At 37.3% G+C, this 57,671-nt stretch carries 58 protein-coding genes, 2 tRNA genes and 3 rRNA genes (2 of these 63 cut by a window edge); 10 read left to right on the top strand and 53 right to left on the bottom strand.

The features are described 5' to 3' along the window. From CC204_RS21575 to CC204_RS17500, 10 genes are all read right to left on the bottom strand, one after another. A protein-coding gene (locus tag CC204_RS21575; protein WP_373285354.1) for a hypothetical protein crosses the window boundary here: on the bottom strand, nt 1-700 show its 5' portion. The gene continues 1,541 nt to the left of window position 1, outside the view; only the first 700 of its 2,241 coding nucleotides appear in the window; the start codon lies at nt 698-700; the stop codon falls past the left edge of the window. Nucleotides 701-1,319: 619 nt separating this feature from the next. After that, the gene (locus CC204_RS17540) at nt 1,320-2,039 is read right to left on the bottom strand and encodes a YebC/PmpR family DNA-binding transcriptional regulator (RefSeq protein ID WP_088271353.1); all 720 of its coding nucleotides are present in this window, start codon (nt 2,037-2,039) and stop codon (nt 1,320-1,322) included. A gap of 93 nt (nt 2,040-2,132) precedes the next feature. After that, nucleotides 2,133-3,302: a nucleotidyltransferase gene (locus CC204_RS17535; RefSeq protein ID WP_088271352.1), complete on the bottom strand. Its 1,170-nt coding sequence runs from the start codon at nt 3,300-3,302 to the stop codon at nt 2,133-2,135. 94 nt (nt 3,303-3,396) lie between these two features. After that, nucleotides 3,397-4,134, bottom strand: a complete 738-nt coding sequence (locus CC204_RS17530) for a class I SAM-dependent DNA methyltransferase (protein ID WP_088271351.1) — start codon at nt 4,132-4,134, stop codon at nt 3,397-3,399. 1 nt (nt 4,135) lies between these two features. Then, a complete protein-coding gene (gene rsfS / locus CC204_RS17525; RefSeq protein WP_087639273.1) occupies nt 4,136-4,474 on the bottom strand; it encodes a ribosome silencing factor in 339 nt (112 codons plus the stop codon). A gap of 7 nt (nt 4,475-4,481) precedes the next feature. Further along, on the bottom strand, nt 4,482-5,087 hold the full coding sequence (yqeK, locus tag CC204_RS17520; RefSeq protein ID WP_373285352.1) for a bis(5'-nucleosyl)-tetraphosphatase (symmetrical) YqeK: 606 nt from the start codon (nt 5,085-5,087) through the stop codon (nt 4,482-4,484). Beyond that, entirely contained in the window at nt 5,077-5,721 is a 645-nt protein-coding gene (locus CC204_RS17515; RefSeq protein WP_088271349.1) for a nicotinate-nucleotide adenylyltransferase, read from the bottom strand. Before CC204_RS17515 ends, yqeK begins: the two co-directional genes overlap by 11 nt. Before the next feature lie 19 nt (nt 5,722-5,740). Beyond that, on the bottom strand, nt 5,741-6,052 hold the full coding sequence (yhbY, locus tag CC204_RS17510) for a ribosome assembly RNA-binding protein YhbY (RefSeq protein WP_088271348.1): 312 nt from the start codon (nt 6,050-6,052) through the stop codon (nt 5,741-5,743). Between the two features lie 31 nt (nt 6,053-6,083). Then, complete coding sequence (yqeH, locus tag CC204_RS17505) at nt 6,084-7,199, bottom strand: ribosome biogenesis GTPase YqeH (RefSeq protein ID WP_088271347.1); 1,116 nt, start codon at nt 7,197-7,199, stop codon at nt 6,084-6,086. After that, the gene (locus CC204_RS17500) at nt 7,196-7,723 is read right to left on the bottom strand and encodes a YqeG family HAD IIIA-type phosphatase (protein WP_088271346.1); all 528 of its coding nucleotides are present in this window, start codon (nt 7,721-7,723) and stop codon (nt 7,196-7,198) included. The genes yqeH and CC204_RS17500 overlap by 4 nt, the downstream gene beginning before the upstream one ends. Nucleotides 7,724-7,940: 217 nt before the next feature. Between CC204_RS17500 and CC204_RS17495 the strand changes: the two genes are divergently transcribed. Then, a complete protein-coding gene (locus CC204_RS17495) occupies nt 7,941-8,333 on the top strand; it encodes a VOC family protein (RefSeq protein ID WP_088271345.1) in 393 nt (130 codons plus the stop codon). A gap of 50 nt (nt 8,334-8,383) precedes the next feature. On the opposite strand, the gene CC204_RS17490 is transcribed toward CC204_RS17495, so the two are convergent. From CC204_RS17490 to fabT, 12 genes are all read right to left on the bottom strand, one after another. Then, nucleotides 8,384-9,169, bottom strand: coding sequence for an acetyl-CoA carboxylase carboxyl transferase subunit alpha (locus tag CC204_RS17490; RefSeq protein ID WP_088271344.1), 786 nt, complete (start codon nt 9,167-9,169; stop codon nt 8,384-8,386). A gap of 1 nt (nt 9,170) precedes the next feature. Next, on the bottom strand, nt 9,171-10,037 hold the full coding sequence (gene accD, locus CC204_RS17485; protein ID WP_088271343.1) for an acetyl-CoA carboxylase, carboxyltransferase subunit beta: 867 nt from the start codon (nt 10,035-10,037) through the stop codon (nt 9,171-9,173). Nucleotides 10,038-10,051: 14 nt separating this feature from the next. Next, nucleotides 10,052-11,422, bottom strand: a complete 1,371-nt coding sequence (locus CC204_RS17480) for an acetyl-CoA carboxylase biotin carboxylase subunit (protein WP_088271342.1) — start codon at nt 11,420-11,422, stop codon at nt 10,052-10,054. A 7-nt stretch (nt 11,423-11,429) separates the two neighbouring features. Further along, nucleotides 11,430-11,849: a 3-hydroxyacyl-ACP dehydratase FabZ gene (fabZ, locus tag CC204_RS17475; protein WP_088271341.1), complete on the bottom strand. Its 420-nt coding sequence runs from the start codon at nt 11,847-11,849 to the stop codon at nt 11,430-11,432. A gap of 2 nt (nt 11,850-11,851) precedes the next feature. Next, nucleotides 11,852-12,349, bottom strand: coding sequence for an acetyl-CoA carboxylase biotin carboxyl carrier protein (gene accB, locus CC204_RS17470; RefSeq protein ID WP_088271340.1), 498 nt, complete (start codon nt 12,347-12,349; stop codon nt 11,852-11,854). 1 nt (nt 12,350) lies between these two features. Continuing rightward, entirely contained in the window at nt 12,351-13,589 is a 1,239-nt protein-coding gene (gene fabF, locus CC204_RS17465; protein ID WP_088271339.1) for a beta-ketoacyl-ACP synthase II, read from the bottom strand. Nucleotides 13,590-13,615: 26 nt separating this feature from the next. Continuing rightward, nucleotides 13,616-14,353 (bottom strand): 3-oxoacyl-[acyl-carrier-protein] reductase, encoded by a 738-nt coding sequence (gene fabG, locus CC204_RS17460; RefSeq protein ID WP_088271338.1) that lies wholly within the window; start codon nt 14,351-14,353, stop codon nt 13,616-13,618. A gap of 3 nt (nt 14,354-14,356) precedes the next feature. Further along, nucleotides 14,357-15,286, bottom strand: coding sequence for an ACP S-malonyltransferase (fabD, locus tag CC204_RS17455; RefSeq protein WP_088271337.1), 930 nt, complete (start codon nt 15,284-15,286; stop codon nt 14,357-14,359). 111 nt (nt 15,287-15,397) lie between these two features. After that, complete coding sequence (gene fabK / locus CC204_RS17450; protein ID WP_088271336.1) at nt 15,398-16,354, bottom strand: enoyl-[acyl-carrier-protein] reductase FabK; 957 nt, start codon at nt 16,352-16,354, stop codon at nt 15,398-15,400. A 174-nt stretch (nt 16,355-16,528) separates the two neighbouring features. After that, on the bottom strand, nt 16,529-16,756 hold the full coding sequence (locus CC204_RS17445) for an acyl carrier protein (protein ID WP_088271335.1): 228 nt from the start codon (nt 16,754-16,756) through the stop codon (nt 16,529-16,531). Between the two features lie 50 nt (nt 16,757-16,806). Next, a complete protein-coding gene (locus CC204_RS17440; protein ID WP_088271334.1) occupies nt 16,807-17,766 on the bottom strand; it encodes a beta-ketoacyl-ACP synthase III in 960 nt (319 codons plus the stop codon). Between the two features lie 14 nt (nt 17,767-17,780). Continuing rightward, nucleotides 17,781-18,221 (bottom strand): fatty acid biosynthesis transcriptional regulator FabT, encoded by a 441-nt coding sequence (fabT, locus tag CC204_RS17435; protein WP_069663499.1) that lies wholly within the window; start codon nt 18,219-18,221, stop codon nt 17,781-17,783. Nucleotides 18,222-18,499: 278 nt separating this feature from the next. Between fabT and CC204_RS17430 the strand changes: the two genes are divergently transcribed. Further along, nucleotides 18,500-19,561: an NAD(P)H-dependent flavin oxidoreductase gene (locus CC204_RS17430; RefSeq protein ID WP_088271333.1), complete on the top strand. Its 1,062-nt coding sequence runs from the start codon at nt 18,500-18,502 to the stop codon at nt 19,559-19,561. A gap of 61 nt (nt 19,562-19,622) precedes the next feature. Here the strand turns inward: CC204_RS17430 and CC204_RS17425 are convergent, their stop codons facing one another. The 11 genes from CC204_RS17425 to CC204_RS17370 form a co-directional block, all read right to left on the bottom strand. Further along, nucleotides 19,623-19,853: a YkuJ family protein gene (locus tag CC204_RS17425; protein ID WP_069663497.1), complete on the bottom strand. Its 231-nt coding sequence runs from the start codon at nt 19,851-19,853 to the stop codon at nt 19,623-19,625. Nucleotides 19,854-19,965: 112 nt separating this feature from the next. Further along, on the bottom strand, nt 19,966-20,844 hold the full coding sequence (locus CC204_RS17420) for an NAD(P)-dependent oxidoreductase (RefSeq protein WP_088271332.1): 879 nt from the start codon (nt 20,842-20,844) through the stop codon (nt 19,966-19,968). A 76-nt stretch (nt 20,845-20,920) separates the two neighbouring features. Next, nucleotides 20,921-22,144, bottom strand: coding sequence for a glycosyltransferase family 4 protein (locus CC204_RS17415; protein WP_088271331.1), 1,224 nt, complete (start codon nt 22,142-22,144; stop codon nt 20,921-20,923). Between the two features lie 20 nt (nt 22,145-22,164). Further along, entirely contained in the window at nt 22,165-23,211 is a 1,047-nt protein-coding gene (locus tag CC204_RS17410; RefSeq protein WP_088271330.1) for an LTA glycolipid anchor biosynthesis glycosyltransferase, IagA/BgsA family, read from the bottom strand. 284 nt (nt 23,212-23,495) lie between these two features. Next, a tRNA-Asn gene (locus tag CC204_RS17405) sits at nt 23,496-23,569 on the bottom strand. 10 nt (nt 23,570-23,579) lie between these two features. Next, nucleotides 23,580-23,695, bottom strand: a 5S ribosomal RNA gene (rrf, locus tag CC204_RS17400). A gap of 95 nt (nt 23,696-23,790) precedes the next feature. Then, nucleotides 23,791-26,702: ribosomal RNA gene (locus CC204_RS17395) — 23S ribosomal RNA — on the bottom strand. Nucleotides 26,703-26,932: 230 nt separating this feature from the next. Beyond that, nucleotides 26,933-28,492 (bottom strand): 16S ribosomal RNA (locus tag CC204_RS17390). Together the 16S, 23S and 5S rRNA genes with 1 tRNA gene alongside form the textbook arrangement of a ribosomal RNA operon. Before the next feature lie 553 nt (nt 28,493-29,045). Then, the gene (locus tag CC204_RS17380; RefSeq protein WP_088271329.1) at nt 29,046-29,555 is read right to left on the bottom strand and encodes a GNAT family N-acetyltransferase; all 510 of its coding nucleotides are present in this window, start codon (nt 29,553-29,555) and stop codon (nt 29,046-29,048) included. A 148-nt stretch (nt 29,556-29,703) separates the two neighbouring features. Beyond that, entirely contained in the window at nt 29,704-30,075 is a 372-nt protein-coding gene (locus tag CC204_RS17375) for a hypothetical protein (RefSeq protein ID WP_188634524.1), read from the bottom strand. A gap of 64 nt (nt 30,076-30,139) precedes the next feature. Then, entirely contained in the window at nt 30,140-30,508 is a 369-nt protein-coding gene (locus CC204_RS17370; protein ID WP_088271327.1) for a CvfD/Ygs/GSP13 family RNA-binding post-transcriptional regulator, read from the bottom strand. A gap of 200 nt (nt 30,509-30,708) precedes the next feature. Between CC204_RS17370 and CC204_RS17365 the strand changes: the two genes are divergently transcribed. Next, complete coding sequence (locus CC204_RS17365) at nt 30,709-31,875, top strand: MalY/PatB family protein (protein ID WP_088271326.1); 1,167 nt, start codon at nt 30,709-30,711, stop codon at nt 31,873-31,875. Nucleotides 31,876-31,996: 121 nt separating this feature from the next. On the opposite strand, the gene CC204_RS17360 is transcribed toward CC204_RS17365, so the two are convergent. Further along, nucleotides 31,997-32,584, bottom strand: a complete 588-nt coding sequence (locus tag CC204_RS17360) for a peptidylprolyl isomerase (protein WP_088271325.1) — start codon at nt 32,582-32,584, stop codon at nt 31,997-31,999. Between the two features lie 229 nt (nt 32,585-32,813). On the opposite strand from CC204_RS17360, the gene CC204_RS17355 reads away from it, so the two are divergent. Continuing rightward, complete coding sequence (locus tag CC204_RS17355) at nt 32,814-33,827, top strand: NAD(P)/FAD-dependent oxidoreductase (RefSeq protein ID WP_088271324.1); 1,014 nt, start codon at nt 32,814-32,816, stop codon at nt 33,825-33,827. A 48-nt stretch (nt 33,828-33,875) separates the two neighbouring features. On the opposite strand, the gene CC204_RS17350 is transcribed toward CC204_RS17355, so the two are convergent. Continuing rightward, a complete protein-coding gene (locus CC204_RS17350) occupies nt 33,876-34,118 on the bottom strand; it encodes a DUF1450 domain-containing protein (RefSeq protein ID WP_088271323.1) in 243 nt (80 codons plus the stop codon). An 85-nt stretch (nt 34,119-34,203) separates the two neighbouring features. Here CC204_RS17350 and CC204_RS17345 point away from each other — a divergent pair, with 85 nt between their 5' ends. Then, nucleotides 34,204-34,710, top strand: coding sequence for a phosphatidylglycerophosphatase A family protein (locus CC204_RS17345; RefSeq protein ID WP_088271322.1), 507 nt, complete (start codon nt 34,204-34,206; stop codon nt 34,708-34,710). Nucleotides 34,711-35,399: 689 nt separating this feature from the next. Here the strand turns inward: CC204_RS17345 and CC204_RS17340 are convergent. From CC204_RS17340 to CC204_RS17320, 5 genes are all read right to left on the bottom strand, one after another. Then, entirely contained in the window at nt 35,400-36,278 is an 879-nt protein-coding gene (locus tag CC204_RS17340; RefSeq protein ID WP_088271321.1) for a hypothetical protein, read from the bottom strand. A 191-nt stretch (nt 36,279-36,469) separates the two neighbouring features. After that, nucleotides 36,470-36,542 (bottom strand) — tRNA-Lys (locus tag CC204_RS17335). Nucleotides 36,543-36,651: 109 nt separating this feature from the next. After that, nucleotides 36,652-36,783, bottom strand: coding sequence for a FeoB-associated Cys-rich membrane protein (locus tag CC204_RS17330; protein WP_088271320.1), 132 nt, complete (start codon nt 36,781-36,783; stop codon nt 36,652-36,654). 4 nt (nt 36,784-36,787) lie between these two features. Further along, nucleotides 36,788-38,941, bottom strand: coding sequence for a ferrous iron transport protein B (feoB, locus tag CC204_RS17325; RefSeq protein WP_088271319.1), 2,154 nt, complete (start codon nt 38,939-38,941; stop codon nt 36,788-36,790). Nucleotides 38,942-38,945: 4 nt separating this feature from the next. After that, nucleotides 38,946-39,413, bottom strand: coding sequence for a FeoA family protein (locus CC204_RS17320; protein ID WP_088271318.1), 468 nt, complete (start codon nt 39,411-39,413; stop codon nt 38,946-38,948). A 577-nt stretch (nt 39,414-39,990) separates the two neighbouring features. On the opposite strand from CC204_RS17320, the gene nrdH reads away from it, so the two are divergent. The 4 genes from nrdH to nrdF all read left to right on the top strand — a co-directional run bounded on the left by nrdH (nt 39,991) and on the right by nrdF (nt 43,925). Then, nucleotides 39,991-40,215, top strand: coding sequence for a glutaredoxin-like protein NrdH (nrdH, locus tag CC204_RS17315; protein WP_069664941.1), 225 nt, complete (start codon nt 39,991-39,993; stop codon nt 40,213-40,215). A gap of 1 nt (nt 40,216) precedes the next feature. Then, a complete protein-coding gene (nrdI, locus tag CC204_RS17310; protein ID WP_088271317.1) occupies nt 40,217-40,594 on the top strand; it encodes a class Ib ribonucleoside-diphosphate reductase assembly flavoprotein NrdI in 378 nt (125 codons plus the stop codon). Then, nucleotides 40,569-42,734, top strand: a complete 2,166-nt coding sequence (gene nrdE / locus CC204_RS17305; protein WP_373285346.1) for a class 1b ribonucleoside-diphosphate reductase subunit alpha — start codon at nt 40,569-40,571, stop codon at nt 42,732-42,734. Before nrdI ends, nrdE begins: the two co-directional genes overlap by 26 nt. A 228-nt stretch (nt 42,735-42,962) precedes the next feature. Further along, complete coding sequence (gene nrdF / locus CC204_RS17300; RefSeq protein ID WP_088271316.1) at nt 42,963-43,925, top strand: class 1b ribonucleoside-diphosphate reductase subunit beta; 963 nt, start codon at nt 42,963-42,965, stop codon at nt 43,923-43,925. Nucleotides 43,926-43,989: 64 nt separating this feature from the next. On the opposite strand, the gene CC204_RS17295 is transcribed toward nrdF, so the two are convergent. Further along, nucleotides 43,990-45,099, bottom strand: a complete 1,110-nt coding sequence (locus CC204_RS17295; protein ID WP_088271315.1) for an AI-2E family transporter — start codon at nt 45,097-45,099, stop codon at nt 43,990-43,992. Nucleotides 45,100-45,260: 161 nt separating this feature from the next. Here CC204_RS17295 and CC204_RS17290 point away from each other — a divergent pair, with 161 nt between their 5' ends. Beyond that, nucleotides 45,261-46,070 carry a DUF92 domain-containing protein gene (locus tag CC204_RS17290; RefSeq protein WP_088271314.1) on the top strand — a complete coding sequence of 270 codons (810 nt, stop codon included), beginning with the start codon at nt 45,261-45,263 and terminating at the stop codon, nt 46,068-46,070. A gap of 93 nt (nt 46,071-46,163) precedes the next feature. Here the strand turns inward: CC204_RS17290 and CC204_RS17285 are convergent, their stop codons facing one another. From CC204_RS17285 to cps2T, 12 genes are all read right to left on the bottom strand, one after another. Further along, entirely contained in the window at nt 46,164-46,868 is a 705-nt protein-coding gene (locus CC204_RS17285) for an MgtC/SapB family protein (RefSeq protein WP_088271313.1), read from the bottom strand. Nucleotides 46,869-47,035: 167 nt separating this feature from the next. Next, the gene (nagB, locus tag CC204_RS17280) at nt 47,036-47,737 is read right to left on the bottom strand and encodes a glucosamine-6-phosphate deaminase (RefSeq protein ID WP_088271312.1); all 702 of its coding nucleotides are present in this window, start codon (nt 47,735-47,737) and stop codon (nt 47,036-47,038) included. A 129-nt stretch (nt 47,738-47,866) separates the two neighbouring features. After that, entirely contained in the window at nt 47,867-48,985 is a 1,119-nt protein-coding gene (locus tag CC204_RS17275; RefSeq protein ID WP_227011191.1) for an LCP family glycopolymer transferase, read from the bottom strand. A gap of 167 nt (nt 48,986-49,152) precedes the next feature. Further along, a complete protein-coding gene (tagD, locus tag CC204_RS17270; protein WP_088271311.1) occupies nt 49,153-49,551 on the bottom strand; it encodes a glycerol-3-phosphate cytidylyltransferase in 399 nt (132 codons plus the stop codon). A gap of 11 nt (nt 49,552-49,562) precedes the next feature. Continuing rightward, complete coding sequence (locus tag CC204_RS17265; RefSeq protein ID WP_088271310.1) at nt 49,563-50,057, bottom strand: acyltransferase; 495 nt, start codon at nt 50,055-50,057, stop codon at nt 49,563-49,565. A 47-nt stretch (nt 50,058-50,104) separates the two neighbouring features. After that, complete coding sequence (locus CC204_RS17260) at nt 50,105-51,526, bottom strand: lipopolysaccharide biosynthesis protein (protein ID WP_088271309.1); 1,422 nt, start codon at nt 51,524-51,526, stop codon at nt 50,105-50,107. Next, nucleotides 51,516-52,646, bottom strand: a complete 1,131-nt coding sequence (locus tag CC204_RS17255; protein ID WP_088271308.1) for a polysaccharide pyruvyl transferase family protein — start codon at nt 52,644-52,646, stop codon at nt 51,516-51,518. Before CC204_RS17255 ends, CC204_RS17260 begins: the two co-directional genes overlap by 11 nt. Nucleotides 52,647-52,655: 9 nt before the next feature. After that, nucleotides 52,656-53,630, bottom strand: coding sequence for a glycosyltransferase family 2 protein (locus CC204_RS17250; protein ID WP_088271307.1), 975 nt, complete (start codon nt 53,628-53,630; stop codon nt 52,656-52,658). Between the two features lie 18 nt (nt 53,631-53,648). Beyond that, entirely contained in the window at nt 53,649-54,734 is a 1,086-nt protein-coding gene (locus tag CC204_RS17245; RefSeq protein WP_088271306.1) for an EpsG family protein, read from the bottom strand. Between the two features lie 29 nt (nt 54,735-54,763). Further along, nucleotides 54,764-55,720, bottom strand: coding sequence for a capsular polysaccharide synthesis protein (locus CC204_RS17240; protein ID WP_157894317.1), 957 nt, complete (start codon nt 55,718-55,720; stop codon nt 54,764-54,766). Continuing rightward, entirely contained in the window at nt 55,713-56,543 is an 831-nt protein-coding gene (locus tag CC204_RS17235; RefSeq protein WP_088271304.1) for a LicD family protein, read from the bottom strand. Before CC204_RS17235 ends, CC204_RS17240 begins: the two co-directional genes overlap by 8 nt. Further along, nucleotides 56,540-57,671: the 3' portion of a beta 1-4 rhamnosyltransferase Cps2T gene (gene cps2T / locus CC204_RS17230; protein ID WP_088271303.1), read on the bottom strand. 59 nt of this gene lie beyond the right edge of the window; the window shows 1,132 of its 1,191 coding nt (coding positions 60-1,191); its start codon lies off the right edge, out of view — the gene reads right to left on this strand; the stop codon is at nt 56,540-56,542. The genes CC204_RS17235 and cps2T overlap by 4 nt, the downstream gene beginning before the upstream one ends.

Here is a 57,671-nt window from a genome sequence, read left to right as displayed (position 1 = left end):
CAATAATGATACTGATTGCTCCTAGACCTGTCCCAACGTCTGTAAACGTTCCTCGAATTGGATAGCTTCCCCCAGTTGCAGCGGGAATTGAAATGCCACGTTTATACATTGCTCCAACATCAAAGGATAGAGAAACAGACCATTTGGTTCCAGGAAGCAAGACCAATGAACTCGTTGGAAATGTTACGTAGACCGAATTGTAAACAGTACTATACGATAGACTTACCGCATTGGCAGTGCTATGAATATCTTGATTTGTTGTTCCAGGATAACTGACAGTCCCTGTAAGTAAGGCTAAAAAGTCTTGCTGCTTTGTTACATCATTGTTTATTTGACCCGCGATCTCAGACGGCAATTGTATAGCAATTATCGGTTTATCGTTGATCGCTAATCCTAAAACTGTGATGCTATACTCATATGAAATAGTAACAATATCTTGACCATATGAACCGTTTGCTAAAGAAGAGCTGAGCGTACTGTTTCCAATAGACACAGTCCGAGGATCTGGCGTTGCATATTCTTTGACTTCATCTGATTCCGTTTTACTTTCTAAGGTCACCGAACTTGTAGTATCCGTTGTTTCATCTGCCTGATTCGTTGATTGCGCAGACACTTCGGTAGACGTTTCGGTAGATGATTCAGTCGGTATCGCCTCTTCAGTTGAGGTAGTTTGAAACGTAGATTGCCATTCATCAGCAATTGCCCGAACAGAGTCACCAACAACAAATAACACTAGAACACATAAAAAGAACACTGCTCCTACTCTTTTCAACTTCCTCTCCCCCTTAAACTTGGTACTTCAATCGCATTTTATTATACATATGATTTTTTCTTATTCATACAATCGATACTTTTAAATAGATTTTATACTGCAAAAATAATAAAGTAAAATAATTGAAACAGAAATTGTATAATAATTTGCATTAATAACGGTCTCTATTTTTATTTATTTTATTCTTTCGCTTTAGCTTAGATTATTTATTCATCCGTCGTTATAATTTAGAAGCTTCAAAAAGAATAAGTAGAATTATTTTATTCTGATTTTCACTTTTAAAACTTCTCAATTACTGCTCATTAAATAACTGAATATTAAAAAAAAGTCATAAATACGTTTTTATCTTATTTAAATTCTCAAAAATTTCTGTAAAATACTAAATATTTGAGAATTTAGAAAGGAAATGATATTATACTAGTGTTCTTAGTTTTTCATATTGTGTTTCCCTTCATATAGTGTGTGTATGAAGGGTTTTTTTTGTTCTGATTTCATTTTTACACAAAAAAAAGAACCCTTATAAGCTAAGGATTCTTGAGAAACGCTATTAATCGTCTAAATCAACATTATGGTACACTTTTTGAACATCATCTAAGTCTTCCAAAACATCGATCATTTTTTCAAATTTTTCTAAATCTTCTCCAGATAATTCTACATCATTTTGTGCAATCATTTCTAGTTCAGATACTGAAAATTCTTCAATTCCTTTTTCCTTCAATGCTTCCTGCACAGTGTGGAAATCTTCTGGTTCAGTATATACAATGATTTGACCGTCTTCTTCTGTCACATCACGAACATCGATTTCTTTTTCCATTAAATATTCAAGAATATCATCTGCATCATCACCAGCAAAACCGATCACACCTGTGTGATCGAACATATAAGCAACAGCGCCGCTGACACCCATATTTCCGCCATTTTTACCAAAAGCTGCACGTACGTCAGATGCCGTACGATTTACATTATTTGTTAAGGCATCGACGATCACCATTGATCCATTTGGCCCAAATCCTTCATAACGTAATTCAGAATACTGTTCATCGCCTGAACCTTTTGCTTTTTCGATTGCTCGGTCAATAATATGTTTTGGTACATTATATGTTTTTGCGCGCTCGATAACAAACCGCAATTTTTGGTTTGCTTGAGGGTCAGGATCACCCGATTTCGCTGCTACGTAAATCTCAATTCCGAATTTTGCATAAACTCGGCTGTTATTCGCGTCTTTGGCAGCTTTTTTCTCTTTAATATTTGCCCACTTACGACCCATATTCTCACTTCGCTTTCATTCATTATAGTTTTTGGTTGTTGCGCCTTTCTTATTATACTTGTCAATCAAACTTTTGTTAAGTCTTTTTTGCTTTTATGGCAAACGGATTGGACTTCGACCAAAATTTTGTTCCAGAATAGTAGTCTTTCCTAAACGATAAATCTGATCACTACGGATATCTACTGACAGTCGATCATTCAAATTTTTAGATACTTTAGTAATCAAAGGTAACGATACAGCCTTCTTCTTTTCTTTTAAATACTGCTGTCCTCTCTCTGTAAAACCTAATACATGTAAATGACTATGGTGCCAGGAAGCTTCGATTTCCTGTTGATTTGCATTAATTAAAATATAAGTTGCTAAACGCTGCAATCGTGTCCACGTATAACGCTTTGTTTTCGCTTTTTCTATAAATTCGGAAAAAGAATCAGTATCCTTGGCAGCTTCTTTTAGGCGATATTCAATACCTTCTTTCATTTGATAAATCTCCTGCAGCTCTTCGATTGAGCTACTGATCAATTTATATTTCAATAACGGCCAATAATCGTGCCATGATACGATAGATGCTTGTTCCAGATCTTTACTTACTTGTTCAGGTAAAACTTGTCTGATTCCTAAAAGCTCATTAGCAAAAACAGCTTGTCTAATCGCCGTTGCACTGGCAAATTGACTATGGATCTTCAAGTCGTGATAGCCAGCCTGCTCTCGTTTTAGCGGATATAATACCATCGGTTTATCGTAATGAGCATTTTCTTTTGCATAACTTAGACCTAAGATATGGTTTGGCGTAGAAAAATTAAGTCCATTTTCAGGATAAATGTTGCGAAAAACTTCTGTCATCTGCTGTGGATAGCTCATCCCATTATTTTTGATCGTTTGATACTGCTGATCGATTTCAGCTTGATGATTTTTTACAAACTCACCAAATTTTTGATAATCCATCTCTGAGCGATCATCTGTACCAAAACATAATGAATCACACTCCAGCGCCTGAAGAAGCTTGATACCGCCCCTAGCAAAATAATCTGCTGATTGCACAGCATAAGCAAATGGCAGCTCGATTACTAAATCAACTCCATGACTTAATGCTTCTTTTGTCCTCGTCCATTTATCGATGATTGCAGGCTCACCTCTCTGCAAAAAATTTCCACTCATGACAGCGATCACTACATCCGCTTGACTTAGTTCCCGAGCCATTTTTGCATGGTACTGATGACCATTATGAAAAGGATTGTATTCAACGATAATACCACAGCTTTTCATTTCATCTACTCCTTTGCTCAGATCATTTTTGCTTACCTTACTAAAAAGAGCAGGGCAAAAGCTCAAAAAGCTTCGCACTGCTCACACTCGATCTTTATTTTTGGCAGACAAAAAACCAGCGCTTACTTTCTTCTGTCGGTGCTTCATCTGTGAAATCAGCATAAACTTCAACGTTCACAAATCCTGCACTTTCAAGCATCATCAAGTAATTATCCATTGAGTACGTACGTTCTTTATGGAGTTCATCCTGACGAGTAAACACTTCATCATCTTCATGCTCTTTCACAAAAAAAGTCAGAAAGTGCTCAATACTGTGTTCTTTTTCCCCAGAATAACTATCCCACAAAAAAGCAAATTCTTCCGTTTGATAATGATAGCTATACTCCGGAAACACATGATCTACTTGATGAACAGAATGGACATCAAAAATAAAGACACCCTCTTCTTCCAATGCTTGATAAGTATCATCGAAGACTTGCTGGACTTCCTGACGATTTTTCATATAGCATAGAGAATCAGAAAAACAAGTGATCGCCTGATATTGGCCCATTTCAGATAGGTCCATCATATTTCCTTGGACAAACTGAATATGAACATCTTCTTCTCCGGCTCTTTTGCTTGCCATCATCAGCATCTCTTCAGATAAATCCAATGCCGTTACTGAGAAACCAGCCTTTGCAAAATTTACAGCCAATGCTCCTGTACCACAAGCCATTTCTAAGACATCCTTTTTATCTTCTGGTAAATGACGCTTTGAAAAAGCCAGCCATTCGTCATAAAGACTGTCGTCCATTACCTCATCGTATACAAAAGCAAATGTTTCATAGGCCATATTACTCTACCCAAGCGTGAAGATCGACCATTGGCGCATCTGACCAAAGTTTTTCTAGATTATAGAAAGTACGCTCTGATGATTGGAATACATGAACAATGATTTCGCCTAGGTCAATCAAGACCCATTTCCCGCCATCTTTTCCTTCGATTCTTTTTACTTCTACTTGCGCTTCTTCTTCTTTTTCAATGATTTCTTCCACAATAGCATTGATTTGACGTTCACTTGTGGCTTCACAAATCATGAAGTAATCTGCTAAAAGTGAAATCTCATGTACATCTAAAGCGACGATTTCCTCTGCACGTTTTGAATCCGCTGCTTTTACAGCGATTTCTAATATCTGTTGACTATCTATGATCTTTTCCTCTTTTCTTACTTACCCAATAATTGTATGTTTCAATTGTTTTGGGGTAAATTTTTTGTTCTTTTTCAATTAAATGCATCAGTGTATGTTTGGTTTCATAAGCAACAGCTTCATCCAAATCAAGTAGAGCTAACTCTCTTGCTTCTTTCACGCCAGGAAAATCTCGACCTGGTTCAATATAATCAGCAACATAAATGATCTTATCCAGCAAACTCATTTCAGCAGCACCTGTCGTATGCAGACGAATCGCTTGAAGAATTTCTTCATCCTCTATACCAAGCTCTCTTTCTACCATACTAGCACCGACCAAGCCATGCCAAATTGCATTGCCATAGGCTAAAAGCTCAGGGTCGTATCCGTCTCGTTGAATGATCAGTTCAAATTCTTCATCCGGACGTTCTTTTGCATAATCATGGGTCAAAGCAGCGATACTGGCTTTTTCTTCGGAAACACCGTATTTAGCCGCTAAAGCAACAGCAGTCTCTTCTACGCCTAAGACATGTAAAAAACGACGCTCACTCATATGCATTTGAACTTTTTGCATTAATTCTTCTCGTTTTAAGGATGTATAAGCCCCGCTAAATTTCATCGACATACAGCCCCTTTTCTTCTATATAGTGTATCACACTATCAGGCAGTAAGTAACGAGTCGAACAACCATTTTTGATTTTTTCACGAATCAAGGTCGAACTAATATCCATTTGTGGTACATCGACCCAAATGATCGGGTAGGGTGTGATCGTACCATAGTTTGGGCGCCGAATCCCTACAAAATTAGTCAGCGTCAGCAACTCATCGATTTTATGCCACTTTGGTAAATATTCTACCATGTCTCCGCCAATGATGAAATAATAATCTGTATCGGGATTGTTTTGGGTCAAGGCCTTCATCGTATCATATGTATAACTTTTGCCTTTACGAAATAACTCAATTGGCTCAATTGCTAAATTGCTGTTGTCAGCAATCGCTAGCTCCAGCATATTTAAGCGATGCTCACTGTCGATCGTCTTTTTTTCATCCACATGTGGCGGCAAATAGCTTGGCATCAAATAAACTTTATCCAAACCAAGCTGTTGTTGTACTTGATCTGCCATCACTAAATGGGCTATATGAACTGGATTAAAATTACCGCCTAATATTCCTACTTGCTTTCGTTTTTGAAATAATTCAGCTTCTTCAACAATCACTTGTGCTTTCAATGCAGCATTCGTACTTGTCCCCATTTTTACTTCCCTCCAAGGTTTAAATTGCTTTAACTTCTTTAGAGATCTTTTGGTACTTTTCTTTTGATGATGGTTTAAATAAAACGAGTACACGGCCAATGATTTGAACGATATCACAATGTATCTCTGCTTTTAAAGACTCAGCTACTTCTTCGGCTATCTCGTCTGTATTTTGCAATAGCGTTACTTTGATCAGCTCGCGCTTTTCTAGTGCTTCGTTGATTTGTACGACCATTGCTGAATTTAATCCACCTTTACCGATTTGAAAGATCGGTTGTAAATGATGGGCTTGACTACGTAAATAACGCTTTTGTTTTCCTCTTAATTCCACTGATTTTCCTTCTCTCTATGTTCACTCGTTTTTATATCAACGCTTTTCTTCTTAAAACATCGACGCCTTTAGGAGCCCAGCCTGCAACTACACAAGGTTGTGTCACCGTGATCCATCCTAGTCCAGCAAAGACGATATCTGTTTTTTCTTTGATCGAAAATTCAAAGCGAATCAACTCTGGAAAGTCTGCCACTTCATTCGGGCGCGGCGGTTGTAACAATCCGCCAACATGTTTTTCGTAAAATTCTGTTGCTTTTGCTAACTTCGTTCTGTGGATAGACAGATCATTAGAAACATAGGCGATAAATGAACTACGTTCCCCCTGAACAAAATCAAAACGAGCTAATCCACCCAAGAATAGGGTCTGTTCTGGATTCAATTGATAAACTTTTGGTTTGATTTCCTTTTGCGGAGCAATCAATTTTAAATCTTTTTTACCTAGATAATGCGCCATTTGATGACGATGGATGATTCCCGGCGTATCGATCAAGAAGTGACCATCGTCTAAAGGAATCTCGATTTTATCCAGCGTCGTTCCCGGAAATTGTGATGTCGTGATTACATCTTTCACACCCGCTGTTTGTTTGATGATTTGATTGATCAGCGTTGATTTCCCAACATTGGTTACCCCCACTACATAAACATCTCTACCTTCACGATGTTTTTCGATCGTTTCAAGTAAGTTTTCCATTTCCTGTGGCTTCTTCGCACTTGTCAATAATACATCAACTGGACGTAACCCTTCTTCATGCGCTCGTTCTCTCATCCACTGGATCATTTTGGGTTTCTTTAATGACTTCGGTAAAATATCCACTTTATTCCCGACCATCAATACTGGATTATCACCAATAAAACGATGCAGTCCCGGAATCACTGATCCGTTAAAGTCAAAAATATCAATGACATTCACGATCAAAGCATCTTCACGCCCCAACTCATTCAGTAAACGTAAAAAGTCATCGTCAGTCAAATGAACATCTTGAATGTCATTATAATGTCTCAAGCGAAAACAACGTTGACAATAAACTTCGCCAGTTTCCATTCCTTTTTCTAACGCCGCTTTTGGCGTATACCCTAATTCATCAGGGAGCTCTGTCTGAATGACTGCGCCACAGCCAATACAGTGAATTGCTTCAATTTCACTCATTCTAGTCCGCCTTTCCATACCATATCCGGATGCTTTTTCGCTAAGTGTTTCATGATTTTACGTTCAAAAAAGCGATTGATTCGTGTATTCCAGCCATCCGTATCTACGATAGGACGGACTAAAATATTTCTGATGCCAGCAGCATTAGCACCGCGGATATCTGTCATGATTTGATCGCCCACCATCACTAGCTCACTTGGCTTTAAATTCAACATTTTCTCTGCTTCTCGAAAGCCTCTCGTTGAAGGTTTCAAGGCTCTGGATACATAAGCTAGCTCAAATTTTTCGACAGCTCGTTTGATTCGGCTGGATTTATTATTAGACACAACTACAACTGGAATACCAGCATTTTTCATTTCTAAGATCCAAGTCAATAATTCTTCTGTGCCGTCAGGGTTGTCCCAAGCGATCAGTGTATTATCTAAATCTGTTAAAACTGCTTTGATTCCCATTTTCTTCAATTGATTTGGGGTGATCTTATAAATCGCATCAACCATCCATGTTGGTTTAAATTTTGAAAACATAGAAACTCCTCTCATCTTCACGATGAATTTTCTCATAATGAAAGGAGTACTAGACCAGCACTCCTTAAGTATGTATTATACTGCATTTTCCTAAAAATTTCTATAAATGCTGATCATAAATTCAGTCATCTGTAATTTCAGTTGTAAGCAATCGTTTTCCTTTGTTTTCACTTTGTATGGTACACTTTTTTTAAACAAAATGAAACGAGGAATTCCAATGACTGTAATCATCAAAAAAGCATCCATCAATCTATTTGTCCCAAACACCGAGAAAGCGATGAATTTCTATGAAAATTTATTTGATGCAAAAAGAATCGAACTGACTATTTCTGAAAAAGATAGTTCTGGACGCTTTAACATCGGTGAAAGCATGTTCGCACTGGCTGATGAGCAACCTGAATCTGAAGCAAAGTCACCTTTAACATTAAAGGGTACACCATTTTGTATCCAGCTCATCTGTGATAATGTTGACGAACTGGTAGAAAAAAGTCTTAATGCTGGTTGTACTTTAGAAATGCCGGTCATGATCATCCCTGATAAATTTAAAGTAGCAAATGTTAAAGACCCATTTGGTTTTGTTTGGTCGATTTCAGAAGTCTACGGTGATTGACAAAAAAACATATGAGGTCAACGTAAATCGATGATCTCATATGTTTTTGTTTAATATTTACGGAAACGTTCGTAACGTTTTTCTAATAACGTCTCAGTATCAAGTTGGGATAATTCGTTTAATTTACCAATAAGTGCTTTTTGAATCATTCGATTGATTTGAGGCTGTTCTAGAGCCTCACCGTTCATTTCTTCTGGTATCACTCGATCGATGATCGTCAATTCCTTTAACTCATTCGCTGTGATTTTCATTAATTCAGCCGCCTCTTTTGCACGACTACCATCTTTCCATAAAATGGAAGCAAACCCTTCCGGTGATAATACCGCATAAATCGTATGCTCCAGCATCCAAACTTCATCACCTACAGCAAGTGCTAAAGCTCCGCCGCTACCCCCTTCGCCGATAATAATGGCAATAATTGGAACCTTTAGATCGGACATTTCCAATAAGTTTCTGGCAATTGCTTCACCTTCACCACGTTCTTCTGCTTCGATCCCACAATAAGCACCAGCCGTATTAATAAAAGTAATCACTGGTCGACAAAATTTTTCAGCCTGTTTCATCAAGCGTAATGCTTTTCGATAACCTTCTGGATGCGGCGCACCAAAATTACGATCGATATTTTCTGGTAAGTTACGCCCTTTTTGGATGCCGACTACTGTGATCGGTTTTTCATCTAAAGTCGCAATACCACCGACAACTGCTAAATCGTCACCAAAATAACGATCACCATGAAACTCCATAAAATCATCAAAAATCGCATCGATATATTCTAAAGAGGTAAACCGATCTTGTGCTCTGGCTAGGGTGACAATATCATTGGCTGTTTTTTCCATTTTATTTCCACCCTTTCATCGTATGGATCTTTATCAGTTTACTAAGTACTTCTCGTAATTGATTCCTGGCAACGATTTGATCGACAAAGCCGTGATCCAGTAAAAATTCTGCCTTTTGGAAATCATCCGGCAATTTTTGTCGAATGGTTTGTTCGATCACGCGGCGTCCTGCAAAGCCGATCAAACTTTGCGGCTCAGCTAAAATAATATCGCCATCCATTGCGAAACTAGCAGTAACGCCTCCAGTTGTTGGATCAGTCAGAACAGTTATATAAAGCAACCCAGCCTTACTATGACGCTTAAGGGCAGCTGAAATTTTTGCCATCTGCATCAGAGAAAAAATTCCTTCCTGCATCCTTGCGCCACCAGAAGCTGTAAAGATGATCACAGGCAATTGCTGCTCTGTCGCTCGTTCAAACAAGCGAGTGATTTTTTCACCGACAACTGTTCCCATACTTCCCATAATAAAATTAGCATCCATCACACCGATCGCAATTTCTTGTTCATCTATACGGGCTTTACCAGTCAAAACAGCTTCATGAAGCTCCGTTTTTTCCTGCATTTTAGTGATTTTATCTAGATAATCAGGAAAATTCAGCGGGTCTTTGGTTGTAATTTCTGTATCCCATTCTTCAAAGCTCTTCTCATCAATCGTCAACGCAAGGCGTTCCCAAGCACCGATCCTAAAACTATAACCACAATAAGGGCAGACTTTCTCTGCCCCCATATCTTTTGTATACAGTGTTCGTTTACAACACGGACACTTGGCCCACATATTATCAGGAACGGCTGGTTTTTTTACAGAAGATTGGTCCCCCGCGCGATTCGGATTGATTCTAATGTAGTTTTTCTTTTTAAATAAAGCCATACACCTGCTCCTTTTTAGTTATCGCTTTCTGGTTTCCAATTTGGTAAAAAAGTTTCTTGTAAAAAGCTAGTATCGTATTCTCCAGCCAATACATTGTCGTGAGTAATCAAATCCAGCTGAAATTCAGCATTTGTGATAATGCCTTCTGTTACGATCTCATTTAAAGCACGCTGCATTTTCATCAATGCATCCATCCGATCAGAACCATGAACAATAACTTTGGCGATCATCGAATCATAATATGGCGGAATTGAATAGCCTGAATACATTGCACTATCTACTCTTAAACCCATGCCTCCGCTTGGCAATAATAAATTATTGATCTTCCCAGGTGAAGGCGCAAAATTAAATGCTGGATTTTCTGCATTGATCCGGCACTCGATGGCATGACCAGTCATTATCACATCTTCCTGCGTATAAGGTAGTTCTTCTCCGGAAGCAATTTTTAACTGTGCTTTTACAAGGTCGATGCCTGTAACCATTTCTGTAACAGGATGTTCTACCTGAATACGTGTATTCATTTCCATGAAATAAAACTCTCCATCTGTATCCATCAAAAATTCAATCGTTCCAGCATTTTCATAATGAACAGCTTTTGCAGCTCGTACCGCTGTTTCACCTAATAACTGACGCTTTTCAGGTGTAATAGCAATAGATGGAGATTCTTCAAGAACTTTTTGATTATTTCTTTGCAAGGAACAATCACGTTCACCCAAATGAATCACGTGCCCATAATGGTCACCCAAAATCTGAACTTCAATGTGTCGTGCAGGATAAATAATTTTTTCCAAATACATATCGTCATTGCCGAAAGCAGCCTTCGCTTCTTGTTGAGCCGATGTGAAATGCTGCGGTAATTCCTCTTTGGTTAAAACTTTACGAATTCCTTTACCGCCACCGCCTGCTGCAGCTTTCAGCATCACAGGATAACCGATCGTATCTGCGATTTCCAGTGCTTCTTCTACAGAGTTGATCACCCCTGTACTACCAGGTATCACTGGAACATTCGCCTTTTGCATCAACGTTCTCGCATTGATTTTATTTCCCATGGCATCGATGGTTTCTGCTTTTGGTCCTATAAAAGTAATATTGCATTCTTCACACATCGCAGCAAACTGACTATTTTCTGATAAAAAGCCAAACCCCGGGTGAATCGCTTCTGCATTCGTGACAATTGCCGCACTCAATACATGCTGAACATTTAAATAAGAATCCGCAGCTTTGGCTGGACCAATACAAATCGCTTCATCTGCAAGCTGTGTATGCAATGCTTCTCTATCTGCTTCAGAGTATACTGCAACAGTCTGAATACCTAACTCACGGCATGCTCGAATGATCCGAACTGCTATTTCTCCTCGATTTGCGATTAAAACTTTTGAAAACATAGCTCACCTATCCAATCATAAAGGTCAATTCTGCTTCTGCTACTTTTTTACCATTCACAGTCGCAGTTCCTTTGCCGATCCCGGCAATCGATTTTACTTTCAAAATTTCTACTTCTAACATCAATGTATCGCCAGGAACAACCTTTTGTCTAAATTTTGCTTTATCAATACCGCCGAAATATGCAGTTTTCCCTTTGAAATCAGGCATGGATAATAAGGCTACCGCACCTGCTTGTGCCAAGGCTTCCAGTATCAAAACCCCTGGCATAACTGGTTCACCTGGGAAATGGCCCTGGAAAAATGGCTCATTGATCGTCACATTTTTTTTAGCGATCACCTTTTCACCGATAACGATTTCCTCAACTGTATCTAACAATAAAAACGGATAACGATGGGGGATGATTTCTTTGATTTCCTGAATATTCATACTTACACTCCTTTTGATACACGGAATAATGGCTGATTGAACTCAACAACATCTTCGTTTTGGATCAGAATCTCAGTGATTACGCCATCAATCGTTGCAGTAATCTCGTTCATCAATTTCATCGCTTCTACGATACAAATAACTTCACCTTTTTTCACAGTATCCCCAACCTGCTTGAAATTTTCTTTATCAGGGGCTGGTTTCAAATAAACAACTCCGACAATCGGCGAAACGATTTCTTCTGTATTTTCTGCTAATGAGACAGGAGCAATTTCTGCTGGCTCATTGACCGCTGCACTTTGATCCACAGAATGCTCAGAAACTGTTTGAACAGTTGTACTTGAATTCACGGCTGGCTGATTCTCATCAATAGAAACCACTCTTTGCGTACTTTTATTTTTATTCATGTAAAGACCAAACGAACCTTCTTTTAAATCAAATTCAGTCAGTGACGATTGATCGAACTGCGTTAATAGTTCTTTTACTTCATTGATATTCATGTTAATCCTCCCACCGTTTTAAGCAAAGTACTGCATTATGACCACCAAAGCCAAATGAATTCGTCAAAGCATAATCAAACGTATGCTTTTGGCTTTCATTGATGACAATATTATCGATTTCGATCGCTTCATCAAGTTGTTCGATATTGATCGTTGGTGGGATAAATTGATGCTGCAATGCATTTAATGTTGCAATTGCTTCGATTCCGCCAGTTGCTCCTAAAGAATGTCCCGTCATGCTCTTTGTACTGCTCACTCGAACATTTTTTGAAGCCTCTCCTAAAGCTGTTTGAATGGCTTTCGTTTCTGCTACATCATTTGATGGTGTACTGGTACCATGAGCATTGATATAGCCAATTGCAGCAGCTTCTACTGACGCTTCTTCAATAGCTAACTGCATTGCTTTCGCTGCTCCGCTACCATCCGGTCTTGGTGATGTCATATGATAAGCATCACAATTAGAACCGTAACCAACGATTTCTCCTAAAATCGTAGCTCCGCGTTTTTGGGCATGCTCTAGTGATTCTAAAACTAAAATACCAGCACCTTCCCCCATGACAAAACCGCTACGCTCCTTATCAAAAGGAATAGAACCTCGATTTGGATCTTCCGCCGAGGTCACGGCTGTCAGTGAAGCAAATCCGGCAATTCCGATTTCAGTAATCGAAGCCTCTGCTCCTCCAGCCAAAATCACATCAGAATAGCCGTGCTTGATATTTCTAAACGCTTCTCCTATAGAATTATTTGCCGTAGCACATGCTGTAACGGTAGCTGAACAAATTCCTCTTGCGCCCACACGTAAAGCAATATTTCCAGCAGCCATATTGCCGATCGCCATCGGGATAAATAGTGGACCTACTCTTTTTGGTCCTTTGTCGTTCATACGAGTAACCTGATCTTGAATGGTTTGCAGACCACCAATACCTGATCCCACCATCACACCAAAGCGGTCAACATCGATTTTCTCTGTATCTAAACGACTCATCTCCATTGCTTCTAAAGCCGCATAAATACCGTATAATGAAAATAAATCCATTCGTTTGGCATCTTTTTTCACAAAATATTTATCAAATGGAAATTCTTTGACTTCCGCCGCTAATGTTATACCTGTTTCACTAGCATTAAATTTTGTGATTGGACCTATACCATTTTTCCCTGTTTGCAAGCTTTCCAAAAACGTGTCTGCATCATTTCCAATCGGTGATGCAACACCGTACCCTGTGATTACTACGCGATTCATGCAATCGCTCCTTTCAAGCATTTTGTTTAGCCGTTCATTACTAATCCGCCATCTATATTTAGGACCTGTCCTGTAATATAAGGGCTTTTAGCTAAAAAGATCGTCGCATCTGCGACATCTTCGACCTGACCAAATGACTTCAACGGAATTTGCTGGCTCATTTGATCCTTTACTTTATCTGATAATACATCTGTCATTTCTGTTTGAATAAAACCTGGTGCGATTGCATTACAAGTGATTCCCCTAGCTGCTACTTCTCTCGCAACAGATTTAGTTAACCCAATCACTCCAGCTTTGCTCGCTGCATAGTTGGCTTGACCTATATTCCCCATCACACCAACAACACTAGACATATTGATGATTCTACCACTACGTTGTTTCATCATCCGTTTAATTGCATGTTGCGTCATATTGAACGTTCCTGTCAAATTGATTTGGATGCAGCGAGTAAAATCCTCTTCTGTCATTCTCAACAATAATTTGTCATTCGTGATTCCTGCATTATTCACTAACACATCGATCGAACCTAACCTATCAACGACCTCTTGGATCATCTCACCTGCAGAATCAAAATCTGCGATATCTCCTGAAACTCCGATACATTTTATACCAAACGCCTCAAGCTCTGCAATTTGTTCCGGATCAATTGCTCCTCGTCCATTTAAAGCAACATTTGCACCTTCTTTAGCAAATGCCAAGGCAACAGCTTTGCCAATGCCGCGTGTACTACCGGTTACAAATACATTTTTTCCTTTTACGTCCATAAGTTACCTCCCGCTCAAAAGATTCTCTGTTTCAGCCAATGTTTTTTCATCTTCTACACGGACTGTTTGAATTTTTTTATCGATTTTCTTGATAAAACCAGTCAGTGTTTTTCCTGGTCCAACTTCTATAATTGTATCAACATCCATATTTTTAATTGTTTCAATACTATCTGCAAAACGCACAGCTGACATTACCTGCTGCTCCAATAGTTGTTTAATCTCTGCTTGCTTCATTACTTGTGCCGTTGTATTACTGATTACAGGAATCGTCATTTCTGTAAACTCAATTTGATCTAATTCAGAAGCAAGCTTTTCAGAAGCCGGCTTTAACAATGCTGTGTGGAAAGGACCACTGACATTTAGCGGGATCATCCGTTTTACCCCTGCTTCTGTTAATAATTCTATTGCTTGATCAACGGCGGTCACCTCTCCTCCGATCACAATTTGCTGAGGAGTATTGTAATTTGCTGGAGAAACGATCCCAAATTCACTGGCTTTTAGACAACATTCTTCGATCAATGAACGGTCTGCGTTCATCACAGCGACCATTTTGCCAGTCCCCGAAGGTGCTGCTTCTGACATAAATTTACCTCGTTTAGCCACTAGCTGAACAGCCTGTTTAAATGAAATGGCACCACTTGCGACAAGCGCACTATATTCGCCTAAGCTAAGTCCAGCTACGACATCTGGTCGATAGCCTTTTGCTTGCAACAAGCGGAAAAAGGCAATACTTACAGTTAAAATAGCTGGTTGTGTATACATCGTTTCATTGATACGCTCATTTTCAGTAAAGCAAAGTTCTGCCATATCATAGCCTAAAACTTCACTAGCTTCTTTAAACGTATCTTGAACGATTTTTTCTTTATCAAATAATTCCTTGCCCATCCCACTATATTGAGCACCTTGTCCACTAAATACAAAAGCTGTTCCCATCTTATTACTCCTTACTTTAAAACCGAAAGAGCCTCATTCCTCAATAATGATCGCCTGAAAACTTTTTCGTTTCATTCAATTTCTTTATCATAAAAGCCATGTGAACGATTATCATCCCCACTGACTATATTTCTCTACAAAAACTTGTTTCATCTCAATAATATACGAATCAATAATTTCTTTTGCTGTTTCTTCTTTTGTAATCATTCCTGCAATTTGTCCTGCCATGATCGATCCATGATCTACATCGCCTTCAACTACGGCTTTTCTTAATGCTCCTTGACCTAATTCGTCAAATTTTACAAGATCTGGTTCAGGATTTCTCAATTCAATTTTTTCTAATCGATCATATTCGTTCGTTAGTTTATTTTTGATTGCCCGCACTGGATGTCCAAAATGCTGGCACGTAACCGTTGTATCTATATCTCGTGCTTTGATAATTCTTGCTTTATAATTTTCATGTACAGTACATTCTTTTGCGACTAAAAAACGAGTACCAACTTGCACACCTTCTGCACCTAACATCAGTGCAGCTGCCATGCCTCGACCATCACCGATCCCTCCTGCTGCAATGACTGGGATCGATAAAGCATCAACTACTTGAGGTACGATACTCATCGTCGTAAGCTTACCGATATGTCCTCCAGCCTCCATTCCTTCAACAATTACAGCATCTGCACCGATTTTTTCCATTCGTGCACCCAATGCGACTGAAGGAACTACTGGAATTACTTTGATATTATGTTCTTTAAAACGTGCCATGTATTTACTTGGATTTCCAGCGCCCGTTGTGACAACAGGAACGTTTTCTTCACAAACTAAATCGACAATATCTTCTGCAAATGGTGAAAGCAGCATGATATTGACACCAAATGGCTTATCTGTCATTTTCTTGATTTTTTTAATTTCTGCCTGAACAACTTCTCTGGGAGCATTGCCTCCTGCGATGATTCCCAAACCACCAGCATTTGAAACTGCTCCTGCAAGAGAAGCATCTGCGATCCAAGCCATTCCACCTTGAAAAATTGGATACTGAATGTTTAGCAACTTGCAAATCTGTGATCGCATAAACGACCTCCCTTAAAACTTTAATGAAAAAAGAGCTGGAACAAAACTCAATAAGTTTAGTACCAGCCTTTCTAATTCCAACTAACAGTGTAAAAAAGCTAGATTTTCAGCAAGCGTTTGGCTTCCCAAAAATACTTTGTTTTGCCAATTCTATGTTTAAGCAAATGAGCTTGATTATTCTGCTGTTTGTTTTTCTACGTAAGTTACTAAGTCTTGCACTGTTGCGATGCCATCTTCTGATTCAATTTTCACATCGAATGCATCTTCGATTTCATTAATGATTTGGAATAAATCTAAACTATCTGCATCTAGTTCTTCTTGGATGTTTGTTGTTAATTTTACTTCTTCTGGCTCTTTGCCTAATTCTTCTACGATAATTGCTTGAATTTTTTCGAATACCATGTGTATATTCCTCCAATAAATTTCTTTTTTAATTTTATATAGTCACAGTCTTACAGCGTTAAGAGGATCGATCCCCACGTTAAACCGCCGCCATAACCTGTTAACACAATTTTTTGTCCGGAGCCAATTTTCAGGATTCCAGCCTCTACTGATTCATCCAATAATAAGGGGATGCTCGCAGCAGAAGTGTTGCCATTTTGTTCCATATTCGTTAAAAATTTTTCTCTTGGAATGTCGAGCTTTTTGGATATTTTTTCGATGATTCGTTTATTTGCCTGATGTAGTAATAAGTAATCAACATCTTCTTCGACGATTTCACGAATATTACTTGCTACATCTTTTAAAGAAAAATCATAAATATCTCGGCCTGTCATTTTAAGATAGTTAGATTCTTCTGAAGATTCCGTATAAAAAGGACTCTTGTTTTCCAAATATCCTGAAGTCAGCGACTTGGCTCTTTTCCCATCTGCCTGAAGTTTTTCGGAAATAAAATGTTCTTCAGTATCAGCTTCAAGTAACACACCTGCTGCCCCATCACCAAATAGTACGGCTGTTGTTCGGTCATTCCAATCGATCACTTTTGACAAAGTTTCGCCGCCAATGATCATGCCAAGGCTTTTACCTGTTCGAATTAATTTTTCGCCTAAACTTAAAGCATATACAAATCCGGAACATGCTGCACTTATATCAAAGGCAAATGCTTTATGCGCAGCAATACTTCCTTGAACCAAACACGCAACAGAAGGTGTTCCGTAATCAGGTGTCATCGTAGCAACTAGAATAAAGTCTAATTCCTCCGGCTTTTTACCAGATTTTTCTAATAATCGTTCGGCTACCTTGATACATAAATCCGACGTATTTTCATTGGTAACAATATTTCTCGCACGTATCCCAGTCCGACTTGAAATCCATTCATCAGAAGTCTCCATCATTGTTGATAACTGTTGATTGGAAACAAGGTTTTCAGGAACATATCGGCCTGTGCAAGTTATTTTTGCGAATTGGTTCATTTTGGCCCTCACTTTTACTTATATTCCTTCAAGAAATCATGAAGATTTTTTAGCGCTTTTAATAATGCTTGCTCTTCTGATTTATCCATTCCGCTTAAAATCCGTTTCACCATTTCTCTATGGAAGTGTTGGTGGACTCTGAAAAGGAGTTTTCCTTTCTTTGTCAAACCTAACTTAACGACTCTACGATCATCTTCACTTCGAATCCGTTCAACGTAGCCTTTTTTTACAAGATTATTAATTGCAACGGTCAAAGTTCCAACAGTAATCGACAATTCTTTTGCTACTTCTGAGGAAGTTTTCTTTTTATACATTCCGATTGCTTCGATCGTATGCATCTCAGTAATGGACAGATCATTAAATTGTGATTTTTTTAGCTCAGATTCTTCAATAGTTAAGATATCATTGAAGACACTGACAAGATAATCGTTGACTGTTTCTAAATTAGGTTCCATGTGTGCGCACCATCCATATAGTTTGATAATCAAATCATTTGATGTTCAAACTATATCGTATATAAAAAGAGATTGCAAGTAAAATATTGGATTTTTAATTTTTCTTAACTAAAAAGCCTATTATATCAAGCCTATTTTAAATAAAAAAAAATCGGAGTTGTCATTTTCTTGACTTTCTAAAAAAAACAATTGACAGTTCTCTTTCAATTGACTATCATTTGTTTTAGTTTGAATGTCAAAGTATTTACTTTTTTTTACTAATACAAAGGAGCAAAAATATGTCTTTAAAACCATTAGTAATAGACAATCTTGTTGCACAAGTTCCAATCATCCAAGGTGGCATGGGCATCGGAGTTAGCTTAGCGAATTTAGCCGGTGCCGTTAGCCGTGAAGGCGGCATCGGTATTTTATCAACGGCACAAATCGGATATCAAGAAGAATTGTTTGAAAAATCACCATTACAAGCGAATATGATCGCCATCCAAAAACAATTTGAAAAAGCAAAAGAAATTGCTTGTGGCGGGTTGATCGGCTTCAATATCATGGCGGCAACCTTTCACTATGATCGTTATGTAAAAAGATGTGTTGAAGTTGGCGCGGATGTCATTATTTCTGGGGCAGGACTGCCAATTAATTTACCAGAATTAGTTGAAGGAAGTCAAACTAAAATCGCACCTATCGTCTCCTCAAATAAAGGAGCAAAGGTTCTTTTAAGTACTTGGAAAAAGAGATATAACAAAACTGCTGATTTTGTTGTGATCGAAGGACCGAAAGCTGGAGGGCATCTTGGCTTTAAAGCTGAAACACTCGAAAAAAGTATTGAACAAATGGACGAAGAAATTGTAAAAATCGTTGAGACAGTCAACTCTTTTGGAGCAGACTTCAACAAAGAAATCCCAGTTATTTTTGCCGGTGGTGTTTTCGATCGTAACGATATCGATCATTATCTCAGTTTGGGTTGTTCAGGCGTACAGATGGCTACACGTTTTGTTGTTACAGAGGAATGTGACGCACCAGAATCTTTTAAAAATGCCTACATCAAAGCTGAAAAAGAGGATATTACTATTATTAAAAGCCCGGTAGGAATGCCTGGCAGAGCCATCAAAAATCGTTTTTCTGAACGGATCAAACACGAGCAAATTCCGATTGAAAAATGCCGTAACTGCTTATCATATAAACATTGCGATCGTGAAACGATTCCATATTGTATCACTGAAACATTGTTGAATGCAGTGACGAAAGAACCTGAGGACGCATTAGTCTTTGCTGGTTCAAATGCTTACCGTATCAAAGAAAAGACCACTGTCAAAACTATCTTTAAAGAATTGACAACCGCTTAGTAAAAAAACCTTGTGGCATACATTTTGTATGCCACAAGGTTTTTGATTATTCTCTTTTCTTTTATTGAATTAAATCATAAATCTCCATAGCTACAATATCAATGTTATCAAATTGATAGCTTTGTTGAGAATCACTTTCTGTTAATTCAAATGTTTCAGTCGATTTATCATAATTCACGATGCATTTTTCTACGCCTTCTTTTTCAAAGCGGCGTACTTGAATTTCGTTGTCTGTTGCTTCAGTCATCGCTTCAAGTCTCTTAATAATCGCCACAAGTTGTGAATGTTTCATAAATGGGCCTCCCTCTGCAAACTAGTTCTGTACCATTGTATCAAAACATTGCGTTTCTTGCATGATATTTCGTCATTTTTTTTCATTTTTTTGCTGTTCTTTAATTTTTGATCTAAGAGCGTTTTCCTTCATCCCACCAAAGTTTGATCAAAGCTTGAGTTCCATCGTTCTCAAAGCCTTTATTAGCAAGCTTTTCATAGAGTTCAACCGCCAATTTCGTTGATGGTAGGTCAAGATCCATTTTTTCAGCCTCATCCAAAGCAATTTTTAAATCTTTTATAAAATGCTTTACGAAAAAACCTGGAGTGTAATCTTCTCTTAATATTCTTGGACTATAGTTGCTTAAAGACCAATTTGCAGCACTTCCACCAGAAAGAGTTTCGATCACTTTGTCCAAATCTAAACCAGCTTTATTTGCATAGACAAGCATTTCTGTCATTCCTGTCATCGTTCCTGCTATCATGATTTGGTTTGCCATTTTAGTATGCTGACCTTTCCCGGCAGTTCCATGAAGAGTAACAGTTGTTCCGAACGTCTTAAAAACAGGTAGTAACTGATCATATGAGTCCTTATCTCCACCGACCATAATTGTTAATGTACCATTCTTTGCCCCTAAATCTCCTCCAGACACGGGCGCATCCAAAGCAACTCCACCTAATTCACTGGCCTTTTCAGCAATTTTTTGTGCCAATGTCGGTGTACTTGTGGTCAAATCTACAATAATTTTTCCTTGGATATTTTCAGTGAAAATCCCGTTATCACCGAAATAAATCGTTTCGACATCTTTCGGAAAGCCAACCATTGTAAAAACAATATCACTTGATGCAGCGATTTCTGCTGGCGTCTCCTTCCAAATTGCACCTTCTTCTACAAGCTCATCGGTTTTACTCTTTGTTCGATTATAGACATTGACTTTTAACCCATGTTTCATCATATTTCTAACAATCGAAGCGCCCATTACACCTGTCCCGATAAATCCTATTTGTGGCATATTATTTCCTCCCTGTTTTTGTTTAATAAAAAAAACTTCTATCCTCAGTATAAACCAAGAATAAAAGTTTTAACATTTATTTTCTTAAAGATGTAAATTTAACTTTAATACGTTCGATTGAAGCGGCAGCTTCTTTTTCCACCAATCGTTGATCATAATATTTAATCATATCTTCGTAAAATTCAAACATTCGATTACCAAAATAAGAAGCAGAGATCTCATAAAGTTTTTCTTTTAAAATGGTTTCATCTGGTTTGATCCCTGATTCAACATAGGCAATAAATGCTGATGCAAACTCATCATCACTTTCAAATGTATGTCCTAAACTTTCATGATCAAATAGATTATTTAAGTAAGCATTCCCCTCAACTACACAGGGAACACCGGAAGCCATTGCTTCAGTATATGTTAATCCTTGGGTTTCAGAGGTTGAGGCGCTGACAAAATAATCCGCAGCTTTGTAATAAATTGCTACTTGATCATTAGGTACTTCACCGACAAATTGGATCTTTTCACGAATATTCAGTTCTTCTGCTAAGCAAGATAGTTTTTCTACATAGGGGCCATCACCTACGATCACAAAACGGGCATTGGGAAATCGTTCGAATATAATTGGTAAACCTTGAATAATTGCTTGAATATTTTTTTCATATGAGATGCGGCTTAAAGATAAAAGCATCATATTCTCTTTAGTTAACCCTAGCTCTTCTCGTAAGGCTTCTTTCATTTGTTCAGTAATATCTGGTCTTTCAAACTTTTTAATATCAATCCCAGTTGGAATGATCCTCATAGGAGAAGTTACTCCATATTCTCTCAGTTTATCAATGACGCGCTCACTAGGGCAAACGACGCCTGTTGTATGATTAGCAAAAAAACGAGAAAAATATTTCACATGTGTTGGACGAACTACTTTGCCTTTGGCAATATAATGTAAATAATCCTCATACATTGTATGATAGGTATGAATAACTGGTATTTTTAATTTTTTCCCAACCATTTTTCCTAATAAACCTGCTCCAAATTCTGTATGTGTATGGATCAAGTCTAGTTCCAGCTCTTTGGCAATCAGATAGGCATACCACATTCCCCGTACAACGATTCTTCTATCTTTAAAAGATACAAAAGGAACACTGGGCATTCGAATTACATCTTCTTCAAATTCTTTTGCATTAGGATCTGTAGTCGTAAAAATATAGACTTGATGACCCTTTTTTTCCAGTTCCTCTTTAAGTGTTTTTATTGACGTAGCAACCCCACTGACCTGGGGAAAGTATGTATCTGTAAAGAAACCAAATTTCACAATGTTCCCCTCCATTACTTTCAATTTTTTTGATAGATTTGTTCACTTTCATTTGTGTGATCACGATTTAATACTTTTTCATAAACTTCTTTTAGATCATGACCAATTCGTTCAATACTTTTTTGCTTAGCCACTTCATAACCTAACTCACAGGTATTTGGCAGTTTTTTTTCGATCAAGGACTCGATCAAAAAAGCAAAATCTTCATTTGTCGAGCCCATATAACAATTTTCTTTATCCTTAAGCCAGCCTTTATATACTGGAATATTTCTTACTAAAACTTGCTGCTTACTTGCTAAAGCCTCCAATATTACAATTCCTTCTGTCTCTTCATAAGAAGGAAAGAAAAATAAATCTGCTGCTGAGTAGGCACCTTCAATGATGTCCCCTTTTATATAGCCAGGAAATTCGACATTCTTAGGATGATCTTCTCTAACAAGCGTACGAATCGTTCTTGGAATTGAATACATTGGCGTATGACCAAACCAGATAAAACGGTAGTCTGGAAACTGTCTAGCTAACTCAACAAAGTCAATAATGCCTTTCCTTTCAAAATATAACCCTACACAAATAATTACTTTTTGATTGCTCGAGATATTAAAATACTCCTTAAATTTTTCTTCTTTTTCTTTCGAACGTTCAAAACGATTCAAATCGATGCCATTAGAAATTGATGCAATTGGTACTTTTATTCCATAACCTTCTAATAAATCCTTAGAATAAGGCGTTGGCGTAATTAAATAATCCGCTTTAGAATACAAACTTATTAAATACTTTTTAACTAAAGGTGATAATTGATTGGAACCGATGAAGGAATTTCTAAAGTCTTCTTCAGTTGAATGAGCATGATATATTACTTTCTTTCCCATTTTTCGTGCTTTATTTACCATGTTATGACTATTGATTCCATATGTATTTATGTGCAATATATCGTAATCCGTGCATTCAGCATCTAATGTATACTCGATTCCCACAGCAGAAAGTGCGCGCTTTTGATGGTCAAGTGCCCGGCCAATCCCTGACTTGGCTAATATTTTCTCACCTTCAAAATATAATAATACTTTCACGTTGCTCCTCCTAACTTCTCCAAGCTATTATACCACAGCTTGAAGAATCTCCACTCAATCTTAAGACCTAGTTCGTTCGGATTACAAATAATTATATCAAAAAACGTAGTAACAAAGCGAAATTTTCACAAAATAGATCGCTAATATGACAAAACTGTTAGATAAAATCAATTCATTTGCATACTATATCATTATTTCATGTTTTCTTTATTCTTTCAAAAGATACATTTATTTTATTTTAAACAAAAAAAGAACGAAAACTTAAAAAGTTTTTCGTTCTTTTACTCCGGCAGTAGGACTCGAACCTACGACATCATGATTAACAGTCATGCGCTACTACCAACTGAGCTATGCCGGAATAACAACGAGCGCGGCGACGTCCTACTCTCACAAAGGGAAACCCTTCACTACAATCGGCGCTAAGAAGCTTAACTTCTGTGTTCGGCATGGGAACAGGTGTATCCTTCTCGCTATCGCCACCACACTGGGTGTTGTTGTATTTAATTGAGTGATGATTCACTCAAAACTGGATTGAAGCTTGTAATCAATGCTTACCAAGATCTTTTATTTTATTTCTTTTTGGTTAAGTCCTCGACCGATTAGTATTGGTCCGCTCCGTACATCACTGCACTTCCACTTCCAACCTATCTACCTCATCTTCTCTGAGGGGTCTTACTTTCTTAAAGAAATGGGAAATCTCATCTTGAGGTGGGCTTCACACTTAGATGCTTTCAGCGTTTATCCCTTCCCTACATAGCTACCCAGCAATGCCCTTGGCAGAACAACTGGTACACCAGCGGTAAGTCCATCCCGGTCCTCTCGTACTAAGGACAGCTCCTCTCAAATTTCCAACGCCCGCGACGGATAGGGACCGAACTGTCTCACGACGTTCTGAACCCAGCTCGCGTGCCGCTTTAATGGGCGAACAGCCCAACCCTTGGGACCGACTACAGCCCCAGGATGCGACGAGCCGACATCGAGGTGCCAAACCTCCCCGTCGATGTGGACTCTTGGGGGAGATAAGCCTGTTATCCCCAGGGTAGCTTTTATCCGTTGAGCGATGGCCCTTCCATGCGGAACCACCGGATCACTAAGCCCGACTTTCGTCCCTGCTCGACTTGTAAGTCTCGCAGTCAAGCTCCCTTCTGCCTTTACACTCTGCGAATGATTTCCAACCATTCTGAGGGAACCTTTGGGCGCCTCCGTTACCTTTTAGGAGGCGACCGCCCCAGTCAAACTGCCCACCTGACACTGTCTCCCAGCCCGATTAGGGCTGCGGGTTAGAGGGTTCATAACACAAGGGTAGTATCCCACCAGCGCCTCCACCGAAACTAGCGTTCCGGGTTCATCGGCTCCTACCTATCCTGTACATGTGGTACAAACACTCAATATCAAGCTACAGTAAAGCTCCATGGGGTCTTTCCGTCCTGTCGCGGGTAACCTGCATCTTCACAGGTACTAAAATTTCACCGAGTCTCTCGTTGAGACAGTGCCCAAATCGTTACGCCTTTCGTGCGGGTCGGAACTTACCCGACAAGGAATTTCGCTACCTTAGGACCGTTATAGTTACGGCCGCCGTTTACTGGGGCTTCAATTCTGAGCTTCGCCGAAGCTAACCCATCCTCTTAACCTTCCAGCACCGGGCAGGCGTCAGCCCCTATACTTCATCTTTCGATTTTGCAGAGACCTGTGTTTTTGATAAACAGTCGCTTGGGCCTATTCACTGCGGCTGACCGAAGTCAGCACCCCTTCTCCCGAAGTTACGGGGTCATTTTGCCGAGTTCCTTAACGAGAGTTCGCTCGCTCACCTTAGGATACTCTCCTCGACTACCTGTGTCGGTTTACGGTACGGGCAGTTGTTTTCTCACTAGAAGCTTTTCTTGACAGTGTGACATCAGGAACTTCGGTACTATTATTTCCCTCCCCATCACAGCTTGTCCGTACAGAGTAAAGCATTTGACTCTACTCAAGACTTACTGCTTGGACATGCACTTCCAGTCGCATGCATTCCTTAGCCTCCTGCGTCCCTCCATTGTTCAAACAAAAACAACTGGTACAGGAATATCAACCTGTTGTCCATCGCCTACGCCTATCGGCCTCGGCTTAGGTCCCGACTAACCCTGGGCGGACGAGCCTTCCCCAGGAAACCTTAGTCATACGGTGGACGGGATTCTCACCCGTCTTTCGCTACTCATACCGGCATTCTCACTTCTAAGCGCTCCAGCCGTCCTCACGATCGACCTTCAACGCCCTTAGAACGCTCTCCTACCATCACACCAGAGGTGTGATCCACAGCTTCGGTAAACTATTTAGCCCCGGTACATTTTCGGCGCAGGGTCACTCGACTAGTGAGCTATTACGCACTCTTTAAATGGTGGCTGCTTCTGAGCCAACATCCTAGTTGTCTGTGCAACCCCACATCCTTTTCCACTTAATAGTTATTTTGGGACCTTAGCTGGTGGTCTGGGCTGTTTCCCTTTCGACTACGGATCTTATCACTCGCAGTCTGACTGCCGAATATGAATGAATGGCATTCGGAGTTTATCTGAATTCGGTAACCCGAGATGGGCCCCTAGTCCAAACAGTGCTCTACCTCCATCATTCTCAACTTCGACGCTAGCCCTAAAGCTATTTCGGAGAGAACCAGCTATCTCCAAGTTCGTTTGGAATTTCTCCGCTACCCACAGCTCATCCCCGCACTTTTCAACGTACGTGGGTTCGGTCCTCCAGTGCGTTTTACCACACCTTCAACCTGGCCATGGGTAGATCACATGGTTTCGGGTCTACGACTACATACTCATTCGCCCTATTCAGACTCGCTTTCGCTGCGGCTCCGGCTCTTCACCTTAACCTCGCATGCAATCGTAACTCGCCGGTTCATTCTACAAAAGGCACGCTCTCACCCATTAACGGGCTCGAACTTGTTGTAGGCACACGGTTTCAGGATCTATTTCACTCCCCTTCCGGGGTGCTTTTCACCTTTCCCTCACGGTACTGGTTCACTATCGGTCATTAGGGAGTATTTAGCCTTACGGGATGGTCCCCGCGGATTCCGACGGAATTTCTCGTGTTCCGTCGTACTCAGGATCCTCCTAGGTGCTGTCACAATTTCGTCTACGGGGCTATTACCCACTTTGGCGGACCTTTCCAAGTCCTTCGACTATCCTGACAGACTACCATATCGGAGTCCTACAACCCCAACAAGCAAGCTTGTTGGTTTGGGCTTTTCCCGTTTCGCTCGCCGCTACTCAGGGAATCGAATTTTCTTTCTCTTCCTGCAGGTACTTAGATGTTTCAGTTCTCTGCGTCTACCTCTAACCAGCTATGTATTCACTGGAAAGTAACATCCTATAAAAGATGCTGGGTTCCCCCATTCGGAAATCTCTGGATCATAGCTCACTTACAGCTCCCCAAAGCATATCGGTGTTAGTCCCGTCCTTCATCGGCTCCTAATGCCAAGGCATCCACCGTGCGCCCTTATTCACTTAACCTTATCAACCTTGCGGTTGGGTCTTGACTACTTCTTCTAGCGATAGAAGGTTGGTCAATAAAATAAGCTTCGAACAATTAATTAATTAACTCTTCAACGCGGTGTTCTCGGTTTGTTTTGATTACTTTTTTTACTTCAATATCCAGTTTTCAATGAACAATCGTTTGAGAGTAGACCTCTCAAAACTGAACAAAGTGTTGACGAACCGTGTAGTTCCGTACTATTCCTTAGAAAGGAGGTGATCCAGCCGCACCTTCCGATACGGCTACCTTGTTACGACTTCACCCCAATCATCTATCCCACCTTAGGCGGCTGGCTCCAAAAGGTTACCTCACCGACTTCGGGTGTTACAAACTTTCGTGGTGTGACGGGCGGTGTGTACAAGGCCCGGGAACGTATTCACCGCGGCGTGCTGATCCGCGATTACTAGCGATTCCGGCTTCATGTAGGCGAGTTGCAGCCTACAATCCGAACTGAGAGAAGCTTTAAGAGATTTGCATGACCTCGCGGCCTAGCGACTCGTTGTACTTCCCATTGTAGCACGTGTGTAGCCCAGGTCATAAGGGGCATGATGATTTGACGTCATCCCCACCTTCCTCCGGTTTGTCACCGGCAGTCTCGCTAGAGTGCCCAACTGAATGATGGCAACTAACAATAAGGGTTGCGCTCGTTGCGGGACTTAACCCAACATCTCACGACACGAGCTGACGACAACCATGCACCACCTGTCACTTTGTCCCCGAAGGGAAAGCTCTATCTCTAGAGTGGTCAAAGGATGTCAAGACCTGGTAAGGTTCTTCGCGTTGCTTCGAATTAAACCACATGCTCCACCGCTTGTGCGGGCCCCCGTCAATTCCTTTGAGTTTCAACCTTGCGGTCGTACTCCCCAGGCGGAGTGCTTAATGCGTTTGCTGCAGCACTGAAGGGCGGAAACCCTCCAACACTTAGCACTCATCGTTTACGGCGTGGACTACCAGGGTATCTAATCCTGTTTGCTCCCCACGCTTTCGAGCCTCAGCGTCAGTTACAGACCAGAGAGTCGCCTTCGCCACTGGTGTTCCTCCATATATCTACGCATTTCACCGCTACACATGGAATTCCACTCTCCTCTTCTGCACTCAAGTCTCCCAGTTTCCAATGACCCTCCCCGGTTGAGCCGGGGGCTTTCACATCAGACTTAAGAAACCGCCTGCGCTCGCTTTACGCCCAATAAATCCGGACAACGCTTGCCACCTACGTATTACCGCGGCTGCTGGCACGTAGTTAGCCGTGGCTTTCTGGTTAGATACCGTCAAGGTAAGAGCAGTTACTCTCCTACTTGTTCTTCTCTAACAACAGAGTTTTACGATCCGAAAACCTTCTTCACTCACGCGGCGTTGCTCGGTCAGACTTTCGTCCATTGCCGAAGATTCCCTACTGCTGCCTCCCGTAGGAGTCTGGGCCGTGTCTCAGTCCCAGTGTGGCCGATCACCCTCTCAGGTCGGCTATGCATCATCGCCTTGGTGAGCCGTTACCTCACCAACTAGCTAATGCACCGCGGGTCCATCCACCAGTGACACCCGAAAGCGTCTTTCAAATCAACACCATGCGGTGTCGACTGTTATACGGTATTAGCACCTGTTTCCAAGTGTTATCCCCTTCTGATGGGCAGGTTACCCACGTGTTACTCACCCGTCCGCCACTCCTCTTTTCAAATGAGTGCAAGCACTCGGTAGAAAAGAAGCGTTCGACTTGCATGTATTAGGCACGCCGCCAGCGTTCGTCCTGAGCCAGGATCAAACTCTCATAATAAAAGTTGAACACAATCTTGCGATCGTTAAGCTCATTTGTTTGCTAGCATATTGCTTCGCTTGTTAAAAATTGTTGTTTGTTTTCACCGTTGTGAAAACAACCTACACATTTGGTTTGTCTTACTTTGTTCAGTTTTCAAAGGTCTACGTTGTTACCTCGCAGCAACTTTTATATCATACCAAATCTTCGATTCGATGTCAACACTTTTTTAAAAAAGTTTCAAAGTTTTTTCTGCTTGGCGTTGTCGTTTGTTTCAGCGACAACTTCATTAGTTTATCAGGTTGTTTGTTATTTGTCAACAACTTTCTTCCTGATTTTTCAAGTTTTTTTAAAACTTGAATTGTTATTCTATTTTGGTCGTTTCGGCGTTTTTGTTGCTCGCCTTGCGACATGTAATAATATAACAAGTTTTTCTTAATTGGTCAACCTTTATTTTCAAAAAAAGTGAATATTTTTTTATCTTGATTATCTGCCCTAACTACTTTTTCGCCTTTTAATAACATATTTCGAATTATCTCTTATTTTCAAATTAAATCACTTTTATTTCCGATCATTATTTCATCTTATACGAAAATAGTTCGAATTCTGTCCCGGTGCTATCTTTTGAATAATCAACATGTTTAAATCCATTATCCATATAAAATGTTGCTAAACGTTGATTACTTGCTAAACAATCTAAACGTAGTTCATCGATCTGCTTTTCAAATTTATTTTTTATAGCATTCAGCAATTCTTTCCCGTAACCAGCTTTTCGATATTTTGGACGTATTATTACACGATGGAGATAGCATGCATTTTTATCTGGTTCAACTTTTTCCCAAAGTAGTCGATCCCATTCAGTCGGTGTCTGCCATGCAGCAACCATTCCTACTAGCTGTTTTTCATTATTATAGAAGAAAAACACTTCATTTCTTTTGACAGCAGCAATTATTCCATGCTTATCTTCTCCATTTAGCACATCAGACCATTGATCACTACCGATTGACTTTAGCCATTCTGCAGTTTCTTTTAGTATTTCTAACGCAGTTTGTCCTTCTTCAAACGTTGCTTTTCTGAGCTCCATTTTATTCTTCCCCTTATGTCTTTCTACTATATAAATAGATAACTTAATAAAAAAGACGGGTAAACCAGAATTTGGTTCACTCCGTCTACATAATTTTGAATAAAGGAAGTATCCATGCTACTTCCTTTATTCCTTATGTATCTAATTTTTAAAACATCGGTACTCCTTCAATTTCAAAAGAAGAGAGTAAATTTTTTAATTCGGACGGTTTTTCCCAAACATACGTACTACCGATTGTTGGTATTTCTGAATCTTCATTCATTTCAAATACAAATAGAGGCATATTTTCAACCTCAGTATGGGCATTTGTCAATTCGACTAAATTAATTGAAGTAACATCTAAAAGAACTTCTTCTTTGAGAATCTGCAACATACTAGCCAAAGCGGTCATCTCTTCTGAAACTTTTGTTGTAACAAACTGCATCGATCCATCAACTGGATGAACGAGAAATTTTTTAGAACCATCATTTAAATGCAATATAATAGTACCAGCGACTTTTTTGTTAGACAAAATATCCACCTCAATTAATTTTTGTTTTCATAAACTAGGAAAATTGTACCATATTTTCTGAAAAAAAACAGAATTATTTCGATAACAGTTTCTCCATCGCTTCATTTCGCCAAATAGGAAGCTCTTTTTCCAGTGTTTGAAAACCAATTTTCTTGTTTTTATTCGTGAAGTATTTTTTTCGTCGGTAGTTTGGCTGCTGTGTTTGACTCTCCAGCGTTCTCAAAGATAGACTGATTTTTTTTGTATATTCATCGATGTCAATGATTTGAACCTTCACTTTTTGCCCAACTTCTAGTAGATTGTGTATATTTTTTGTATATCCTGCTTGCACTTCTGACACATGAATCAGTCCTTGAACTGTCTCGCTTAGTGAAACAAACGCGCCGTATGGCTGTAATCCTGTAATCGTTCCATCAACGACCATGCCTATTTTATAGTCCATAATTATTAGCCTCTTTTCAATTTTCACACTAAAATATTTCCCTCATTTAAAATAATAGCATGTTCCGTCAAAATGTGCATAGATTTCTTTCTACTATATAATATTCGTTCTTTTTGTTCATATTTTCTTAAAAGTCTATTATACTAGAGTTATCACTCAAGTAATAGACTAAATAATTGATAAGTGAAAGGATGAAGTGAATGGTAGAGTTTGATAAAGTATATGATCGTAGAAATACAAATTGTGCAAAATGGGATTCCATTAAGAATACTTATGGAGAAGATGGCTTACTTCCTCTTTGGGTGGCTGATATGGATTTCAAAGCGAACAAACCTGTTTTAGATGCCTTAAAGAAAACAGTAGAACAAGGAATTCTAGGATATTCTCCAGCACCAGATTCATTGTATCAAGCAATTCAAAGTTGGCAGCAGCGCCGCCATGATTACTCGATCACTAAAGAAGCGATTCTTTTTAACAGCGGGGTCGTTCCAAGCTTAGCATTAGCTGTTCAGGCTTTTACTCAACCTGGTGAGGCAGTTTTAATTCATGATCCTGTTTATCCACCATTCGCTAAAGTCGTTGAACAAAATAATCGAAAGCTTGTTCGTAGTGCTTTAGAAGTGAGTGACGGGCACTTTGTCATGAACTTAGATGATATGGAAAAACAAATTCTGAATGAAAACGTCCGTCTATTCATTTTATGTAATCCTCATAATCCAGGAGGACGAGTTTGGACTGCTGCTGAATTAGAAGCTGTTGGAAAATTATGTGCGAAGTACGATGTCCTTGTTGTAAGTGATGAAATTCATCAAGATTTGATTTTTGCTCCTCATCAGTTTACAACATTTGCCAATGTTCATCCTAGCTTTAAAGATTTTTCTATTACTTTAACAGCAGCCACAAAAACATTTAATTTAGCTGGCATCAAAAATTCAATGGTCTTTATCGAAAATTCTGACTTACGAAAGAAATTCGTTACGATCCAGCAACAGAATGCCCAAGATGAAATCAACATTTTCGGTTATGTTGGAACAGAAGCAGCTTATGAATATGGAGATGACTGGCTTAAAGAGTTACTCGCATACCTAAAAGAAAATATCGATACAGTAGCTGACTTTTTAAAGCAAGAACTGCCTCAAGTAAAAATGATGCGACCAGAGGGAACGTACCTGATTTGGCTTGATTTTTCAGCGTTTAGTCTATCTGATGCAGAACTTCAAGACCAATTGGTCCACAAGGGCAAAGTAGTTTTAAATGCAGGGATCACTTTTGGTCCTCATGGTTCACAGCACATGCGTTTAAATGTTGCTTGTCCAAAAGAAACGCTACTAGAAGGTTTACGCAGAATAAAACATGCATTTGAATAAAAACACAACTGATCAAGACGTAGCTCAACGAGTTATACGCTTATCGCTTAACATCTAATACAAGAACAGAAGCGCCTGATCCTTCCTTATGATCAAGCACTTCTGTTCTATTTTTTGTATTCTATTCGCTAATTTCTACTTTATCAATCACAACATCAAATGTTGGGCGATCTTGAGAGTCTCTTTGAACGCCGCCGATTTCATCAACAACATCCATTCCCTCTACAACATGACCGAAAACGGTATGACGGAAATCTAACCATGGTGTTCCGCCTGCTTTATAGGCTTCGATCACTTCTGTTGGAAAGCCGGCACCTTCTAATTGTCCCATCATATTTGCTGGCACATTTTGATTATTGACAATGAAGAATTGACTGCCATTGGTGTTTGGTCCGGCATTCGCCATTGACAAAGCGCCTCTTAAATTAAAGACATCTTTAGAAAATTCATCTTCAAATTTTTCGCCATAAATACTTTCGCCACCCATACCTGTTCCAGTAGGATCTCCACCTTGGATCATAAAATCAGGAATGACACGATGGAAGATCACTCCATCATAGTAGCCTTTCTTCGCTAATTGAACAAAATTTTCAACGGTCTTAGGCGCTTGTTCTGGGAATAGTTGAACTGTGATATCCCCTCTATTTGTTTTGATCACCGCTTTTGGTCCTTTAACATTTGCTAAATCTAATTGTGGAAATTCTGACATTTTATTTCCTCCTAGTGTAGTTTTTACTTCCTCATTTTATCATAATCAATGACACTTGAACATTCTATTCTCTCATCCCAATCTTTTAAGAGTTCCTTTCTTTCACAAACTTCCACTTGCTTTTTTCTGTTACAAGTGATATTTTGTGAAAAACGATATACTTTGCATTTTCGTTTTATCTTTAAAATAGATAGGAACTTTTTATAAATCGAAACAGGAGGAATTTTTAATGTCTGACGCAAAAGATATTTATGATCTAACGATTGTTGGCGCAGGGCCTGTTGGTCTTTTCGCCGCTTTTTATGCAGGAATTCGTAAAGCAAAAACGAAAATCATTGATAGTTTACCCCAAGTAGGCGGACAATTATCAACGCTTTATCCTGAAAAATATATTTATGATGTTCCTGGTTTTCCAGCTGTGAAAGCCAGTGAACTGATCGAAAATTTAGAAAAACAAATCACCCCTTTTTCTCATGATATTTGTTTGGAAGAAGAAGTACGAAATTTAGTGCAGGAAGATGGTCATCTGCGCATTGAAACGTCTAAAGGGATCCATTATTCTAAAGCAGTTATTTTTGCGATTGGAAACGGGTCGTTCCAACCAAGACGTTTAACTCTTGATGGTGCAGCAGAGCTTGAAGGAAATCATGTTCATTATTATGTGACTGATATGAATAAATTTTCTGGAAAGAAAGTTGCCATAGCTGGTGGCGGTGATTCTGCGATCGACTGGGCATTGATGTTGGAGCCCATTGCGGAACGCGTATCGATTATTCATCGACGACCAGAATTCCGCGGTCATGAGCATAGTGTAGATAATCTAAAAAATTCAGACGTTTCTATTTACACACCTTATGTGATCGATCAGCTTTTGATGGAAGACAGCTCTTTTAAAGGCATTCAGCTAAAAGAAACGAAAGCTGATAACTTTGAGAAGCTTGATTTAGATTCTTTGATCATCAATTATGGCTTCACTTCTTCATTAGGTCATTTAAAAGACTGGGGCTTGGATGTCAGTCGTAATGCGATCGAAGTCAATTCAGATATGTCGACAAATATTCCTGGCGTTTACGCTGTAGGTGATATTTGTAACTACGATGGAAAAGTAAAACTGATTGCTACAGGCTTCGGTGAAGCTCCGACTGCCGTCAATAATGCTTTGCACTTTATCAAACCTGATGCTAGAACTCAGCCAATGCACAGTACTAGTTTATTTGAAGGCAAAGAAGCAACAATGCTTTAATATAGAAAAAGGAACCGAACAGATAAATCCTGTTCGGTTCCTTTTTTATCAGCCCATTTCTTCTTGCCAAGCCACTAGAGCTTTCTTTATATTTTCAACTAATAATTCAGGAGTTTCTCCAATAATTCGTTCTCCTTCAAATAAAACGAATAACGTTTGTGCACAAAGGACACATTCATTCATACAGGAATAGGTGACGATATCACTATTTTCTTCGATAAATGGATCGCTTAGTAATAATTCTCCACCACTCGCTAAATTCTGCTCACAACATTCGATTAAGGGATTCATCGATCTTCTCCTTGCATTTTACTCTTTAGATAGTATACCATTGATGTATTCTAATTTTAAAAAAGATGAATCGGAGGTCATTATTTTGGTGATAAAAGGTGAAACTTTAGAGAAAAAAGCACGTCAGCTATTAAAAGAACGCGGTGTTGAAATGGAAGATCTAGCTGAGTTAGTATTATATCTACAAAAGCCCTATATTGAAAATCTTGATCTAAACACTTGTATTGAACATATCGATAGTGTCCTTTCGAAACGTGAAGTTCATAATACCATCATTACAGGTATTCAGTTAGATATTTTAGCTGAACAAAAAAAATTGCTTCATCCACTTCAAGAAATTATTGAAGATGATGAAGGCTTATATGGCATTGATGAAATTTTAGCTCTTTCTATTGTAAATGTTTATGGCTCGATCGGTTTTACCAACTATGGTTATATCGATAAAGTGAAGCCTGGAATCTTAGCAAAACTAAATTCTCATGAGGGGCCAGAAGTCCATACTTTCTTGGATGATATCGTTGGAGCGATCGCGGCAGCAGCAGCTAGTCGTTTGGCTCATTCGCAACCAGATAAAAGTAGAATCACACAGTAAAAAGACTCAGGTTCTCCTGTATTTAACGTCGTTTTGATTGCTTTGATAGTAATTCTTCCATTATAATAAATATAAAGTATATGATGTTTTTTATACTTCTATTTAAAGCCATCACTATAGGTTTCAAAAGTTCTTTGTGACGTATAAGCGGACACTGTTTTCAGTCATTGATTTTCTTCCCCAATAGATAAATCAACTACCTATAGTGATGAGCTTTATTTGTTTACCTTTATGCACTAACTTCTACTTTTTTAAAGATGATTAGAAGCCTTCCACTGAATAAAGATAACAAAATATGAAAAGAATAGAAGCAAAAATAAAAGCAGTGTCAGAATCTTCTCCAACACTGCTGTTTCGTTCAATAAATAAAGGCTGGCATGTCTGTGCTCTCATACATTTTAGGGGTAGATATTTTCCTAAAAATTGAGTACAATAAATCATGTCAGTGCTTTTTGCATCGACGAGGGCAACTTGATTGGTCAGTGTCTGCTGACTTTTCAGGGCTTCATAGTTTGGCTGCCACCAAATTGTGAAGTGCCTTTTTTTATTTAATTATTTTCGCTTCTATCCTGTACTTATTGTACAAGATGAGTGAATGTTTCGTCAATAATGATTCTGTTTTATTTTCCTTTTGAAACACCATTGTTCGCTTTCTACTTATAGAGGTAAATAAATGGTCTTGAACGTTTTTAACCGTTTGTTGAAACCGCCATCTTAACTGCTTGAAGTGCATCAAAATGCTTGATCGTATATACGGTCGTTCCTTCTTGCCAAACAACTGTATTGATTTGGTAACTGTCACTTGTACTGGCTGTTAAAGAAATTTGACCTAAATTTTGAGGGGCCGGCAGCATTGCTTTTTCTAAATAGGCAACTACTTCTTTTGCTAAAGGCTCTGCTACTTCTCCCCCAATATTAGAGGCACGTACAACCAAACTCCAGTTTCCCTCCTGCCAAGATAAATAGGTTGAACCGGCTGCACCTTGTTCATACCCTGTAATACCATAGCCTAAATCTATCTTATTTCCGTCAGTATCAATAATTTGCGCTACTGCTCCTGCTGCTTCTTCAGCCGAACCATAACTTTTCTTTTCAAAAGAAGCAATCGGCTGCAAGTTATTCACTTCAAGATCATTTACTGCGATCGGATGATCTTCTGCATAATATAATACTCTGAAATTAACTTGGTCCGTTGTACTAGTCGTTGCTGCTGTTAAATATTCAGCTGTTCTGCTAGTTAATAAACTTTGTGGTAAAGCATTATTTGGAAATAAGCTATTCAATTCATCAAGTACTGCTTTTGCCTGTTTTTCTGGTGTATTGCTTTGCGGCTGAGTAGCAGTTTGTGTTTCGCTTGTTTTTGTTTCAGAAGATGATGACGCTTTTATTGAACTAGAAGTTGAGGTACTTGATTTAGTCGAACTTTCTTTTGTTGTAGTTGACGCTTGGCTACTTTTCTCAGTTTGCTTTGGCGGTGTTGAACTTTCGGATGATTTTGTTTTCCCTCCACATGCAGCTAAAGAGATACCTGCTAGTACGATCAATGAATAAATGACTGTTTTTTTCATCACTTTCTCCTCCTATATTTTTCTTCAGTTTTAGTGTATCACCAAATCAGAGAATACTCACTTTATACGATTTTTGAAAAAAAGAATGCGAGTAGAAATGCTCGAGTAAACAAAAAAAGAGAACGCGTATTACATCTTCGAAACGTCCTAAAACGCCGATGTAATACCATTCTCGTGGGTTTGGCACCCGATGGGTCGTAAGGGGCTCGAACCCATGACCCGCTGATTAAGAGTCAGCTGCTCTACCAACTGAGCTAACGACCCAAATGTTTAGTACTTAAATATTGTAGCACTTGCTTGTTGTTTGTTCAAGTGAAAAAATACGACACAACAAAAGAAATGACCGTTCCATTTCTTTCATTGTGTCGTCTGATTAATTTTCCTGTTCTTTTTTCACTGGACAAGTCGTATGACAATCATCGCAACTCTTTCCAGTTTTTATACGAGAATAGATAATATACCCCGCACCACCAAAAATCGCTACTGCTAAAATAAATGTTGCCATGTTCCTACCCTCTTTCTAATGTTGCCATTGTAATGACCGGTTCTTCTTTGACTTTCGGCTTTCTAAATAGATAATAGCTCATGATGAATACTAATAAAATGGCACTAAAGAATCCTGCACCTATCGAACCATTTTCAAAAATGACATGTCCAACTTGATAGATAATAAAGCTGACAACATAAGCCAGTCCACACTGATAGCCAATTGCGCCCCATGTCCACTTCCAATCGCCCATTTCCCGACGGATCGCACCAATCGCAGCAAAACAAGGCGCACATAATAAGTTGAAAACTAAGAATGAATAGGCTGCAACTGGGGTAAAGGCTGCTTGTAGCGCTGACCAAACTTCGACACCATTTTCTGATACTTCACTCAAATGACCAAATAGGATCCCAAATGTGCCAATCACATTTTCCTTCGCTACTAATCCAGTAATCGTTGCAACGGCTCCTTGCCAAGTACCCCAACCAAGTGGCGCAAATAACGGCGCAATCACTTTTCCTAGGTTAGCTAAAATACTTTGGTCTTCTGCTGCTTGCTGCAACGTAAATGTATAAGTTGATGTAAACCAAATAATAATGCTCATCACAAAAATGATCGTACCAGCTTTTTTGACAAATGATTTACTACGATCGTATGCATGTCTCAAAACACCTCTTAGTTGAGGCATGTGATACGCAGGAAGTTCCATGATAAATGGTGCCGGATCACCAGAAAATGAACGTGTTTTTTTCAAAGCGATACCAGACAATACAATTGCCGCGATTCCAATGAAGTAGGCAGAAGGCGATACCCAGCTGCTCTTTGGAAAAAATGCTCCAGCAATCAAAGCGATGATCGGTAATTTTGCTGAGCAAGGCATAAAGGTCGTTACCATGATCGTCATCTTACGGTCTTTTTCATTTTCGATCGTTCGGCTGGCCATAACTCCTGGAACGCCACAACCTGTAGCGATCAGCATAGGAATAAATGATTTCCCTGATAAGCCGAATTTTCTAAACAAACGATCCATCACAAATGCGATACGTGCCATATATCCGCAGTCTTCTAAAAAGCCCAAACATAAAAACAATACGATCAATTGCGGTAGAAAACCTAAAACAGCTCCTACTCCTGCGATGATCCCATCTAAAATCAAGCTTTGCATCCAAGGCGCTACCTGTAAGCTCTCTAACCAACTTGCTACATTCGTTGGTACGATATTTCCAAACAACTCATCATTGATCCAGTCTGTTCCCATCGTCCCCACTGTTTGAATCGCTAAATAATAAACAAACCACATAATAACTGCAAAAATCGGTAAAGCTAACCAGCGATTCGTTACGATTCGATCGATTTTATCACTTGTATTGAAAGATACTTCATTTTTTTCAATCGCACAAAGAGTAGTTAAGCGCGTAATAAATTCATAGCGTTCATTGATCACGATCGATTCGCTATCATCGCTGAAAATTTGTTCTGTGATTTTGATGATATCTTCGATTTCTTTTTTCTGTAAGTCACTCAAGTTTAGTTGTGCAGCTGCTTGGGTGTCACGTTCAAATAATTTAACACTGTACCAGCGGGCCTGTTTTTTCATCACACTATCTCCTAGGACGTCTACGATTTCATTCAAGGCCGCTTCTAGTCGATTATCGTATGTTGGGTAATTAAGTTCAGGTGGAAAAACTTCTTGAACTTTCCCTGCTTTTTTCATTAGTTCATCGAGTCCGCGATTTTTCAAAGCACTGATCCCAACGACATCGATCCCTAGCCCATAAGCTAATTTTTCGATATTGATCTTTTTACTAGTCTTGTCCAAAATATCCATCATATTCAATCCGATAACAACTGGAATCCCTGTTTCCATCAATTGGGTCGTCAGATAAAGGTTTCGTTCTAAATTGGTTGCATCGACAATATTAACGATCACATCAGGAGAACCGCTAAGCAAATAGTCTCTAGCAACAACTTCTTCTGGCGTATAAGGGGAAAGGGAATAGATACCAGGCAGATCCTGAATCGTGATCGCTTTGTCTTTTTTCATCTTTCCTTCTTTGCGTTCAACTGTAACTCCCGGCCAATTCCCTACATATTGATTTGCCCCAGTCAATGCATTAAAAGCAGTTGTTTTCCCGCTATTAGGATTTCCTGTCAGAGCAATATGCTGTTCTTTCATCTCCTTACCCCACTTTCTGTACTAAAACTAATTCCGCTTCATTTTTCCTCAACGTCAACTCATAGCCACGAAGGTTGATTTCGATTGGATCTCCTAATGGAGCCATTTTTCTAACGAATAGATCCACACCTTTAGTCAATCCCATATCCATCAAACGTCGCTTTACAGCTCCCTGCCCGTGAATCCCTACAACGCGTGCCCTTTCACCAACAGACAACTGATCTAATGACACCCAATTTTCTTCCTCTGTATTTTTTTCTACTATTGTAATTTGTTTTAATACAGATACATTGATCGCGATTCGGCTATTGTGTAAAAGGACGATTCCATTCTCAGCGGAAAAGTTCAGCAACACTACTTTGCCGCCTGGCACAAGGCCAAGATTGTTCAAGTGCTTCTTTGCAAATCCTTCTGCCTGGATCTCGTCGATCATATAAACCCTGTTCAATTTTGCCTGTGCCAATGTCAACATTGTGTAGCCTCCCTTAATTTAAAAGCGGAACAAATCGTTTGATCCTGTAGAAAATTAGGAAATTGATATTGAGACGTTTTTTGTCTCACTGGCAATTTATCTATTTTCCGAAGGATCGATTTGTGTAGCTGGATAACATACATTCATCAATATCACTCACGATATATATTATTGTGAAAAAGTTTCATTTATCTCTTCAATGATATTGATAATCGTTCTCATTAAGTATACCTGTTTGTGAGGTTTAAATCAATGTTCTTTCTACCTATAGGAAGAAAATAATTGACCCTCCTATTCTCCAAAATATTTCTAGTGTGCTTCATTTTGATCACCCCCTATATCTTGTGTTTCTCTCATTAAAAATCCCATCGAAAAATTTAATAAATTTCTTTTTTGAACACAAAAATCGGCATAATAGTCGTACAAAACTAGAGAATACGAGCTTTCATATTCTTTTCAAAAACACAAAACATGGTATTCAGCAAAAAAACAACCACAATATGTAGTGCCTAAGTGTTGACTTTTTCCCAGAGAGATTTATACTAGTGAATGTAAACTAATTGAGGGGGAATTAAAAATGAACGTAAAAATCTTTTCTAAAAATAATTGTATCCAATGTAAAATGGCAAAACGCTTTTTGAGCGAAAATAATATAGCATTCGAAGAAGTAAATATCGATATCCAACCAGATGCGATCGACTGGTTAAAAGAACAAGGATTCCAAAGTGTTCCGGTTATCACTTCTGACGCTGCTACAGTTGTAGGATTCCGTCCAGATCAACTAAAAAACTTGGCTAGCTAGAATGAAACTCGTTTATTTTACCGTTACCGGACAAACCAGACGATTTATTAAAAAATTGGATTTGCCAGCTTATGAAATTGAGCCTGCGAATCCTTTTTTTGAGATAAATGAGCCTTTTATTCTGGTGGTTCCAACCTATGATGCTGATATCACTGAAGTTATCAATGATTTTCTCGACCATCATGAGAACAAAGAACATTTGATAGGTGTTGCCGGCAGCGGCAATCGTAACTTTGCCGAATTATTTGTTTATACAGCCAAAGATATTGCACGTGATTATGGCGTTCCATTATTATTTGCTTTCGAATTTAGCGGCACGAATGAAGATGTAGAATCCTTTAAGAAAGTAGTGAATGAACTTGAGTCTAAAAGAAATTAAAGAAGTTAGTTATTTTAAACTAAACAATGAGATCAATCGTCCTGTAAATGGACAAATTCCTTTGCACAAAGATAAAGAAGCTTTGGCCGCATTTTTTAAGGAAAATGTTGAACCAAATACAAGAACCTTCAATACAGTAGAAGAAAAGATCAACTACTTGATCGATAATGACTATTTAGAAACTGCCTTTATTCAAAAATATTCAATGGCTTTTATTGAAAAATTATATGCATTTCTTGATGAACAAAAGTTTGAATTCAAATCGTTTATGGCAGCTTACAAGTTCTATTCACAATATGCACTTAAAAATAATGCTGGAACCGAGTATCTAGAAAGCTATGAAGACCGCGTTGCTTTCAACGCATTATATTTTGCCGATGGCAATGAAGAGTTAGCCATGGTTTTAGCAGATGAAATGATTCATCAACGTTATCAACCAGCGACACCTTCTTTCTTAAATGCCGGGCGTAAACGACGTGGGGAATTAGTTTCTTGTTTCTTGATCCAAGTTACAGATGATATGAACAGCATCGGTCGTTCGATCAACTCAGCTTTACAATTGTCAAGAATTGGCGGTGGTGTTGGTATTACATTAGCCAATCTTCGTGAAGCAGGCGCTCCGATCAAAGGCTATGAAGGCGCAGCTAGTGGCGTGGTTCCCGTAATGAAATTGTTCGAAGATAGCTTCAGCTATTCCAATCAATTAGGTCAACGTCAAGGTGCTGGCGTGGTTTACTTAAACGTGTTCCATCCAGATATCGAAATGTTCCTTTCTACAAAGAAAGAAAACGCAGATGAAAAAGTCCGTGTAAAAACCTTATCTTTAGGTGTTGTTGTTCCAGATAAATTTTATGAACTAGCACGTAAAAATGAAGATATGTATTTATTCAGTCCTTATAGTGTCGAAAAAGAATATGGTGTTCCCTTCTCTTACGTAGATATTACAAAAGAATACGATAACTTGGTAGCAAACCCTAACATTCGTAAACGTAAAATCAAAGCGCGTGATTTAGAAAATGAAATTTCTAAACTGCAACAAGAATCAGGATATCCTTATATCATCAATATCGATACAGCCAATAGAAGCAACCCTGCTTATGGCAAAATCATCATGAGTAACTTATGTTCAGAAATCCTGCAAGTTCAAACGCCTTCTATTTTAAATGGCAAACAAGAATATGAACAGCTCGGCACGGATATCAGCTGTAACTTAGGTTCTACAAATATCGTTAATTTGATGGATAGTCCAGATTTTGGTAAATCCGTTCGTGCAATGACTCGTGCCTTAACTTTTGTAACAGATGCTTCTGATATCGATGTCGTTCCTTCTATTCAAAACGGTAATCGTTTAAGTCATACAATTGGACTAGGAGCGATGGGTCTGCATACTTTCTTTGCGAAAAATCATATGGAGTATGGCTCTAAAGACTCTTTGGACTTTACTAATGTTTATTTCACACTGCTGAACTACTGGACATTAGTTGAAAGTAACAATATCGCCAAAGAATACAAACAATCCTTCCATAATTTTGAAAAATCAGATTATGCGAATGGGTCATACTTTGATAAATATATTGAGGGAGACTTCACTCCACAATCAGATAAAGTCAAAGAAATTTTCAAAGATATTTTTGTTCCGACTGCTTCTGACTGGGCAGCATTACGTGATGCGGTCAAACAAGATGGTTTGTATCACCAAAATCGTTTAGCTGTTGCACCGAATGGTTCGATCTCTTATATCAATGATACAAGTGCCAGCATCCATCCGATCACGCGAATGATCGAAGAACGCCAAGAAAAGAAAATTGGAAAAATTTATTATCCTGCTCCTTATCTAGCAAATGATACGATTCCATATTATACTTCTGCGTACGATATGGATATGCGTAAAGTCATCGACGTTTATGCAACAGCACAGCAACACGTCGATCAAGGAATGAGCTTAACTCTGTTTATGCGTTCTGAAATTCCTGAGGGACTTTATGAATGGAAAGATACACCAAAACAAACAACACGTGATTTGAATATTTTACGTCACTATGCTTTCCATAAAGGAGTAAAATCAATCTATTACGTACGAACATTTACTGATGATGCAGAAGAAATCGGCAGCAATCAATGTGAAAGTTGTGTAATCTAACTTAAATTGGTTTAGAGGCTGAGATAAAAGTGTTTAGCTCTGAGAAATAAGAAGGAATTCACGAAATTACTTTTCAAATTTTTGTGAGTTTCGGCTTATTTCCAAAAGAGCCGCTTTTTTCTCGCCGTTTATTCGAGTTTAGAGAGCGAATCAAAACTAATTTTTAGTTTTGTCCCGCTCTCTATGTTCATGGGTTAAACAGTCATTCGGTAATTAGGAGGAAAATAAATGGCAACATATTATGAAGCGATCAACTGGAATGCAATCGAAGACGTGATCGATAAATCAACTTGGGAAAAACTAACAGAACAATTTTGGCTTGATACACGTATCCCCTTGTCAAACGACTTGGATGATTGGAGAACTCTCTCTGACTTGGAAAAGACAACTGTAGGATATGTTTTCGGCGGTTTAACCTTGCTTGATACGGTTCAATCTGAAAGTGGTATGGATCAATTAAGAAAAGATATTCGTACGCCTCATGAAGAAGCTGTGCTGAATAACATCCAATTTATGGAATCTGTTCATGCGAAAAGCTATTCTTCGATCTTTAGTACATTGAATACTAAAAAAGAAATCGATGATATTTTCGAATGGACGAACACCAACGTCTACTTACAAACAAAAGCTGAAAAAATCAATGAAATCTACAAAAATGGCACACCGTTAGAAAAGAAAGTTGCTAGTGTGTTCTTAGAAACCTTCTTATTCTATTCTGGTTTTTATACTCCTCTTTATTATCTAGGCAATAATAAACTAGCCAACGTTGCTGAAATCATTAAATTGATCATTCGTGATGAATCTGTGCATGGCACCTATATCGGTTATAAATTCCAACTAGGCTTTAATGAACTGTCAGAAGAAGAACAAAACGAATTAAAGGATTGGATGTATAATCTTCTTTATGAACTATACGAAAATGAAGAACGCTATACAGAAGAGCTTTATGATGAATTAGGCTGGACAGAGGAAGTCAAAACTTTCTTGCGCTATAATGCTAATAAAGCGTTGATGAATCTTGGTATGGATCCATTATTTGCTGATACAGCAAACGATGTAAATCCAATTGTCATGAATGGTATTTCTACTGGAACAAGTAACCATGACTTCTTCTCACAAGTTGGTAATGGCTATCTATTAGGAACCGTTGAAGCAATGAAAGATGACGATTATTTGATTGGTATGGAATAATTAAATAAAACAAAAAAAGGATCAGCGATAACATTTTATGTTGTCGCTGATCCTTTTTCTTTTATCATTCATCCGAGAGCTGAGTCCTCTCTTCTTTTCGAATGTTATAAATTTTAACGATGTTGACTACTAAAGTTTTAATCACAGCATACACCGGAATACAAATCAGCATTCCAATGATCCCGCCCACACTTCCAGCTGCAATCAATACAAGAATGATCGTCAGTGGATGGATGTTCATTGATTTACCCATCAGTAAAGGTTTGATCAGATTACCATCTAACTGCTGAATGACAAGAATCGACAACATCATATATAACGCTTGCCAAGGTGAAATGAAAAAGCCAACAAGCACCGCTGGAACAGCACCTATGAATGGACCTACATAAGGAATAATATTGGTAACTCCGCAAAAGACAGCAAGTAGTAAACTGTACGGTTGTTTAAAAATCGTCATTGCTATAAAACTTAAACCTCCAATGATCAAAGCATCTAAAACCGTACTGCTGATATAAGCTGACAATGTTTGATTCATTTCTCTTACTGTTTGACGAAGCTCTGTTCTGATGCTTGTAGGAAAGAAATGGGATAATGCATCTAAAAACTTATGGCCATCCTTAAACATAAAAAATAAAATAAAGGGTACTGTAAAAAGTAAAATAAAGAATTTCATCAACATTCCAACGATTTTCGATAAACTACTCGTCACTCCTACGATCGCGAAATTCAGAATATTTGTAATTGTAATATTCGCTTTATCTAATTGATCCTGAATATTGAACCCTTTGATTTCTTCTAAATCGCCAAGCTCTGTCAACCAACGATTCATTTCCTCCGCATATCCTGGAAGCGACTGCGTTAGGTCCACAAATTGCTTGACCAATTGAGGAACAACGTTCATGATCACAAGAGCAATCAAGACAACTAAAACGAAAAAAGAAAGCAAAAAACCAACAAGTCTAGGAACTTTATGTTTCTCAAGAAATACAACGATTGGATCAAACATATAATACAAAAAGCCAGCAATCAACAACGGCATAAAAACAGCGGAAATCATTCCTAATACCGGACTAAAAACATTCGGCATCCTTAATAAAAAGTAAACACCAATAATCGTCAAAACAACTTCTGTTGTCCAAAATAGTAACTTTGACTGCTTAAAAAGAGAACCCATACACAACCTCCAATAATTTAGCTATTTCTATTTTATCATTCTTTTTAAGCATAAAAAATAATTTTTTTATAGCTATCGTTTCCTAATAAAATATTTTTGTCTATTCATTTAATCATCCTTCTGATTTCATGATATACTTGTTTTGTTTTAGGAGGAAGTATATGACTATTTTGACTTATAAATTACTACTTGGCTTTTTCGGCAGCAGTCTCATTGCTTTTTTTTCCTATGTCTATCAATTACTCACACAATCCGGTGTTTTTTCCCTGATTTTGATCGGAACCTTGGTTTGTGGTTTTGGCAGTTGGCCAACTTGGATCCTTTTGATCCTACTTTTTGGCAGCTCTGGATGTATCAATTTTATAAAAAAGGCAGCTTCACTTGCTGACAAAGATATTATAAGTGAAAAAAACGCGCAAAGAGATGGTTGGCAAATACTGGCAAACGGCCTTCCTGCTGTTGTTTCATTGATTCTTTTTTATTACACGAATAATCGTTTATTTTTGATTGGTTATGTTAGCGCCATATCAGGTGCAGCAGCAGATACCTGGGCGTCTGAGATTGGCATTTTAAGTAAGTCCCCTCCTTTTTCCATTCTCACATTTAAACCGATTCCTTCCGGCTTATCTGGAGGTATTTCGTTCCTAGGTACTTTTGCATCTATTCTTGGGAGTCTTCTAATTTCTATTACGTTCTGGTTGCTTTATGATTCTGATATTGCTTTTACCGCGAATTTTGTATTTGTTCCCATCATTTGCGGCTTTGTTCATTCATTGATCGACAGTTTTTTAGGCGCGGCGTTTCAAGTAAAATACAGATGCTCTATTTGCGGTCAAGTGACCGAGCGTAGTGAACATCAGCAGCAACCAACAACTAAAATCAGTGGAATTTCCTGGCTAAACAACGATTGGGTGAATGTTATCAGTGGATGTCTCACTGTTCTTTTGAGCTGGTTTCTTCTTTCTTTTTGATGTCTATAAATCACCTAAAAATAATTTTTACCCCCAAAAACTGGATCGCATCTCTAGTTTTTGGGGGGTATTCATATTTATAGCTAAAATAAGTTAAATACTAACCAAACGTAATTTCGTTATATTTTTATAAATCGATAAATCTTCGATCACCTCAGCATACGTCATTCCTTTAGGTAGATCGATCGTATAAATATTGGTATAGATTTGGTCATCACCAACCAATAATACACTGAAGTTCACATCTTCGATTTCAATTTTATGCTCCTCAAAATAACGATTGATAAACTCCTTCGTTTCTTGTTTATGAAGATATCGAATCTCTAATTTTTTTGTTGTAGGAACATGGATCACTCTTCTAACTAAGGTCAGAGCAATGAAAATTCCAATAAAGCTGGTGATCGCAATCGCATAATAGCCCATGCCGATCGAAATACCTAGTCCTGCAACAGCCCAAAGTGAAGCAGCTGTTGTTAAGCCTGTTACCGATTGTTTCGTTACAATAATCGTTCCTGCACCTAAAAAGCCAATGCCGCTAACAACTTGAGCAATCAATCGAGCTTGATCCGAACGAATCACACCACTTAATTCTGGATGATTCATCGCATCTTCTAGCGCACTGGCTGCAATCTCGACTTGAATCAAGGCAATGATCGTCGCTCCCATACAAACTAAAATATGTGTGCGCATTCCTGCTGGCCGATTTTTATACTGTCGTTCAAAACCAATCACACCACCGATCAACATCGCCAAGCTCAAGCGCACGATAATCTCTTGAATTGTTAAATGTACATCCATTTTGCTCATTCCTCCTATTGTTCTCCCTTCCATTATAGCACTAAATCTAGGTCAGTTTTCTCATACTTAAAAACAAAAAATACGAGACAAAACTAAATATTAGTTTTGTCTCGCACTCTAATGACTCGAATCTAATCGAATTTTGTCTCAACCTTATTTTCTATTGATTATAATTTGCTCGCTGCTGCTTCGTCTACGATCACTACAACATCTGCATGGTTTTGTAACGCACTCGCTGGTAAATCTACTGAAATAGGTCCGTTGATCATTCCTTTGATTGCATCAGCTTTTGCTTCGCCATAAGCGATCAAAATCATTTTTTTGCCTTTCATGATTGAACCAATTCCCATTGATACAGCGCGTGTAGGTACATCTTCAACTTTTTCAAAATTACGTTTGTTCGCATTGATTGTTGATTCTGTCAATTCAACTACATGAGTTAAACTATCTAATGGTGTTCCTGGTTCATTGAAACCAATATGTCCGTTTTGACCAATTCCTAAAATTTGGATATCGATCGGATGGCTGTCAATGATACTTTCGTAATGAGCACATTCTGCTTCTAAATCTGCTGCTTTACCGTTCGGTACATACGTTTCTTTAAATGGCTTTTTGTTAAATAGCTGATCATTCATAAAGTAGCGGTAACTTTGATCATCGTCTCCACCCAAACCAACATATTCATCTAAATTTACAGAAACCATATCTGAAAAATCTAAGTCACTTGAAGTCATTTCTTTATATAATGTTTCCGGTGTGCTGCCTGTCGCAAGACCTAAAACTTTCGCTCCATTGTCCATACCTGCTTTAATTAACTCAAATGCTTTTTTTCCGCCTTCTTCGGCGTTTGCTACTTTAATAATTTCCATCGAAATTGCTCCCTCGTCTTTGTTTATTTGGTATAGTCCAATTATAACACCCTCTAAAAAGGATTTCTAGTAAAAATATACAAAAATAAAAAAAACTTCCAACCTTTATTAGGCTAGAAGTTTTTCTAATTAGTAATTTCCAGTATATTGCTCAGTTCCTTCAGCATTTGGATCAGTATAAGTTCCGCCGCCAGTCATATCATTGGCTGCAACATCTTGACCATAACCATAAGTAGCAGCTGCATCAGCTGTACCTGACCCATAATCCCCTGCACCACCTATATAATTATTGTAGTTTGCAGTATCTTTGGCCTGCATCTCTTTATTTTCTGGTTGACCTAACTGTGCACGTAAATCTGTTTGTGTTTTATACAGTTTTTCCGGATCTAGAATCTGATAGTAAATACCACCAATTTCTTGTCCTTCCCCTTCTAATTGAAGAGAATCAATATTGCTAAAGGCAGGCATATATTTCTTCTGAATATCTACCATATTATCCCATGTTAAATCTGTTTTTACGTTATCTTGTACGGCATTCAAAATTTGTTTATATTTCGTCAAACCATCTAAACTGATTATCTTGTTCACGATTTTTTCAACTACCTCACGCTGACGTCGCTGACGTCCGATATCCCCTTCAGGATCCTCTTCACGCATTCGAGCATAAGCTAAACCAGTTTCGCTATCAAGCTTAATATGACCTTTCGGAACCGTAATACCATCTAATGTAAACTCAAATGGATTATCCACTTCGATACCACCTACAGCATCGATCAGATCTTTTAAGCCTTTCATATTGATCGATACATAGTTATCGATTGGAATATCCAGTAAATTTTCTACTGTATCAATCGCCATCTTCGCACCGCCAAATGCATAAGCATGGTTCAGTTTATCTTCTGTACCATAGCCAACAATCTCAGTTAAAATATCTCTGTCTAAGCTGATCATTGTTGATTTTTTTTCTTTCGGATTAATAGTAACTACCATTGTTGTATCAGAACGACCTTGTTCTGTCCGCCCTAGATCTCCCGTATCGATTCCCATCAATAAAACGGAGAAAGGTTCCTGTGCATCAATATTCACGGCAGTTTCTCTGCGTTTTGAGGTTCGATCGATCGACTCATACACACCTTCAACTGTACCGCTAGCATCGGAATACATTTTAATTCCATAAGCACAAATACCGGCAACTGAAACAAGTACTAATCCTAAAGCAGTTAGTATTACTTTTTTCCATAGGTTCATAAGACACTTCCTCATTTTTTGCAAGAATAATTCATGAAATCTATTTTCTCACAATTTCAATCATGTCGCAACATTTTTGAAGATTTGGCATGATAACTTAATGTAAATGTAAGATAAGGAGTGCTCAAACAACTTATTTTTAAAAAGGGGATGTATCTTTAACAATCTTAATCTACGCCTAAATCTTTCTTTATCTGAGTCGTTGAAATTTCAGGAGTCCTAGTTACATAGACTACTTTAGCATCCGTTTGCTCGGAAATGAAATCAAATGAACCCTTCCAATCATCTCCCATAACAAAAGTATCGATGTGATATTTTGCAATATCTAATACCTTTTGATCCCAAGAATCTTCCGGGATAACTAAATCAACATATCTTATCGCTTCAAGCAACTGCTTTCTCTTCTCGTATGAAAAATAGCATTTTTTCTTCTTTTCACACCAATTGAATTCATCAGTGGATAAGGCTACAATTAAATAGTCTCCATATTCTTTCGCACGTTTTAAAAGATTGATATGCCCATAATGCAATAAATCAAACGTTCCATAAGTGATAACTCTTCTCATAATAGCTCCTTTTAGTCAAATGTTTTTATTCTTCTTGCAGGTACTCCTACATATAAGCCATTTTCCTCAGTATTTTTGTTTACAACAGAACCTGCAGCTATAACACAACCTTTAGAAATAGTCACACCAGGAAGTATTACAACATTTGCCCCTATCCAACACCCATCTTCTATTTCAATTTTTTTTACATATGATTTCCCAGCTCTTCTATGAGCACTACCAATATCATGAGAAATTGCACACAAATTTACATTCATTGCAATCATCACTTCATTTCCAATAACAATTTCGGCGTTATAACCTCCATCATGAAATTGACAAAAGCGATTAACAAAGCTATTTTTACCAATACTTACATTATTTGTATCAAAAAAAATATCAGACATGATTCTACTTGAGGATTCTATTTTCATACCACATATTCTTAGAAATATTCGTCTAACTTTTTTAGGCATAATAGATGTACCAGCAACTTTGTTAGTCAAGAACCTTTCAAAAGATCTCATTCTCTCACCTCAAAATACTTACTTTTGTTTCATGATATTTCACAATGTTACTTATCAATACTAATTTTCTTAAAGAATAATTTTAAATAATTGTTAATTTCAAGAACTAATCTTTTAACGTTCATTCTATTCAACATTAATACACTACAAACAAGCATCCATTCTAAAATGAGTAATATCCATGAATCAAAAATAAACATCAATATTATCTGCAAAATTAAAACTAAGTTATTTCCAACAAAGTTAAACCAGTCTATTTTCGTTTCAATATACTTTTTTGTATCGTAGAGACGTATTAGCCACATTACAAAAAAGCTAATGGTTGAAGCAACACCTGCTCCTATCAATCCAATGACAGGAATTAATAAAAAATTTAAAATTAGAGATATTCCTGCGCCTATTATAGAAGAAGTAAACACGCCTTTAGTCTTTTTTGCAGCAATATAGTTTGTTCCTAAAAAACTAGAAAAACTAGAATATAGAACAGCTAAAACTAAAATTGGAGCGACTTGCCAGCTAATAAAATAAGATTGTTGTATTAAAAATCTTAATGTAGGTTTCAATACACTAAATAGCAAAGCAACGCAAATAAATAGTACCTGATAATAAAATGTAAATGTATTCGAATAAAATGTTGACTTATCTTTAGCATCAAATTCTTCTATTGCTGAAAGCTGCCAAGCCTGTGAAAAAATAGTTGTTACTGTTGAAATCAAAGCTGGGATTTTACTTGCTACTGCATAAATACCATTTGCAGAAGTACCAATATAAAATAAAATGAAATACCTTGTTGAACTATTTATAAGCCACCACATAATCATATTAGGAATCAGAGGCGCCGAATAATTCAACATTGTTTTGACAAGTTTACTGTCAAAGAGTTTAAAACTAAGGTAACGCTTCAACTTCCCAGCTACAATCAGATAGATAAGAGAAGCAATATTGGCAAATATTAAAGATAATATATAACCATCTATCCCTAATTTAAAATAGATGAGTAATACTATATTAGATAATACTGTTATAAGCGTCATAAGTATTCCATTGAATGCATACAGCTTTACTTTACCAATTCCTCGAACAAATTGTGAAAAAAGAACTTGGTAGGATTGTAATATCAACAGAAAGATGAAATAGAGCCATAATTTTTTTGTATTGAATATTCCACCTATGACCAAAAGACAAAACGCAATGATTGAAATCACTATTACTGAACTGCTTAGGATTGCTTGTTCATTATCATTTTTATCCATAACAAATCTCAATACAGCCTCAGATAGACTCAACGTGAGGACTGGTAAAAATAGACTAACAGTGGTTGTAAGCAAATCGATTTGACCATATTCCTGTGTCGTCAGTGCATATGTATAAACAGGAACAAATATAATATTTATTATTTTGCTTCCAAAATTGCCAATCGCAAAAATTGCAGAGTTACCAAGTAACTTTTTATACTTATTATTCTCCATTTTTTGTTACCATACCTTCATGCTCACTTACAAACTTAAACTGGTCTGATGAAGATTCTGAGAGTTTAGACAACCTCTCTTTTGAAATAGTTGTGAAGCGTTGCTCGATTTCTTCAAAAGTCAGAGAAGAAAAACTATCTATATCACAGTATTCTTGCTCCTTATTTAACTCTGAAATCACTATTTCTGTTTTTTTAGAGTATGAAACTACAAATGTTGGTATTCTATAGAGCCATCCTAATACCATTCCGTGAAAACGTGTTGCTACAATCTTTTTTGCACGTCCAATTACTTCCAAAGATTCATCTATTTTGCGGTGGTGGAACACAGTAACGCGTTCAGCTACACTTTGAGGTAACTGCTTTTTGATTCTTTCAATAGCAAGATCATCTTCTTCAAAATTGCAAAAAGACATTAGTACCACATGCTTTTTCATTTCTATATATCTTTGAATTATTTCAGACATCTTTTTTTCATATTCATTTACCTTCAATTTTAACCTTTCTGATCGGTTTGCTTTGTTTGTTGATAAATTAATAACAGATATCAGGATGTATTCTTCATCTTCATTTATCATTTCAATTGAAGAATTTGTTCTTAAAGATAAAATAGCATCCGGCGAAACATTGATTTCTTTAATCTCTGGAAACAATTGTTTAGAATACTGATCTCGGAAAGAGATAGTTTTAATTGAATTGAATAAGTTCCTATAAGAATCCAAAAAGAAAGTAGAACTATAAGGACCAAAGTTACTTCCAATAACATAATAGTCTTGCATATGATCATTAATAAATGTTCTACGGCGAATTTTTTTTTGCCAATTTACATCTTGCATAAAAATCGATCCGCCAATTTCTATATATTGCTTAAATAAAAATGCTGTATAAAAGTCTGAAATTAAGGGTAACCCTAAATTCGTCAAAATTTTATTGGCAACCTTAATCATAAAATTGCTATTTGAAATGAGTCTCAAATTTTTTACACCAGAAAAAACAGGCATATACTCTTTATCAATAAATGTATAAAATATACTGTCAGGAAATTTTTCACACAAAATTTTTAAAAATAAATCATCACCTAAATTATTTTTCCAGTAACCTGATACCATGTATTTTTCCATTATTTTCTCCTAAAATAGATTAATCAATTTCCATATAATCCTTTGTTTACAAAATAACAATTTAGCTTTATCCTTTATTGAATCAAGTTGACTAAACCTTATAGTACTTAATAATTCCGAAATATAAGGTAATGAAAAAAAATCAGCAAGCATTTTATATTTGCTTTTATCACTATTTTCTTTAACTAAAATCAACGCTTCTGCAAAAATAATATTCGTATAATAGGTTTGTTCATTCAATAACCTTAGTTGTCGTTCTCTCAAAAATGTTTGTCTCATTTTCATCACATCTATTTTATCTTTAATTTTTTGTTCACCTTGAAATTTTGACATTGCTGATCCAGATCTATGAATAACATAGTTGTATAATGGTTCTTCATAAAAAACTACTTTATCTAAAACAGCATACAATTCGTAATTAAAAAATGCATCTTCACCAATCTTTCTATCCGAGAAAGAAAGATTATATTTTAATATAAAATCTCTTTTATATAATTTATTCCACAATGAATTCATGTCGATAATCTCAGTATACTTAGTAAAATGCGCAATAAAGTGTTGATTTTCTATCTCAAAAGCTCTTTCTTTGACAGAGCATACTTTAAATAGCTGATCATTTTTGATCATTTTATAACCGAAGATAACTAAATTGCTTTCATATTCATCTGCAATTGCAACAACTTTTTCAAGAAGTTCCCTTTCCATATAATCATCTGCATCAAAAAAATAAACATATTGCCCCTTAGCAAGAGAAAGTCCAGTATTCCTAGCAGCACTAACTCCCTGATTAATTTGATCAACGACTTTTATCCTTGAGTCTTTATGTGCAGCTTCTAGTAGTATAGATAGACTCATATCTGTAGAGCCATCATTTATAATTATCAATTCAAAATCGGAGAATGTTTGAGTAAGTACTGAAGACAGGGATTTAAATAAATATTTATCTACATTGTAAACAGGCATGATAATCGATACTTTTACCATAAAATCCTCCTATGATCGTTAATTAAAAATGGATTGATAGGGGAATGTTTCGCCTATATTACCAATTATGAATAATCTATGGAACAAAACTCCATACACAACTAATATTGCTATAACAAAACACCATTTAATAATTCTGCTATTTATCCTCTTAAAAAAATAAGGAACTGATAAAATTTGACCAATCATAAACATATACATCAATCTCTCATAGTTAGGCACAACATCTGAAACAAGAGTAATTGCAAAAGCGATAAACTGTAATTGAAGATATAAATCACCTGTACTTGAAAATTCCGTTCTATTTTTTATCAATAAGAAAAGAAGTAAAATCAAACTATTGGCTATAAGAAACATCCAGCCTATTTGATTACTGTCCAATAGAGTCCCAAACTGATTGTTATAGAAATTGAATTTATTCGATATAGCTAAGATAATTGAACGAAAAAGTGTTTTAAACACATACAAACCAATAGAAAAAATAGCTATTTGTTTCCAACTTAACTTTATTTTCTTCAAAAAGAGAAGAGCAAAATAAATAATTGATGTTTTATGAAAAAGAGTCGCAACTATTATCCAAAATATATATTTCCTGTTTTCCTTCCTAACTAAATAGTGTATGGAGAACAGAAAAATAGAAATAGCTATTGATTGTCTCATAATATTCATTGAATAGTTAAAAAATCCAGAACCAAAAAGAACTATAATACTTATCCAATAATTTTTTGAATCCCTTATAATTGCTACTAGGGTAAATAAGATGATGATTACATGAGTAATAACAAAAATCCACTGGTAATTTCCAAAAGAATTTCCCAAGTGAATGACACCTTTATATAAAAACTCTACTGAATTAGGGATCCCCTGCAGTACTTCAGGTATCTGTTTACTTAAATAAACAGAATAATCAGTACCTACACGGTATCGAATTGCTGGAGCAACAACCAAAACTATATATAAAATGCATGTTAAAAAAGCTAGTAAAAAAAAACTCTTTTTTACTCTAATAGTTCCTTCTGAATCTTTTTGAAAATAACTATCTCTATGCGATATTTCCATCAAAAATGCTAGTAATAAAGAAGAGAAAAAAATTATTGTATACACATAGTCACCTCTTGAAAAGCTGTCAAAATTTATTTAAATAATTCTTGATAAAACGTATCTTGCTTTAAAATATCTGTACTGGAAAACTTATAACTAAGTTTATGAATAGAAGACATCCCTTTTATTTCTGAAAAACGTTTAGAGTCGTAGCTAGAAAAAAGTTCCAGCAATAATATATGGGGAATTGAATTACAGTATTTTGAAACATTCTCATACTCTTCTGGATAAACTTCACAAGCAATGGTAAAAAAAATATGAAAAAGATAATAATCAACTAAATAATTTTTCTTTTCCCAGTAGGTAAATAGAAGTTCTCTTGTTTTTGCAATGATAAAGCTTTTCTTTTTTACTGTCATAAACCAAGAGGACATAGTTACTTTACTTCCATCTCTCCCAGGTTTCAGCTTTTGAAAGAAAAATATATCTGCTTCAAAAAAAACTGTTGGAACATCCGAATCACTAAAATAAACAGTCGAATCTATCCACGTTCCACCATGAAAATGTAATAATTCAATTCTCAATAAATCAGAAAAATGTGTATTCGAAATTATTCCCTTTTGCCATTTTTCTATTATAAAAGTGGGAAAATTAGTGTATTCTCTATAATTCTCCGCAGTAATAACTATGATTTTTTTTTCAGAAAATAGATTAGTCATTTGCTCGTAGCAACGTTTAACCAATTCTGGTGCATTTTCTATCCCTTGCAACCAACAAAACCAAATGACATTCGTATCATCAAAAGATGTTGTAGCAAGAGTAGTTTCTTGAGAAGCTATTTTTTTGTATTTTGATTTGATTTTTTTATAGGCTTTATTTTGAATACCTAAGCGACTATACTCAAGTGATGTTTTATCGAAACCATTTAATAATAATGACATACCTGAATACAACAAAGTTCCAGATAAAAAGTAGTTTTTTAACAAAACTACAAAATTATGCTTTTGTGATACTTTCCTTACACCTTCAAATTTGTCTACTTTATTCATCTGTATCTCCTGGCAATAATTCATAATGACTTTTGCTATCTATATCCTGATTTGATGGAATTTTCATATAATCTCCATATAATCTTGTCAAATATTCATCAGCATTTTCAGGTCCATTCATTTGAATATCCTCAAATGGATACATATGTCCTTTTTCAAATATTTTCTTCGGCATCACTTCTTTTTCCCTATATGCTCCCATAATGTTTGAGATGTAAGAACTATTTTCAAAAGTATTCTTTTTCAATAACCGATCTATTTTCTCTTTTTCTTTGTATGGATTCACAAACTTAGCAAAAGATACTTTTTCCCCAATTTTTATAAGAAACTTTTCAATAAAATTCCGATGTCTCTTTTTATCCACCGTATCGATATAGCTTAGTGAAATTAAGAGCTTATGAAATAATATTCTATATATACGAAGCTTTCGGAAAATAAAATTGTTAGGCATACCGTCAAGTGGAAAGATATCAATCGCAATATAAGTAAACTCTTGAACGTCCTTGTTTCTTATTTCAACCACTTTTGTTCTAGTATCCAATACCCTAGTTATATAGTAACGATAGTCTGAATTAGTTTTATAATTTTCCATAGTTAAAAAATCAGGCAACTCTTTAAAGTATTGATTGCAAAATTTTTCATAGTCATTTCTTGGTAGTCCGATATCTATATCATCATCCCAAGGAATAAACCCTTTGTGTCTAATCGAACCTAAAAATGTTCCACCTAACATATAATAATTCAACTTGTGTTTTTCAAATAAACTTAATAGAATTTTCATATTATTTAGATCTATTTCTTGAATTTTTCTTACATCTGTCATAGATTATTCTCCATAAATAAAGCTTCATATTCTTTTATAATAAAATCCCAACTAAATTTAACAAAAATATTCCTGTCTGCTTTTTTGTCTAACATTATTTGATCATCAAGAGACAATTTATCTACCTTATCTATTAGAAAGCTAAGTTGTTCTTTATTCCAATAAAGAGCAGAATTTCCTGCTACTTCTTTATTAAAACTAACATCCAATAGTAAATTCACTTTTGTTGATGCCAAAGCCTCCAAAAGCGATGGATTCGTCCCGCCAACTTCGTGGCCATGCAGATAAGCGAAGGCATTTTCACGTATGTATTTCAGTAACTCTTGATCATAGACTGTCCCTACAAATTTTATACGCGGGTCCTCATCAAAACCTGTCTCTTTTTTCAATTTGTTGTAAAACTTATTTTCTTCAATATTTGTCACCAAAACAAAGTCTTTTTTTGTGTCAGATTTCATAAACTCTTTGATCATCGTCTCATAATTATTTTCAGGAACAAACCTTCCAACAACTAGATAATAGCCCTCAGTCCCAATATTTTTTTCTTTAAACCAATCCTTCACACGAGCATCAGTTGCTGAAAGTGTTGATTTGCTTTGTTCCGTTCCATAAGCAATATAGGTTGTTTTTGGCGTATATTGCTTATAATCAGACTTTATATATTTCTCTATATTCAAACTGTCACAAATCATCAAGTCTGCATGCTTAACCATTAGTTTTTCCGAGAATTTCCAATATTTACGGACAGGATAACTCCATTTAGCTCGCAGCCATTCATGACCATCGGGATTTACATACAGTTTCCCATTAATTTTTTTGATCTTTTTTTTATAATGATTGAGAAACGGACCTATTCGACACGCTAATATATAAAAAATCGGTTCTATATCGTTATTTTTTTTAGCTAGCTCAATAGCGTAATCTAGTGCTTTTACGTCATAATAAATAGCTCTAGCCGGACCAATATTTGGCACATCGATATTAAAACAGTCTGCTTGGTTATATTCAAAATGCTTTTGTCCATCTCCGTATAGATTGTCGCCTATATTCATACAAGCGACATGATATTGAAGACTTCCAGATTGCTTATACTCTGTCAATTTCTCAACAAAGGTCTCAAATCCTCCA

This window comes from Enterococcus wangshanyuanii (genome assembly GCF_002197645.1).
GTDB lineage: Bacteria > Bacillota > Bacilli > Lactobacillales > Enterococcaceae > Enterococcus_L > Enterococcus_L wangshanyuanii.
Note: the sequence above shows the minus strand (reverse complement) of the source record. Positions and strands in the feature narration are given on the sequence as shown.

Coding starts and splice junctions, on each gene's coding strand:
- CC204_RS17540 (WP_088271353.1), bottom strand. CDS start 2,039: ATGGGTCGTAAGTGGGCAAATATTAAAGAGAAAAAAGCTGCCAAAGAC.
- CC204_RS17535 (WP_088271352.1), bottom strand. CDS start 3,302: ATGAAAAGCTGTGGTATTATCGTTGAATACAATCCTTTTCATAATGGT.
- CC204_RS17530 (WP_088271351.1), bottom strand. CDS start 4,134: ATGGCCTATGAAACATTTGCTTTTGTATACGATGAGGTAATGGACGAC.
- yqeK (WP_373285352.1), bottom strand. CDS start 5,087: ATGAAATTTAGCGGGGCTTATACATCCTTAAAACGAGAAGAATTAATG.
- CC204_RS17515 (WP_088271349.1), bottom strand. CDS start 5,721: ATGGGGACAAGTACGAATGCTGCATTGAAAGCACAAGTGATTGTTGAA.
- yqeH (WP_088271347.1), bottom strand. CDS start 7,199: ATGAGTGAAATTGAAGCAATTCACTGTATTGGCTGTGGCGCAGTCATT.
- CC204_RS17500 (WP_088271346.1), bottom strand. CDS start 7,723: ATGTTTTCAAAATTTAAACCAACATGGATGGTTGATGCGATTTATAAG.
- CC204_RS17495 (WP_088271345.1), top strand. CDS start 7,941: ATGACTGTAATCATCAAAAAAGCATCCATCAATCTATTTGTCCCAAAC.
- CC204_RS17490 (WP_088271344.1), bottom strand. CDS start 9,169: ATGGAAAAAACAGCCAATGATATTGTCACCCTAGCCAGAGCACAAGAT.
- accD (WP_088271343.1), bottom strand. CDS start 10,037: ATGGCTTTATTTAAAAAGAAAAACTACATTAGAATCAATCCGAATCGC.
- CC204_RS17480 (WP_088271342.1), bottom strand. CDS start 11,422: ATGTTTTCAAAAGTTTTAATCGCAAATCGAGGAGAAATAGCAGTTCGG.
- fabZ (WP_088271341.1), bottom strand. CDS start 11,849: ATGAATATTCAGGAAATCAAAGAAATCATCCCCCATCGTTATCCGTTT.
- accB (WP_088271340.1), bottom strand. CDS start 12,349: ATGAATATCAATGAAGTAAAAGAACTATTAACGCAGTTCGATCAATCG.
- fabF (WP_088271339.1), bottom strand. CDS start 13,589: ATGAATCGCGTAGTAATCACAGGGTACGGTGTTGCATCACCGATTGGA.
- fabG (WP_088271338.1), bottom strand. CDS start 14,353: ATGGACGTAAAAGGAAAAAATGTATTTGTAACCGGTAGTACACGCGGC.
- fabD (WP_088271337.1), bottom strand. CDS start 15,286: ATGGGAACAGCTTTTGTATTTAGTGGACAAGGTGCTCAATATAGTGGG.
- fabK (WP_088271336.1), bottom strand. CDS start 16,354: ATGCGATCACAGATTTGCAAGTTGCTAAACATTCAGTATCCAATTTTT.
- CC204_RS17445 (WP_088271335.1), bottom strand. CDS start 16,756: ATGGTATTCGAAAAAATTCAAGCAATTATCGTAGAAGAATTAGGCAAA.
- CC204_RS17440 (WP_088271334.1), bottom strand. CDS start 17,766: ATGAACCAATTCGCAAAAATAACTTGCACAGGCCGATATGTTCCTGAA.
- fabT (WP_069663499.1), bottom strand. CDS start 18,221: ATGGAACCTAATTTAGAAACAGTCAACGATTATCTTGTCAGTGTCTTC.
- CC204_RS17430 (WP_088271333.1), top strand. CDS start 18,500: ATGTCTTTAAAACCATTAGTAATAGACAATCTTGTTGCACAAGTTCCA.
- CC204_RS17425 (WP_069663497.1), bottom strand. CDS start 19,853: ATGAAACATTCACAACTTGTGGCGATTATTAAGAGACTTGAAGCGATG.
- CC204_RS17420 (WP_088271332.1), bottom strand. CDS start 20,844: ATGCCACAAATAGGATTTATCGGGACAGGTGTAATGGGCGCTTCGATT.
- CC204_RS17380 (WP_088271329.1), bottom strand. CDS start 29,555: ATGGAGCTCAGAAAAGCAACGTTTGAAGAAGGACAAACTGCGTTAGAA.
- CC204_RS17370 (WP_088271327.1), bottom strand. CDS start 30,508: ATGGACTATAAAATAGGCATGGTCGTTGATGGAACGATTACAGGATTA.
- CC204_RS17365 (WP_088271326.1), top strand. CDS start 30,709: ATGGTAGAGTTTGATAAAGTATATGATCGTAGAAATACAAATTGTGCA.
- CC204_RS17360 (WP_088271325.1), bottom strand. CDS start 32,584: ATGTCAGAATTTCCACAATTAGATTTAGCAAATGTTAAAGGACCAAAA.
- CC204_RS17355 (WP_088271324.1), top strand. CDS start 32,814: ATGTCTGACGCAAAAGATATTTATGATCTAACGATTGTTGGCGCAGGG.
- CC204_RS17350 (WP_088271323.1), bottom strand. CDS start 34,118: ATGAATCCCTTAATCGAATGTTGTGAGCAGAATTTAGCGAGTGGTGGA.
- CC204_RS17340 (WP_088271321.1), bottom strand. CDS start 36,278: ATGAAAAAAACAGTCATTTATTCATTGATCGTACTAGCAGGTATCTCT.
- CC204_RS17330 (WP_088271320.1), bottom strand. CDS start 36,783: ATGGCAACATTTATTTTAGCAGTAGCGATTTTTGGTGGTGCGGGGTAT.
- feoB (WP_088271319.1), bottom strand. CDS start 38,941: ATGAAAGAACAGCATATTGCTCTGACAGGAAATCCTAATAGCGGGAAA.
- CC204_RS17320 (WP_088271318.1), bottom strand. CDS start 39,413: ATGTTGACATTGGCACAGGCAAAATTGAACAGGGTTTATATGATCGAC.
- nrdH (WP_069664941.1), top strand. CDS start 39,991: ATGAACGTAAAAATCTTTTCTAAAAATAATTGTATCCAATGTAAAATG.
- nrdI (WP_088271317.1), top strand. CDS start 40,217: ATGAAACTCGTTTATTTTACCGTTACCGGACAAACCAGACGATTTATT.
- nrdE (WP_373285346.1), top strand. CDS start 40,569: ATGAACTTGAGTCTAAAAGAAATTAAAGAAGTTAGTTATTTTAAACTA.
- nrdF (WP_088271316.1), top strand. CDS start 42,963: ATGGCAACATATTATGAAGCGATCAACTGGAATGCAATCGAAGACGTG.
- CC204_RS17295 (WP_088271315.1), bottom strand. CDS start 45,099: ATGGGTTCTCTTTTTAAGCAGTCAAAGTTACTATTTTGGACAACAGAA.
- CC204_RS17290 (WP_088271314.1), top strand. CDS start 45,261: ATGACTATTTTGACTTATAAATTACTACTTGGCTTTTTCGGCAGCAGT.
- CC204_RS17285 (WP_088271313.1), bottom strand. CDS start 46,868: ATGGATGTACATTTAACAATTCAAGAGATTATCGTGCGCTTGAGCTTG.
- nagB (WP_088271312.1), bottom strand. CDS start 47,737: ATGGAAATTATTAAAGTAGCAAACGCCGAAGAAGGCGGAAAAAAAGCA.
- CC204_RS17275 (WP_227011191.1), bottom strand. CDS start 48,985: ATGAACCTATGGAAAAAAGTAATACTAACTGCTTTAGGATTAGTACTT.
- tagD (WP_088271311.1), bottom strand. CDS start 49,551: ATGAGAAGAGTTATCACTTATGGAACGTTTGATTTATTGCATTATGGG.
- CC204_RS17265 (WP_088271310.1), bottom strand. CDS start 50,057: ATGAGATCTTTTGAAAGGTTCTTGACTAACAAAGTTGCTGGTACATCT.
- CC204_RS17260 (WP_088271309.1), bottom strand. CDS start 51,526: ATGGAGAATAATAAGTATAAAAAGTTACTTGGTAACTCTGCAATTTTT.
- CC204_RS17255 (WP_088271308.1), bottom strand. CDS start 52,646: ATGGAAAAATACATGGTATCAGGTTACTGGAAAAATAATTTAGGTGAT.
- CC204_RS17250 (WP_088271307.1), bottom strand. CDS start 53,630: ATGGTAAAAGTATCGATTATCATGCCTGTTTACAATGTAGATAAATAT.
- CC204_RS17240 (WP_157894317.1), bottom strand. CDS start 55,720: ATGAATAAAGTAGACAAATTTGAAGGTGTAAGGAAAGTATCACAAAAG.
- CC204_RS17235 (WP_088271304.1), bottom strand. CDS start 56,543: ATGACAGATGTAAGAAAAATTCAAGAAATAGATCTAAATAATATGAAA.